Below are 55,176 nucleotides of genomic sequence, written 5' to 3'. Positions count from 1 at the left end.
GCCAGTGTGCTGGCGGCCGCCGCGCTGCAGCTCCTGGTGACCCACCTCACCGGCGCGCGCTACCCCACGGTGGGCGCCTCCGGCGGGCTGTTCGGGCTGCTGCTGGCCTTCGGCATGCTGTTTCCCAACCGGATCATCGTGCCGCTGTTCCCGCCGATCCCGATGAAAGCCAAGGTCTTCGTCGCCGTCTTCGGGGCGTTGGAGTTGTTCTTCGGCATGTCGGGCACGGCCTCGGGCATCGCTCACTTCGCCCACCTGGGCGGCATGCTGGGCGGCTTCCTGATGATCCAGTATTGGCGTGGCAAGCCGCCCTTTCAGGGACGCCGGCGCTTCTGAATCACCACCGCGGTCGGCGCCCGGCGGATGCGTACCGCTGGCACGGCCAGGGCCGAGAGCGCCGTCAAACGCAGTGGTTCAGCCGCCCAGCCCCTCGCGCACCGTGGGGTAGCGCAGGCGCAGCCTCAGCTCGCGCAGCAGCCGGCCGTTCTTCAGCCGGCGCGACTCGCTCATGAACGACAACAGGGTGGGCGCAAGCTGCTCGCGCGCTTGGTTCCTGTCGATACGTGGCGGGCGCGGCAGTCCGCACAGGTCGGCGGCCAGGTCGAAGTAGTCGCCCATCTTCAGCTCGGTGTGGTCGCTCGCGTGCACCACACGCTGGGGCTTGCCGCGCGCGATCGCGGCCGCGCAGGCGCGGGCCAGGTCGTCGGCATGGATGTGGTTGGTGTAGACATCGTCCTCGGCCCGCAGCACCGGTGTGCCGCGCAGCAGTCGTTCGCGCGGATGCCCGCCCGGGCGGTCGCTCGCATAGATGCCAGGGATGCGCAGGATGGACACGCGCACACCGAAGGCCCGCCCGAACCAGCGCACACGGGCCTCGGCATCGACGCGGCGCCGGGCGCGGTCCGAGCGTGGCGCCACCGGCCGGGTCTCGTCGAAGCTCGCCCCCTGCGCATCGCCATAGACGCCGGTGGTGCTGGCATAGACGAGGCAGCGCGGGCTGCGGCGGCGGGCCAAGGCCCGCAGCAAGGCGGTAGTGCGCGGGTCGGTGTCGCCTTGGCCGGGCGGCGGCGCCAGATGCAGCACGGCATCGGCCAGGCCGGCCAAGCGGGCCAGGCTGGCCGGCTCGTCCAGGTTGGCCACGAGGGGGAGGGCACCGGCGGCGCGCAGCTCGCCCACGCGGCCGAGCTGCGAGGTGAGGGCCAGCACCTTCCAGCGCGGCACCAGCAGGCGCACCACACGCAGGCCCACGTCGCCGCAGCCGACGATGAGCAGGCGCGGACGGCGTCTCAGGGGCGCAGGGGCGGGTGGCGGTTGGACCATGGCGTATAGGCCGGCCGGCGGCCCGCAAAGGGGCTTTGCACCAGCGGGCAAAATATGAGATTTCGCAGTTTACGAGGCTTGCCATGACCTTCACCGTGACCGTGCAGCCCAGCGGCCACACCTTCACCGTCGAGCGCGACGAGGCCGTGCTGCCCGCCGCCATCCGCCAGGGCGTGGGCCTGCCCTATGGCTGCAAGGACGGCGCCTGCGGCTCGTGCAAGAGCCGCCTGAAGGACGGGCGCGTGATCCACGGCGCCCACCAGCTCAAGGCCCTGAGCCCGGCCGAGGAGGAGGCCGGCTACATCCTCACCTGCTGCGCCACGCCGCAGACCGACCTGGTGATCGAGTCGCGCGAGGTGGTCGGTGCCGGCCAGTTCCCGATCAAGAAGATGCCCTGCCGCGTCAGCCGCATCGACAAGCCCGCCCCCGACGTGGCGGTGCTCAAGCTGCAGCTTCCGGCCAACGACCGTCTGCAGTACCACGCGGGTCAGTACGTGGAGTTCATCCTGCGCGACGGCGCGCGCCGCAGCTATTCGATGGCCAATGCGCCGCACACGCAAGAAGCGCAGCCCGGCATCGAGCTGCACATCCGCCACATGCCCGGGGGCAAGTTCACGGACCACGTTTTCGGCGCGATGAAGGAAAAGGAGATCCTGCGCTTGGAAGGGCCCTTCGGCAGCTTCTTCCTGCGCGAGGACAGCGACAAGCCCATCGTGCTGCTGGCCTCGGGCACCGGCTTTGCACCGATCAAGGCCATCGTCGAGCACATGGAGTTCAAGGCCCTGACACGGCCCACCGTGCTGTACTGGGGCTGTCGCAGCCGCGCCGACCTCTATTTGGACGATTGGGCGCAGGCCGCCGCCGCCCGCCTGCCCTGGCTGCGCTACGTGCCCGTGCTGTCCGAGCCCAAGGCCGAGGACGGCTGGTGCGGCCGCACCGGCCTCGTGCACCAGGCCGTGATGGCCGACCTGCCGGACCTGTCGGGCCACCAGGTCTATGCTTGCGGCGCCCCCATCATGGTCGAGTCGGCCCGGCGCGACTTCGTCGCGCACTGCGGTCTGCCCGACGATGAGTTCTACGCCGACGCCTTCACCTCCGAAGCCGACAAGCACTGAGAACCCTAGCCCCGAGGAGACACCGATGAAACGCCGCCATTGGCTGTTCGCGCACGCCGCCCTGGCCACCACGCTCGCCCTGCCCGGCCTCGCCCGGGCGCAAGCCCGCACCGTGCGACTGGTGGTGCCCTATCCGGCCGGCGGGCCGCTGGACACCATCGCCCGAGCGCTGGCCGACAAGGCCAAGGACAGCCTGGGCGCCGTGATCGTCGAGAACCGCGCCGGTGCCGGCGGCAACCTGGGCGCCGACCATGTCGCCAAGGCCGCGCCGGACGGCCACACCCTCGTGATGGGTGCGGTGGCCACGCATGCCATCAACCCCTGGCTCTACGCCCGCATCCCCTACGACCCGATCCGCGACTTCGCACCCATCACGCTGGTGGCCCGCGTGCCCAACGTGCTGGTGATGAACGTCGAGACCACCCAGCGTCTGAAGATCAACTCGGTGGCGGACCTGATCGCTTACGCGCGGGCCAACCCTGGGCGGCTGAACTACGGCTCGGGCGGCAACGGCAGCGCCGGGCATCTGGCTGGCGAAATGTTCAAAGCCCAGGCCCGGGTGAGCATGGTGCACATCCCCTATGCAGGCGCCGCCCCGGCCCAGCTCGGCCTGCTGGCCGGCCAGGTGGACCTGAACTTCGACAACCTCGCCGCCGCCTCGGCCAACATCCGCGCCGGCCGCCTCAAGGCCTTGGCGGTGACCACGGCGCAGCGCTCTAGCATGATGCCCGAGCTGCCCACCATCGCCGAATCGGGCCTGCCCGGCTTTGCAATCGACACCTGGTTCGGGCTGTTCGCCCCCGGCGGCACGCCAGCCGACGTGGTGCAGCGGCTCAACGACGTCTTCGTCAAGGCCTTGCAGGATCCCGACGTGAAGGCCCGCTTCGCCCAGTTGATGGCCGAGCCCTCGCCCACCACGCCCGCGCAGTTCGGAGCCTTCGTCAAGGCCGAGCTCGCGAAGTACGAGAAGGTCGTCAAAGCCAGCGGCGCCTCGTTGCAGTAAGCGCGCTGCGCGCCGCAGCCCTGGGCATGAACTTGCACGACCTCAACCTGCTGCGCATCTTCGATGCGGTATACCAGCAGCGCAGCGTGAGCCGTGCGGCCGAGGTGCTGGGCCTGTCGCAGCCGGCCGTCAGCCATGGCGTCACCCGGTTGCGCTTGTTGCTGGGCGATGCGCTCTTCGTGCGGGTGTCGGGCGGCGTGGCCCCCACGGCCAAGGCCGATGCCCTGGCCGATGCCGTGCGCCATGCCCTGCACCTGATCGAGGAGGCCCTGCACGCCACCGGCAGCTTCGATCCAACCCGGGCCCGCAAGACCTTCCGCATCCACATGAGCGACATCGGCGAAGGCGTTTTCCTGCCCGCGTTGATGCACGCCGTGCGCCGCGCCGCGCCGCAGGTGCGCATCGAGACCCATCAGCTCGAGTACGGTCAGATCCAGGATGCGCTGGACACTGGCAAGATCGACCTGGCCTTCGGCTATCTGCCCGGGGTGGATGCCACCGAACGCTGTGAGCTGCTGCACGAGAAGTACGTGGTGCTCACCCGCGCCGACCACCCCCTACTGCGCGAGGCGCCCACGCGCGAATGGCTGGCGCGGCTGGACTACATCGTGGTGCGCCAACACACCGAGACCTCGCGCGTGCTGCACACGCTGGCCCTGCAGGATCGCATCCGCCTGAGCATCCCGCACTTCATGGTGATCCCGTCCATCGTGCGCGAGACCGACCTGGCGGTCATCGTGCCGCGCCGCACCGCCCTCACCTTCGCCCGTGGCGGCACGCTGGGCGTGGTGGAACCCGAGATGGACCTGCCCGCCTTCACTGTGGCGCTGCACTGGAGCCACCGCTTCCACAACGACCCGGGCAACCGCTGGCTGCGCGAGCTGGCGATCGAGCTGTTCGGCGAACTCGACGGGCACACGCCGCGGGCGCCCACCTTCGTGGAGCCGTCCGTGGCGGCCTGAGCCTCGCTAGCGGGACGCCGCCGCGCTCGCGCGCGCAGCGGGCGCCGCCGCCGAGGCCTCAGGCTCGGCGGCGGGGAGTGACGCCGCCTCGTCCACGCTGGGCGGCGAGACGACCGACCGCGCCGCCGATCCCGGGAAAGGATCCGAGGGCGGGGGAGGCTCCAGGAACCACACTCCGACGAACAAGGCGGCCAGCGCCGCGCCCACCAGACCCTGGCGCCAGCGCTGCGGCCAGGGCGCCTGTGGTGTGGCGGACCTCGCCGCCCGAAAGCGGGCCAAGGCGCCGTCGGGCAAGCCTGTCGGGCCTTCCGGCGGGGCCATCGGAGGGGTAGGCACGCCGGACGGATCCAAGGGCATGGGGCGCGAGCGCAGGGATGAAGACGCGGCGACGGCCGCAGCCATCGGCTGCAGGGCCGGCGGTGGTCCAGCCATGTTGGCCACGCGACCAGGGTCCGGCACGGCAGGCGAGGTCGTGTGCCATCGCGCCTCCAGACCGTCCAGTCGCGCTCGGAACTCCGCCACGCTGCGCGGCCGCTCACGCGGAACCGGGAGCAAGGCGGCATCCAGCGCCTCCAGCAACCCCGCGGCATAGGGCCGTTGCGGCCAGGCCCCATGCAGCCTGCGCAGCAGTTCGTCCATGGACTCGAGCCGCCGACCCGCAGCCACCTGGGCCGCGGGGGGCGGCACCACGCCCGTCATCCACCACCGCAGCACCGCCGCCAACGCGTACAGATCGCTCCAGGGGCCCGGCGTGTGCCCCCCGATCGAGACGCTCAATTCCGGAGGGTCGAAAGAAGGCTCGAGCCGCGCCATCAGCGATTCGACCAAGTCGCTGGCCGTGGCCCGGCTCGCATGGCCCGGCCCCAGCAGCACCGGCCGGCCGTCGGGGCGCAGCAAGATGTTGGACGGCCGCACGCCAGCATGCACGCCGCCCGTGGCATGAAAGTCCTCCAGTGCTCCCAGCAGCGCATCGAGCACCCGCAGCACCTGCGCTTGCGAGGGCATCCACTGCGGCGACTCGCGGGTCTCGGACAGGCGCTTGCCAGGCACATAGGGCATGACACAGCGGGCCGTGCCCTCGGTGTGCACCAAGCGCAGCACCCGCACCAGCGCGGGGTGCTCGCAGCGCGCCAGCAACCGCGCCTCACCGATGAAGGCACGCAGCCCAGCCTCCCAGGCCTGGGGGTCGCGCCCGGGCAGCGGGTGCACCTGGCCCAAGGCATCGCGCCAGGCCAGGTGCAGGGGGAAATACTCCTTGATCGCCACCGGCACCTCCAGGGCATGGTCGGTGGCCAGGTAGACCAGGCCCGAGCCGGAGTCGCTCAGCACCCGTTCGATCTCGAACTCGCCCCAGCGGGTGCCGGCCGGCAGGATGCGGCCGCCGGCAGGGGCCGGTTCGTTCACCGCGGCGGTGGACTCGGGATCGACGGGCATGGGAGGTCGGGGACGGACGCGGACACCGCGAGCCTAACAGGCCGCCAGCGGCCGTACGTCATCGACGACCCTTGCCGTAGCGGGCCTTCCAGAAGCGCGGCGCCTCGGACAGCGTCTGCAGGCTGGCCTGGCAGACCGGCAGCAAGGCCTCGCGGCGCGCCTCCAGCCAGCCGCGCGCGTACCAGGCCCAGGGCGCCCGGACCTCGACCACAGCCGCCTGGGCCACGGCCAGGTCATTGAACTGGCCGAAGCATTCCTGGGCCGCCGCCAGAGCGCGCAGATACCCTTTGACCGCCCTCGGTTCGTAGAGGCTGCCGGCAAAGTCCACCGCATAACGCAAGCGCTTGATGCGCTTGCGCAGCCCATGCCGCGCGGTGTCGTCCAAGGCCAGGAAGTCGCTTGCGTGGGCCGCCACCGCCCGATGCCAGGACCGCAAGCGCTTCGTGGCCCGCGGCTCGAACGGCTCGGCCGCCGCCGGCGGCAGTCCGGCCAGGCGCCAACGCAGCAACTGCAGCCACAGGCGCTGGGCCTCGGTGGACCGCAACACCTCGGCCACGCCGTCGGAGCCGGCCTGCGCCGGGGCCCACGCATCGGGCAGCGGCAGGCCCGCCGGGGTCAGCACCGGCTCGAGCAGGGCCACCACCACATCACGGTCGCGGGCCTGCCCCAGCCGGGTGAACACGGCGCGCAGGGCCTCCTGGACGTCCCGGGTGTCAGGCACCCCCGGCCAGCCCCGGAAGAAGCGCATCGCCGTACGCAGGCGCCGCAGGGCCACACGGGCCTGGTGCACCTGCTCGACACGGTGGCCGGCTTCGTCCGGCGCGTCCTGCGCCAACTCGCAGACGTTGGGCAGCAGATGCGCCAGCGTCGCCTCGAGCGCCGCCTGCCAAGCCTGAGCGACCGTCGCCTCGCGCGGCAAGGCCAAGGCTGCCGCCTTCGTGGCCGGCACGCCAACCAGGCCTTGTGCCAGGCGATCCCCCCGCTCGGCCTTGGAACGGATGTCCAGCCACAGGCCGAAACGCGCCATCCAGCGCCCAGCCACCTCCAACACGGCCTCGGGCTGGCCATCCACCAACTCGACCTCGAACTCGCACAGCGGCAGGCGGCGCTCGCCGCTGCGGATCTCCCCCACATCGAGTGCCAGTTCCACCTGGCCCAGACGATGTTTCACGCGCCGCAGGCGGCGCCACACCTCGGTACGGTAGGCCTCGACCAGGGGGCCGGCGCTGCGCACCAGGGCCAGCAGGCGATCGCCCTGCGGCGTGCCCCCATGGAGGGCCGGATCGACCACGGCGGGTGCCGCCTCCAGCCTCACGCTGTGCTCGAAGCGCGTCAGCGCATCGTCTCCCGCCGCCTTGAGCGTCTGCACCCAGCGCCGGCCTTCCTTGCGCAGCCGCAGGGCCAGGCCCGCCCGTGCGAGCGCGCGCCCCGGGGTGTCGAAGTAGGCGGCCTGCAGGCGCACGCGCCGCGTGCGCGCTCCTGCCTGCAAGGCCGCCTCCAGAGCCGCGCGCCGCGCAGGCGGAACCTGGTACTTGATTTCGAACTCCTGCATCGCGCTGCCGTTACCGGGTGACACGCTCGTCGCCGCCGGCCCGCAAGCCCAGCGCCCTGCCCACACCGACCCACCATCCGCCCATGCAGCCGCCCCGGTAAAATCGAAAGCTTTACTTTAGCGGCCTTGCGCCGCCCCTCGACCATGCCGCTCTTTTGGAAGCCTTACAAGTCCGACGTCACGCAGTTCATCGAGGAACTCAAGGCCAGGAAGCCCACCCTCGAAGAGGAGCAGCGCCGCGGCCGCGCGCTGCTGTGGGATCGCCAGATCGACCGGCAAGCCCAAAGCGAGTTCGAACGCGCCCGGGTGCCCCAACCCCCTTACGTCTACCAGACCAAGGGCTTGGGGCAGTGAGCCCCCACTGCCTGTTGTGAGCACACCGGAGCCCACGTGAGCGACGCCGTCCTGGCCCCCGAGGCCGCCCCCGACGATCCGGCGCTGGCGTCGGGCGAGGACGGCCTGCCCGAGGTCGTCGATAGCGTGGCCGCGGTGGCCAAGCTCTACGGCGCCCCGCTCTTCGAGCTGCCCCAGGACCTCTACATCCCGCCCGATGCGCTGGAGGTCTTCCTCGAGGCCTTCGAAGGCCCGCTGGACCTGCTGCTCTACCTCATCCGCAAGCAGAACTTCAACATCCTCGACATCCCGCTGGCCGATGTCACGCGCCAGTACCTGAGCTACGTCGACCAGATCCGCAGCCGCAACCTCGAGCTGGCCTCCGAATACCTGCTGATGGCCGCGATGCTGATCGAGATCAAGTCGCGCATGCTGCTGCCGCCCAAGAAGACCGAGGAAGGCCAGGAACCCGAGGACCCGCGCGCCGAACTGGTGCGCCGCCTGCTCGAATACGAGCAGATCAAGCTCGCCGCCGCCAAGCTCGACCAGTTGCCCGTGCTGGGCCGCGACTTCCTGCGCGCCCAGGTCTACATCGAGCAGTCGCTCAAGCCGCGCTTCCCCGATGTCAGCGTCAACGACCTGCGCGAGGCCTGGGCCGAGATCCTCAAGCGCGCCAAGCTGGTGCAGCACCACCGGATCACCCGCGAGCAGCTCTCGGTGCGCGAGCACATGAGCCTCGTGCTGCGCACCCTGCAGGGACGCCGCTTCATGGAGTTCCACGAACTCTTCGACCCTTCGCGCGGCCCCCAGGTGGTGGTGGTCACCTTCATCGCGATGCTGGAACTGGCCCGCGAACGCCTGCTCGAAATCACCCAGGCCGAGGCCTTCGCGCCGATCTACGTCCGGCTCGCCTATCAGCCCGCATGAAGCCATAGCGACGGCGTTTGGTGCGCTGCAGCGAAGATCGCACACGCCTCGCTAGAATCCGCGCACTTTCTCACGGAGCCGGTGCCCGCGATGAGCAGCCATGCGTCCCCTGCCGACGAGTCTTCCGCCAGCGCGCGCAAGCCGCTGAGCCTGGTGCGCCTGCGCGAGATGCAGGCCTCGGGCGAGAAGATCGCCATGCTCACCTGCTATGACGCCAGCTTCGCGCGTGTGCTCGACGAGGCCGGCGTGGACTGCCTGCTGGTGGGCGACTCGCTGGGCATGGTGCTGCAGGGCCAGGCCAGCACCGTGCCGGTCACGCTGGACGACGTGGCCTACCACACCCGTTGCGTGGCCCGCGGCAACCGCACGGCCTGGCTGATCGCCGACCTGCCCTTCGGCAGCTACCAGGCCGGCCGCGAGCAGGCCCTGGCCTCCAGCGTGGTGCTCATGCAGGCCGGCGCCCAGATGGTCAAGCTCGAAGGCGGCGGCTGGACGGCCGAGACCGTGCGCTTTCTCACCGAGCGCGGCATCCCGGTGTGCGCCCACCTCGGCCTCACGCCCCAGAGCGTGTTCGCGCTGGGCGGCTACCGTGTGCAGGGCCGCAGCGACGCAGCCGCCGCCACGCTGCTGGCCCACGCCCGCGAACTGGCCGACGCCGGCGCTGCGATGCTCGTGCTCGAACTGGTGCCTGCAGCCCTGGCCGCTCGTGTGAGCGCCGAGAACCCGCAACTGCTGACCATCGGCATCGGCGCCGGCACGGCCTGCGCCGGGCAGGTGCTGGTGCTGCACGACATGCTGGGCATCACGCGCGGCAAGCTGCCGCGCTTCGTGCGCAACTTCATGGCCGAAACCCACGATGTCGAGGCCGCCGTGCGCCTGTACGTGTCGGAAGTCAAGGCCGGCCGCTTCCCCCACCCTGAACACCACAGCTACTGAGCCCCACCGACGGGCCCCATGCCATGCGCATCGTCCACACCATCGCCGAACTGCGGCAAGCCTTGGCCGGCAGCACCCGCACCGCCTTCGTGCCCACGATGGGCAATCTGCACGAGGGGCATCTGTCGCTCGTGCGCCTGGCCAAGGACCATGGCGGCCCGGTGGTGGCCAGCATCTTCGTCAACCGGCTGCAGTTCGCCCCGCACGAAGATTTCGACACCTATCCGCGCACACTGGAACGCGACTGCGAGTTGCTGCGCAGCGTGGGCTGCAACCTGGTCTTCGCCCCGAACGAGGCCGAGCTCTACCCCGAGCCCCAGGTCTACACCGTGCAGCCGCCGGCGGCGCTGGCCGGCCTGCTCGAAGGGGAATTCCGCCCCGGGTTCTTCACCGGCGTGTGCACCGTGGTGCTCAAGCTCTTCCACTGCGTGCAGCCGCGCGTGGCCGTCTTCGGCAAGAAGGACTACCAGCAGCTTCTGGTGGTGCGTCGCATGGTGCAGCAACTGGCCCTGCCCATCGAGATCGTGGCCGGCGAGACCGCTCGCGCCGACGATGGCTTGGCCTTGTCCTCGCGCAACGGCTACCTCAGCGAAGCCGAGCGCGCCGAAGCCGTGCAATTGTCGATGACGCTCAAGGACGTGCAGTTGAAGCTGCGCCGCGGCGAACGCGACCTGGCCGCGATCGAAGCCGCCGCGATGGCCCATCTGCGCGCCCGGGGCTGGCAGCCCGACTACGTGAGCGTGCGCCGGCGCGCCGATCTGCTGCCGCCCACGGCCGGACAACTGGACGCTGGCGAACCGCTGGTGGTGCTGGCCGCCGCGCGGCTGGGCAAGACCCGCCTGATCGACAACCTGGAGATCTGAAGCCCTGCCCCACCTCAGGCCGGATTCGCCGGCGGGCTCGACAGCGCCCGCTCCAACGTCGCACGGATCTGCGCCACCGTCGGCGCGTGCGCGAAGTAGCCGGTGTGAAACACCGGCGAGGCATCGAAGGCCTGGGCCAGGCCCTGAGGCTTGGCCGAGTGCAGCGGGACGATACCGTCGCCGTCGGCCTCCAAGCCGGCGAAGTCCTCGATCACGCGATGCCACACCCGGTCCTCGACCGGGCGTCCGCGCGGCGGCGCCCATTCCGACCCCCATGCCGCCAGTCCTTCGGGCAGGGGTTGCCCCTTGGCCATGCGCTCCACGCCTTCGGGCTCGACGTCGCGAAAGCCCGGCGGGATGTCGTAGGCCAGGGCGCGCTCCAGAATGAGCAAATCGGTCATCTGCTGCTTGTCGAGCAGCCCGGAGGCCACATCGCGGAACACGCCCACCAGCACACTCATGCCGGCCCAGCGCCGACCGATCTGGCGGAACACCCGGGTGCCCAGGTGCGGACTGCCGGCCGTCAGCGCCAGGAAGGTCCAGTGCGGCCAGCGCCGGCGCAGACGCGGCAAGGCGAATCGGGCCACGTTGCCGCCGCGCGAATGCGCCAGCAGGACCAGCGTACCACGCTCGCCGCGACCGATCACCTGCCGCTCCAGCGAGTCGATGAGCTGATTGATGTTGCGGTCCACACGCAAGAAGGTGTCGTGCTCGAAACGCCAGACGCGTTGCCCATCGAGCAGCGGCAGGCCCTGCCAGGGGCCGGGGCGTGCCGCCGCCGCGGCGGCGTCGGCCAGCCAGGCCGACCAGCTGCTGCGCGCGGACGTCAGCCCTCCGTGCAGCAGCACCACGTGCGACAGGCCCTCACCCCCATCGGCCGGCGGCCGATGCATCGCGGCGGGCCGGGAGGCCGGTGCCAGCCGAGCGCCCGTCTTCACGGCCTGCGCCAGATCGGCATCGGTTGGAGCCGGCATCCCCAGCGCCTGGGCCCAGTAGGCCTCGTCGGCACGCAGGCGCCGCCCGAAGGTGGGATCGCGATCGACCAGGGGCTGCTTCCAGCCCAGCCAGCGCAGCATGCGCTGGGCTTGGCGCCGGAGCCAGCCGGCCGCTCCCTCCTGCCGCTCGAAGCTGACGATCGGCACCGCCACGAGCAGGCCCACCCCCGGCCGCAAGGTACGGCGGATGAGCGGAGCAGCTGCCCCCTCGGTGGGCACGAGCCAAGTCACCTCGCCGCGCCTGAGCTGCAGAAGATCCTCGGAAGCCCCGACCCCGTCGCCTCGGAAGCTGCAGGGCGACCAGACCTGCGGCCCGTCGCCATCGGGGTCGCGCAGGCCGCAGCCGCCCCAGTAGATGTGCGTCTCCACCTCGAGCTGCACGACGACGCGGTCCCGGCGCCAGGCCGCAGGCAGGTGCTCGGTCAGCTCTTGCACCAGGGCCTGGGCGTTGTCGGCCAGTGGCAAGCGCATGTTCAGCGGCGTGTCTCGACGGCGCACCAGCGGTGACATCCACCAGATCTCCGGGTGCCACAGGTGCAGGCGGCGCGTGGTCGGTTCGGCCCGGGGTGGGGGGGCAGCGGCAGGCCGGCACAGGTCGGGATGGTCGCAGCCAGGCAGGCCCTCACAGGCCTGGCTCAAGCGCAGCTCTTCCTCCAACTGACGCTCGATCCCTTCGACGAAGGGAGCCAGCTGCGGCGAATACCAATCGTCACGCACGGCACGGAAGCGCTCGAGCAGCTCGCGTGCCGTCAGACGCCCCTCCACCCTTTCGATGAGCGGGCGCCGGCGTGCCGTCGGGCGTGCAGTCCGCGACGATGACGGATCCTCGTCATCGTCGAGCTCGAACTCCAAGGTCACCGGGGACGCCATGACCGAGGCTTCTCAACGGGCGCGCACACCGAGCTTGAAGGCAATCATCGCGCGCAGCTTGTTCGGCACCACCGGCTTGATCAGCAAATGGAAGTCATGCCGGTGGGCCTCTTCCTCGAGGCTGGCGGCTGTGCTGCCCGTCACGACGATGGCCGGTAGCTCGGCCCCGAAATGTTCACGCAGAGCTTGGATCGCATCGATGCCGGTGTGCTGGTGGTCGATGCGGTAGTCCACGATGGCCAGGTCGGGCTTTTGGCCTTGCGATCGTGCATGCTCAGCCCATTCTCGACAGGCGGCCACCGTGTCGAACACTGCCACCGTGGCGCCCCATCCTTTGAGCAGAACCTCCAGACCATCGCGCACCGCTGGCTCGTCCTCGACCACCGCGATGAGCTTGCGCTCGAGCGTCAGGCCCAGAGAGGCTCGCGTCGGTGGCGACTCGAGCGTGCGCTGCTGCGCCTTGCCCAGCGGCAGCTCCAGCGTGAAGACCGTGCCCTGCCCGGGCTGCGAACGCAGATGCAAGGGAGCATTCATCAGCTGAGCCAAGCGCTTGACGATCGCCAGCCCGAGACCCAGGCCCTTGCGGTCGTGGGCGGTCGGTGGCCGGTCACCGGGAACCTGGTAGAACTCCTCGAAGACGCGCGATTGTTCGGACGGGGGAATGCCCACGCCGCTGTCCCAAACCTGCAGCAACAGCCGCTCGCCACGCTGCCGACAGGCCACCAGCACGCCACCATCCTCGGTGTAGCGGATGGCGTTGGACAGCAGGTTGCGCAGGATGCGCTCCACCAGCACCGGGTCGGCATGGGCCACGCGATGCCCGCCGCGAAACCGCAGGGCCAGGCCCTTCTCGAAGGCTGTCGGCTCGTAATGCAGGCGCAGGCGGGCAAAGAGATCGTTCAGCCGGAAGTGCTGGGGCGACACCTCCACCGCCCCGGTGTCGATCTTGGTGATGTCCAGCAGTTCGGAGAACAAGCCTTCGAGCGCATCGACCGAGCTGTTGATGCTGTTGACGAGCTGGATCACCTCCTCGTCGCGGCTCTTGTTGCGCAAGGCCTCGGCGAACAGCCCCAGCGCATGCAGCGGCTGGCGCAGGTCATGGCTGGCAGCCGCGAAGAACTGCGTCTTGGCCCGGTTGGCCACTTCGGCCTCCTGGCGAGCCGCTTCGGCGGCGGCCTTTTCCTTGCGCAACTGCTCCAGCAGGTGCTCGGTCTGCAATTTGAGATCGATGACGCGGTCCATGGCCTGGCGGTAGTTGCGCCCGAGCAAAGCCGTCATGCCCATGGCCAGTAGCAGCACGCCTGCGAGCTCGTAGCTGTACAGCGTGTGCTCGGCAGCGATGCGTGCGATCGTTGGCAGGAAGCACAGGCCGAGAAAGGTCAGAAAGGCCCGCTGCTGGTCCGCCAACACCGGCACCGAGGCCACGCAATAGCTGTAGACCGTGATGATCAGACCGATCTGCTGGATGCTGCCGCCCGCGCCGTAGAACAGCCAGGCCGCTGCCCCCCACAACGCCCCCGAAGCCAGCACGCCGGTCAGCCACAGGCGCCGCCAGCGGGGAAAGTCGGTATCGGGCCGCAACTGCAGCGCCCTGAATCGTGCCGCGATCCAGGCCCGGTAGATCCACACCGCAGCAAACCCCAGGCACCACAGGATGAGCGCGGCCGGTGCGGCGAAGCCCGCGTACAGCAGCACGATCACGATGGCGCCGATCAGGTTGCCAGCCAGGCTCGAGGATGTGTAGGTGTAGAGGTTGCGGACGTGATCCGGCAACTCGGGGTCGTGCACTCCCTGGGGGCGGTCAGTAGTAGGAGACATGGACAAGGTCGAGGTGGAGTTCATGTCAGGCCGTCACGGCACTCTTGCGCAGGGCATCCAGGTTGAACACCTTCTCGTGCCGGCGCCAACCGGGCAGCACACGCCCTTCCTCATCGGTCACGAGCGTGGGACTACAGATGTCCAGTCGCTGAGCTTCGGAATCGAAATCGTCGCGCGCGAACGGCACGGTCTCCGGCGGCAGGGTGTCGGTGCCGGCCATGAAGGTGCGCCCCGGCACGGGGTCGAAGTCGGTGACCCACATGTCGCCCAGGTCGAGGGCGGCGGCCGTCCACGAGCCCCGCCGCAGCAGGCGCGGCAGGTCGTCGGCCAGCTTGGCCAGACGTCTGCGCGGCGCATAAATGCGCCGCATGGTCTCGTGGTAGGCCGCGAGGAAGGAAGCCAACGGCGCCTTGTGCGGCTGCAGCACCAGCGTGTAGGCGCTGAAGTCGTAGAGGTTGGCGTTGGGCAGGAACAGAGGCTGCGGGCTGGCGGCCATGCGGTCGAAAAAGGGCGTGCCGGGAATGGGCGTCTCGAAGGACACGAAGCTCGGCACATGCAGGCCGCAGGCGTCGAGGTGATCGGGCAGCGAGCGGATATAGGCCTCGTCGTCGTGCACGGGGCTGACGATGAGGCCGGCGATGACCAGAATGCCTTCATCCCGGCTCTGGGCGATGGCCTGGGCCATCTTGCCGATGTTGTTCTGCGGCTTGGTGATGTCGGCCAGCGTGTCCGGGTTGAAAGTCTCCAGTCCGACGAACACGGCCCGGCAGCCGCAGTCGTACATCAGCTTGAGCAGGTCGCGGTTGGCGATGACGTTGAAGGTCAGACAGGCCCCCCACAGCACGTCCAAGGGCTTGAGCGCGAGGCACAGCTCGCGGAACCACCGCAGGTTGCCCGCCAGGTTGTTGTCGTAGAACACGATGAGCCGGCGCTTCCAGCCGGCCACACCGGCCTCGCGCAGCGCCGCCTGGCCGGCCAGGATGTCGCGCACCACGGTGTGCACTGGACGCAGCGCATGACGGGTGCCCACCGCCGTGAGGGCGCAAAAGTCGCAGGCATAGGGGCAGCCGCGGGTGGCCTCCACCGATAGCGGGAACACCTGCTTGCGCGCCACCGGAGCGATGCGCGGCACGGGCACCCGATCGGCAAAATAGCCGGCCGAGCGGTAGACCGGCTGCAGACGGTTGGCGCGGGCATCCTCGACCACGCGCCCCACGGTGTCTTCAGGGTCGCCGATCACCACCGCGTCGAAGTACGGCGCACACAGGTGCGGGTAAGTGCCCGCCATGCTGCCCCCGAGCACGGTGCGCGCGCCTCGGCGCCGATAGTAGTGGCTGATCTGGCGGGCCCGGTCCCAGTCGGCATGCACACACGACAGGAAGACGAGGTCATAGGCCTTGGTCCAGTCCGGATCGTCCCAGGTGTCGTTGACGATCTCGACCTCGCACCAGTCGGGCAGCAAGCCGGCGATCAAGGGCCCGATCTGCGGTTGCAGGCCGCCGCGATGGTGGCGACCCTTGCGATGGTAGTCGGTGAACACCGAGATGATGGCAACGCGCATCAGACGCACCCGAAGAACAGGAAACGTCTGCTCAATGCTGCGTCGTGCGCCACGCCTGAAAGCCGCCATGCTGCCGGCTCATCTGGCTGACGGCCAGCACGGCCTGGGTGCGCGAGCTCACGCCCAGCGCTCGCAGCACTGCGGCGACATGGTCCTTCACGGTCTCGACCGACACGCCCAGTTCACGGGCAATCAGCTTGTTGGGCTGGCCTTGCAGCAGCAGCGCCAGCACTTCGGTCTGTCGGGGTGTGAGGCCCAGCGAGGCCAGTGTCGGAGCCATCTGGTAGCCACTGCGCTCGGCCTCGCCGCTGACGGTGCGCAGGTAGCCGCCGGGCTCGGTGTCGCCGTCGGCCGGCGCAGGCGCCGCCTCGGCGTTGCGTCCCATGGTCATCGGCGGCACGTAGATGCCACCGGACATCACCACGCGCAGAGCTTCGAACAGCGTTTCATTGGAAGCGCGCTTGGGCACGAAGCCCATGGCGCCCAGGTCGATCGCGCGGATCACGTCGGACGCGCGATCAGACGCCGAGACCACGACCACGGGCAGCGCCGGATAGGCCTGGCGGAACTCGCTGAGCAGGTCGAAGCCGCTCGCATCGCCCAAGGCCAAATCGAGCATGACCAGATCGAAGTTGGCATCGCGTTGCAGCGTTTCGCGGGCGGCGCGGCCGCTACCCACGCCCTGGACCTCGACGTCGTCGCCCAGGCCCTGGATGACCGTCTGCAACGCCGACAGGATCAGCGGATGATCATCGACCAGCAGGACTCGCATGCCTTCACCCCTCATGGAAACACCAGGCCGCCCCAGGCGCCCTGCCCTCGACGACGCGCTTCGCGGCCACACCGGCAACGCCCGCTGCGCGGCCGACCGGGCCGCATGACTCGAGGCAGCCTTTGGATGATTGGCCCGTGACAGGCCGCAATGCTAGTGGACGCTCGCCAGCTTCGTCACCCCCAAAGGGGGGACAAGGGTATCGACGCCACATCAGGGATAGCGCCGGCTGATGGATTCCGCCACGCACACCGGCTTGGACGAACCCTCTCGTTCGATGGTGGCTTCCACCGTGAGCTGCACCCCGCCGTGGTCGATCGGCTCGAAGGCCAGCAGCTTGAAATGAGCCCGCAGGCGGCTGCCCACGGGCACCGGCGCGGGGAAGCGCACTTTGTTGAGTCCGTAGTTCACGCCCATGCGCACTTGGCGCACCTCGAAGCCAGTGGCGAAGAACCAGGGCAGCAGGCTCAGGGTGAGAAAGCCATGGGCGATGGGCGCTCCGAAGGGGCCGGCCCGGGCGCGCTCGGGATCGACGTGGATCCATTGATGGTCGCCGGTGGCATCGGCAAAGCGGTTGATGCGCTCCTGGTCGATGGTGATCCAGTCGCTGGTGCCGATGGTCTGGCCCACCAGGGGGCCCAACTCCGCCAGGGTCTCGAAAACTCTCATGCGTGCTCGCTCACAGTTGCAACCATTGAATCAGGGGCTCCCATTGCTGCAGGTCGCGCTCGACCCGGCCGGGGGCCACATCCCACAACGTCAGGCCGCGCGCGGCCAGGTGGATGTAGATTTGGGTATCGCGCAGGTAGCCGAGCACCGGCACCTCGAGCTGGGCCACGAAGGCCCGGAGCTGGTCGGCCGCGATCGTATGCTCGCGCACGCGCATGCCAACCACGCCCACCTTCACATGACTGGACTTGCGATGCGCCAGCACCTGGTTGAGAAAGCTGCGCGTGGCGTAGATGTCGAAGATGCTGGGCTGCAGCGGCACGATGACTTGGTCGGCCAGCTTCATCACCTCGTCGAAGCGCCGGCCGTGCAGCCCGGCAGGGGTGTCCAGCACCACATGGGTCGTGCCCTTGGGCGGACGCACGATATGGTCGTGGGCCACGTCCCAGCCGGCGATGGGCCGCGCAGACTCGGGCCTCAAGGCGAGCCAGGTGCGGGCCGACTGCTGACGATCGACATCACCGAGCATCACCCGGTGCCCCCGCGATGCGACGTAGCCTGCCAGGTTGGTCGCGATCGTGGACTTGCCCACGCCGCCTTTCGGATTGGCCACCACGATCACCGGCATCGCGCCCTCCGTCTTCGGGTTGGTATTCGGCTATGTTAGCGGCCCGGCCCGCCGCCCCGGGTCGCAGCCAATCTCATTGCTGGGCACGCCCCCGCATCAGGAGATGCCAGCACTCCGCGCCGCAAGTAGCGAAAACACAACATCTCTGCGCGACCGCCCCACCCCAACCGCACTCGTATGATCGGTGGAGCCTAGAAGCTCTTAGCCGAGCAAGCCGTCCCAAAGCAATTTCGAGCCGGTGAGGAACATGCCGGTGTACGCGAACCGGTAGAACCAGTCCTGCCGCACGCGGTGCACCAGGCGCACGCCCAACCACACACCCATTGGCGCCAGGGGCATCAGGGCCAGGGCGGTGACCATGTTGCGCCAGTCGATCAAGCCGAGCCAGGCATACGGAATCCACTTCGACGCATTCACCGCCGCGAAGAACACGGCCATCGTGGCCGAGAACACCACGGGCGACAGGCGCAGCGGCAGCACATAGGCATTGATGGGCGGCCCGCCCGCATGGGCCACGAAACTCGTGAACCCCGAGGCCACGGCCAGCAGCCGTCCCAGCCACAGCGGCGGCGGCGGGGCATCGGCGCGCGGCGGGAAGAACAGGCGCTGCGCCAGGAAGGTGAGCGTGAGCGCCCCCACCACGGCCGCCACCGTCGCGGGCGAGAGCACACCGAACAGCAGGGTGCCCACCACCGTGCCCACCAGGCCGGCCGGCAGCAACAGGCGGATGAGAGCCAGGTCGACATGGCGTCGGTAGGCCGTCACGCCCAGCACGTCCATCACGGCCAGCAAGGGCAGCATGATGGCCGCGGCCTGGGGCACAGGAATCGTCAACGCCATGATCGGCACGGCCAGCGAGCCGAAGCCCGAACCGAAGCCGCTCTTGGACAGGCCCATCAGCAGCACGGCCGGGATGGCCGCGGCATAGAACCAAGGGTCGGTGATGAGCCAGGGCATGAACGAAGGTGTCGGGTGCGCAGACCGGCAAAACGGGGGACAATTGTCCGATGTTCGCGCCCACCCAACACGACGTGCGGCGGTTCTTCTGCGAGACCTTTCGCAAGGAACGCGCCGGCGAGCCCCTGACCCCCCTGGAGGCGATCGCTGCCGACTGGATCAGCCAGCACCCGGAATACCACCCGGACCTGGCCGATGCGCAGGCCGCCGTGGCGGCCAGCTACGAGGTCGAGAACGGGCGCACCAACCCCTTTTTGCATCTGGCGATGCATTTGTCGATCAGCGAGCAGACCAGCGTGGACCAGCCGCACGGCATCCGCCAGGCCACCGAGTTGCTGGCGCGCCGCCTGGGCTCGCTACACCAGGCCCACCATGAGGTGATGGAATGTCTGGGCCAGATGCTGTGGACTTCGCAACGCAGCGGCCGGCCGCCCGATGGCGAAGCCTACATCGACTGCGTGCGTCGGCGCGCGACGCGCTGAAACGTCTCAGCTGGCCGGATAGCCTTGCTCGGCCAGCGCCTGGCGCACGGCCTCGGGCGGCTGCGTCGTGTCGATCTTCACCCGTTGCGCGGGCAGGTCGATCTCGATGCGCGCCTGCGGATCCAGCTTCTGCACGGTCTGCGTGACGGTGCGCACGCAATGGCCGCAAGTCATGTCCTTCAAGGTCAGTTCGATCATGGCGAGGCCTCTGCAGTGGTGGAAATATCTTCACTTTAGACTTTGCCATCATGGCAAGGTCAAGTCCGGCATTCGTGCTTGACCTTGCCATCAGGTGAAGGTTTACGCTGACGTCATCGCCCACTTCTCCAAGCCTCGCCATGACCACCTACACCCTGCCGATCGACGGCATGACCTGCGCCTCCTGCGTGGGCAGGGTCGAACGGGCCCTGAAGCGCCTGCCCGGCGTGGAAAGTGCCAGTGTCAACCTCGCCACCGAATCGGCCACCGTGCAGGCGAATTGTCCGCTGCCCGACCTCGTGAGCACGGTCCAGGCCGCCGGCTACGACGTGCCCCGGCGCGAGCGGCAGTTGCGCATCGAGGGCATGACCTGCGCCAGTTGCGTCAGCCGGGTCGAGAAGGCCCTCTTGCGGGTGCCGGGCGTGATGCAAGCCAGCGTCAACCTCGCCACTGAAACGGCCACCGTCACGGTCTTGCAAGGCGTCGGCGACGCGGCCCTGCTGGGCGCCGTGCGGGATGCCGGCTACACGGGCCATCTGCCCGAGGCCCATGCGGCCCCTGCCTGCGCGACGCGGCGCGGCCTGGGCGAAGGCCAGGCGGTGGTGCTGGCGGTCGTGCTGTCACTGCCGCTGGCCGGGCCGATGGTGGGTGACCTGTTCGGACAGCATTGGATGCTCAACGGCTGGCTGCAATGGGCTCTGGCCACGCCCGTGCAATTCTGGCTCGGGGCGCGCTTTTACCGCGCGGCCTGGAAGGCCCTGCGTGCCGGCACCGGCAACATGGACCTGCTGGTGGCCCTGGGCACCAGCGCCGCCTATGGGCTGAGCGTGTTCATGCTGCTTGCCGACGACGGCGACATGCCGCATCTGTACTTCGAGTCGGCTGCCGTCGTGATCACCCTGGTGCTGCTGGGCAAATGGTTGGAGGCGCGGGCCAAGCGCCAGACCACCGAGGCCATCCGCGCGCTGCAGGCCCTGGCCCCCCAGACCGCCCGCGTACGCCGCGGCGACGAGGAACTCGAACTGCCGCTGGCTGAGGTGGTGGTGGGCGACATCGTGATCGTTCGCCCTGGCGAACGTGTGCCGGTGGACGGTGAAGTGCTCGAAGGCCACAGCCATGTCGACGAATCGCTGTTGACCGGCGAGAGCCTGCCGGTGAGCAAGGGGCCGGGGGAGCGCGTCACCGGCGGGTCGATCAATGCCGAAGGCCGCATCGTGCTGCGCACCGTGGCCGTGGGTGCTGAAACCATGCTGGCGCGCATCGTGCGCCTGGTCGAATCGGCCCAAGGACACAAAGCCCCGATCCAGCGACTGGTCGACCGGGTCAGCGCCGTCTTCGTGCCGGTGGTGCTGGCGCTGGCGCTGATCACTGTGCTGGGGTGGGGCCTGAGCACGGGCGACTGGTCCGCAGCCACCCTCAACGCCGTCTCGGTACTCGTGATCGCCTGCCCCTGCGCCCTGGGACTGGCCACACCGGCTGCGCTGATGGTCGGCACCGGCATGGCCGCCCGGCACGGCATCTTGATCAAAGATGGACAGGCCCTGGAGGTGGCCCATGCGGTGGACACCGTCGCCTTCGACAAAACCGGCACACTCACCGTGGGCCGACCGGCACTGATATCTTTGCAGGCCGCGCCTGGCGTCACTGACGACGAGCTGCTGGCCTGGGCCGCAGCGCTGCAATCAGGCAGTGAGCATCCGCTGGCCCGCGCCGTGCTGGACGCCGCGGCTCGGCACTCACTGCCGACCCCCAAGGCCGAGAGTGTGCGCGCCCTGCCGGGCCGAGGCGTGATCGGCCGCGTGGACGGACGCGAGCTCGTACTGGCCAATGCTCGCGGCCTGCAAGAGCTGGGTTTGGACCCGGCTCCCATGGCAGGCCCTGCACAGGATCTGCAGATCCAAGGCCGCACGGTGTCCTGGCTGGCCGAAACCACCCCCACGCCCCGGTTGCTGGGCCTGCTGGCCTTCGGCGACGCCCTCAAGCCCCAGGCCCGTGAGGCCATCGCGCGGCTGCACGCTCGGGGCATCCGCACGGTGCTGGTCAGCGGGGACAACCGCGGCAGCGCGCTGGCCGCCGCGGCAGCCCTGGGCATGAGCGATGTACGCGCCGAGGTGCTGCCCGAAGACAAAGCGCGGATCATCACCGAACTGAAGTCGTCCGCCGAGGACGGACAGGTGCGGCGTGTGGCCATGGTGGGCGACGGCCTGAACGATGCGCCGGCCCTGGCCGCGGCCGACGTTGGTCTGGCCATGGGCACCGGCACCGACGTGGCCATGCACACAGCGGGCATCACGCTCATGCGCGGCGATCCGCGCCTGGTCGCCGATGCCATCGAAGTGTCACGTCGCACCACGCGCAAGATCCGCCAGAACCTTTTCTGGGCCTTCATCTACAACGTGGTGGGACTGCCGTTGGCGGCCCTGGGACTGCTCAGCCCCGTGATCGCTGGAGCAGCGATGGCGCTGTCCAGCGTGAGCGTGGTCGGCAACGCGCTGCTGCTGGGGCGCTGGAAACCGACAGCCGGGAGTGCGTCATGAACATCGGCCAGGCGGCGCAAGCCTCGGGGGTGAGCGCCAAAATGATCCGCCATTACGAACGGCTCGGACTGCTGCCTGAGATCGCCCGCACCGATGCGGGGTATCGGCAGTACGACGAAGCCGCCGTGCACACGCTGCGCTTCATCCGCCGCTCGCGTGATCTGGGCTTCGGCATCGAGGAGATCCGCTCGCTGCTGCAACTGTGGCGTAACCGCCAGCGCGCCAGCGGTGACGTCAAGCGCATCGCGCTGGAACATGCCGCCGACCTGCAGCGCCGCATCGAGGCCATGCAGTCGATGAAGCGCACGCTGGAGCGGCTGGCCGCCCACTGTCACGGTGATGAGCGGCCGGACTGCCCGATCCTCGACGACCTGGCGGCCGACGCCGCCCCGTCCGGCAGCCACACCCCGGACACCCGGTTCCGCTGAGCCTGCCCAACAAAAAAAGGCCGCTGGAGCCAGCGGCCTTTTCGATCGTTTGCGCGATCAACGCGCAGCGCTGGTGCGAAAGCGCGGCTGCGGCACCACGCGCAAGTCACCGGGCAGCGAGGCGATGTACTGAGCCATGGCCTTGAGTTCGGCGTCGGTGAACTGCTTGACCTGGCCGGCCATGATCGCGTTGCCGCGGCCGATGATGGGATTGCCCTCGGTCTTGTAGGACTTCAGCGCCACGTAGAGATAGTCGGCATGCTGCCCAGCGATTTTGGGGTAGCTGCCGTCGATGGGCTTGTTGAAATTGGCGCCGTGGCAGGCGACGCAACCGCCCTTTTCGAGCAAGGCCGCCACTTCGGCGCGGGGCTGGCGCGCCGGGGTTTCCGGAACGTTGGCCGGCGCCACTTGCTGCTCATAGAAAGCGGCGATGTCGGCCATGTCTTGTTCGGACAGCGATTCGGCGATGCCGCGCATCGTCGGGTGCTTGCGCTCGCCTTTCTTGTAGGCCTGGAGCGCGGCCACGATGAACTTGGCATTCTGGCCGGAGATCATCGGAACCTTGTGGATCTCAGGGAAGCTGGCTTGGTAGCCGGGGATGCCGTGGCAACCGATGCACATGGCCACCTTGGCTTCGCCCGCCTTGACATCCTGGGCAAAGGCCGCGCCCGCAAAGAAGGCGCTCAAGCCAGCCGCTGCGGCCAGCGCGGTCATCGTGGATTTGACTTTCTTCATGTGGGCGCGATGAATCGTCGTCGGTGTTTGGGATCAACCGACGATTATAGCCAGCCCGCTTATACTGCTTTTGCACCCATTCACGCTTGATCCGGCACATCTTCCATGAAGTTCCTCGGCTCCAAGACCTACGTCGCCACCGACGACCTGCGTCTGGCGGTCAATGCCGCCATCACCCTGAAGCGCCCGCTGCTGGTCAAGGGCGAGCCGGGCACCGGCAAGACCATGCTGGCCGAGGAGGTGGCCCGCTCGCTGGGCATGCCGCTGCTGCAATGGCACATCAAGTCCACCACCAAGGCCCAGCAGGGGCTGTACGAGTACGACGCGGTGAGCCGCCTGCGCGACAGCCAACTCGGCGACGAGCGGGTGAAGGACATTCACAACTACATCGTCAAGGGCGTGCTGTGGCAGGCCTTCGAGGCCGAGCAGCCGGTGGCCCTGCTGATCGACGAGATCGATAAGGCCGATATCGAATTCCCCAACGACCTGCTGCGCGAGCTCGACCGCATGGAGTTCTATGTGTACGAGACGCGGCAGATGGTCCGTGCCAAACACCGGCCGTTGGTGTTCATCACTTCGAACAACGAGAAGGAACTGCCCGACGCCTTCTTGCGCCGCTGCTTCTTCCACTACATCAAGTTTCCCGATGCCGACACGATGAAGGACATCGTGGAGGTGCATTTCCCGGGCCTGAAGAAGGATTTGCTGTCGGCCGCGCTGAAGAACTTTTACGACGTACGCAACCTACCCGGGCTGAAGAAAAAGCCCAGCACCTCCGAGCTGCTGGACTGGCTCAAGCTACTGGTGGCCGAGGACATGCCGGCCGAAGCGCTGCAGAGTAAGGACGACAAGGTCGCCATCCCGCCGCTGGTGGGCGCCTTGCTGAAGAACGAGCAGGACCTCTCGCTCTTCGAGAAGCTGGTCTTCATGCAGCGGCACAACCGCTGAAACCGAGAGACCATGACCTCCCTCGCCCAGCCCGTCACGCTCACCGGCACCCATGTGGTGCTCGAGCCCCTGGCGCTCGAGCATGCCGACGGCCTGGCCGAGGCCGTGCGTGACGGCGAGCTGTGGAAGCTTTGGTACACGACCATCCCTTCGCCCGAGCAGATGGTAGGCGAGATCCAACGCCGCATGAGGCTGCGCGAGTCGGGGGCCTGGCTGCCCTTTGCCGTGCGCGAGCGCGCGACGGGCCGGCTGGCAGGCATGACCAACTATCTCCACATCGATGACGTGCACCGCCGGGTGGAGATCGGTGGCACCTGGTACGCCCGGCGAGTGCAGCGCACGGCCTTGAACACCGAAGCGAAGTTGCTGCTGCTCACCCACGCCTTCGAGGCGCTGCAGTGCATTGCGGTCGAGTTCCGCACTCACTTCCTCAACCAGGCCAGCCGCCGCAGCATCGAGCGCCTGGGTGCCAAGCTCGACGGCATCTTGCGCCACCACCAGCGCACCCCGGACGGCAGCCTGCGCGACACCTGCGTCTACAGCATCACGGCCCCCGAATGGCCGACAGTGCGCACGCATCTGCAGTGGCAACTCGAACGGCCGCGCTGAACCCGCCACGCTTGCGAGGCATCTCATGCTGATCGACTTCTTCTTCACCCTGCGCGCGACCAAGCTGCCGGTGTCGATCAAGGAATTCCTGATGCTGCTCGAAGCCATCAAGAGCGGTGTCATCGACGACGATGGTGGCCCTACGGTGGACAAGTTCTACTACCTGGCACGCACGGCCTTGGTGAAGGACGAGGCCCATTTCGACAAGTTCGACCGGGCCTTCGGCGCCTATTTCAAGGGCGTGGAACTGCTCACCGATTTTTCGAAGGAGATTCCGCTCGAATGGCTGCAAAAGCGCCTGGAGCTGGAGCTGTCGCCCGAGGAGAAGGCTCAGATCGAGAAACTCGGTTGGACCGAGCTGATGAAGCGGCTGCAAGAGCTGTTCGAGAAACAGAAGGAGCGCCACGAGGGCGGCAACCGCTTCATCGGCACCGGCGGCACCTCGCCCTATGGCGCCTATGGCTACCACCCCGAAGGCATCCGCATCGGCCAGGACAAGGGGCGCCACAAGAGCGCGGTGAAGGTGTGGGACCAGCGCCAGTACAAGGACTACGACGACACGCTGGAGCTGGGCACACGCAACATCAAGGTCGCGCTGCGCCGGCTGCGCCGCTTCGCGCGCGAGGGCTCGGAGCTGGAGCTCGACCTGGACGACACCATCCGCTCTACCGCGGCCAATGCCGGCTGGCTCGACCTGAAGATGGTGCCCGAACGGCACAACCAGGTGAAGGTGCTGCTGCTGATGGACGTGGGCGGCACGATGGACGAGCACATCCACCGTGTCGAGGAACTTTTCAGCGCGGCCAAGTCTGAGTTCAAGCACCTGGAGTTCTATTACTTCCACAACTGCGTCTATGACTACATGTGGAAGAACAACCGCCGCCGCTACAGCGAGAAGTTCCTGACGTGGGATGTGATCCGCAAGTACAACAAGGACTACAAGCTCATCTTCGTGGGCGATGCCACGATGAGCCCCTACGAGATCCTCCAACCCGGCGGCAGTGTGGAATACAACAACGAGGAGCCCGGCGCCGAATGGCTGCAGCGCCTCACGCATGCCTTCCCCAAGTACGCCTGGATCAACCCCGAACCCCAGGGCGTGTGGGGCTACCGGCAGTCCATCGCCATCATCCAGCAGCTCATGAACCAACGCATGTTCCCGCTCACCCTGTCGGGGCTGGAGGGGGCCATGCGTCTGCTGAGCAAATGACCGCGGCGCGGCGCCCCGGAACCGTCCTGTCTCTCCTACCCTGGCTGGCCCTGGCGGCCCTGGCCCCCGCGCCGGCACGGGCGGCCGACGATGCCGCCGCGCCGCGGGCCGACACGGCGACTGCACGCGTGCCTTACCTGCTGCGCATCAGCGCCCCGGACGATCTGGCCGAGCTGCTGGGCACCTACCTCGACCTGGCGCGCTTCCGCACCGACCCGGTGTTGGCCGAGGCCACCGAGGCCGAGGTGCGACGCCTGATCGCCGCCACGCCGGCGCAGGCCCGGGCCCTGCTGGAGACGCGCGGCCACTTCAACCCCACGATCCGCATCACCCGCGAGGAGGGCGAACCGCCCCTGATCCGCATCGAGGTGGATCCGGGCGAGCGCACGCGCGTGAGCCGGGCCACCATCGAGGTGCAGGGCGAGATCGTCGAACATGCCGACGCCGGCAGTGCGCGCGACCAGGCCTTGCTGCAGGAGATCCAGGCCGGCTGGCGGCTGCGTGAGGGCCGGCCGTTCTCGCAAAGCTGGTGGTCGGCCGAGAAGACCGAACTGCTGGGCCGGCTGCGCACCGACGGCTACCCGGCGGCCACCTGGGCCGGCACGGCGGCCGAGGTGGATGCGCCACGCAACACGGTGCGCCTGTTCGCCGTGGCCGACAGCGGGCCGCTGTTTCGCTTCGGCCCCGTGCGCATCGAGGGGCTGTCGAACCAGCGCGAGGAGGCCGTGAGCCACCAGCTCACCTTCCGGCCGGGCGACCGCTACACCGAAAAGCAGGTGCTCGACCTGCAGGAGCGCCTGCAGCGCAGCGGGCTGTTCGAATCCGCCTCGGTGCTGGTCGAACCCGACCCCGCCACGGCCGGGGCCGCACCGGTGACGATCGCCGTGCGCGAGGCGCCGCTGCAGGACCTGACGCTGGGCATCGGCTACAGCGACGTGGCACGTCTGCGCGGGACGATCGAGCACCTGCACCGGCGGCCCTTCGGACTGAACTGGGTGGCCAAGCACAAGCTGGAGCTCGGCCGCGACCAGAGTTCGCTGAAGTCCGAGCTGACCTCCCACCCGAAGGCCGACCAGTACCGCAACCTGCTGGCCTTCGCCGGCGAGCGCTTCCGCAGCGCCAGCTCGGCCCCCACGGACAGCTACCGGTTGCGCGCGGGCCGCACCCAGGACACCGAGCGCATCGACCGCCTGTACTACGGTGAATACACCACCGCCATCGTGACCACCGACCTCGGGCGCCAGCGCGCCAGCGCCCTCACGGCCAACTACGAATGGGTCTGGCGCAATGTCGACAACGTGCTGCTTCCCACACGCGGCATCGCCGCCTCGGCCCAGGTGGGCGCAGGCCACGCGCGCAGCGATGCCGGCAACGGCCCGTTCAGCCGGGTCTACGGGCGCCTGAGCGGCTACCTGCCGCTGGGCGGCTGGTATGTCAGCGCCCGCGTCGAAGGCGGCGAGGTCTTCACCCCCAACAACGTGGACGTGCCCGACACCCTGCTCTTTCGAGCGGGTGGAGACGAGTCGGTGCGTGGCTACGCCTATCGCTCGATCGGCCCGCAGCAGGGCGGCACGACGGTGGGGGGCAAGGTGCTGGCCACGGCCAGCCTGGAGCTGGCCCGCCCGTTCGGTGCGCGCAGCCTGCGCCAATGGTGGTGGGCCGCCTTCGTCGACGCCGGCGACGCCACCAACGACTGGACGGCCTTCCACGCCAAGGTGGGCTATGGCCTGGGCCTGCGCTGGCGCAGCCCGGTGGGCCCGCTGAAGGTGGATGCGGCCTACGGCGAGGAAACGAACCGCTGGCGCCTGCATCTCAGTGTGGGCATCGCCTATTGACGACGCATGGACCCGACCCCGGCCCCGCCCGACTCCCCGGCTCCACAGGTGCCCGCGCGCCGCAGGCCGGGCCGGCTGTCGTGGTTGCTGGTCGTCGCCCTGCCCTTGCTGGCCGTGGCAGCCGTCGTCGGTGCGGTGGTGGCAGCGCTGACCACGCCGGCCGGCACGGCCCTGCTGCTGCGCGGAGTGCCTGGCCTGACGGTGGTGGAGCCGCAGGGCCCCCTGCTGGGCGACTTCTCGGCACGCCGGGTGCACCTGGATCTGTCCAGCGCCGGCCGGCCGAACGACGGTGTGACGATCGACGGCTTGGCCTGGCGGGGCCTGAGTTGGACCGCCGCAGCCCCCGGGCACTGGCTGAGCCTGCACGTGGCGCGGCTGGAGATGGAACGCCTGAGCCTGCGCCTGCCCCCGGGCGAACGCCGTGAGCCGGCACCGCCGCCTTCGGAGCTCGGCCTGCCCCTGCACCTGGCCCTGCAGGCCTTGCGCATCGGGGAGCTGTCCTTCGGCGAGGCCACGCCTGCGGTGCGCGAATTGACTGCCGCGCTCGAGCTGGGCGCAAACCAGGGCCGGACGCACCGCGTCGATGCCCTGAGCCTGCGCTGGGACCGCCTGACCCTGCAGGGCCGTGTCGAGGTGGGCACCGCGGCGCCACTGGACGTGCGGGCCCTGTTGGACCTGGCCGGAGCGCTGCCCGAAGGCCCGGCGGAGGCCGGCACTTGGCGCGCCCGCGTCGAAGCCGACGGCCCGCTGGCACGGCTGCCGGTGAGCGCTTCGCTCTCGGCGGCCGGGCAGTCCCTGCAGGCCCAGGCGACGCTCACCCCCTTTGCCCGCCTGCCACTGGACCGCCTGGAGGCACGGTTCGAAGCCCTGGACCTGGCTGCGCTGGCCAGCGCAGCCCCGCGCACGGCCCTGAGCGGCCAGGTGCAGGCGCAGCTCGGCACGGCACAGACCGGGGCCGCAGGCGGGGGGGTGGACGTGCGGCTGCGCAATGCCCGGGCCGACCGCTGGGATGCCGGGCGGCTGCCGCTGCGCAGCCTGGTCCTGCAGGCGCACAGCACGAGCCTGAGGGTGCAAGAGGGGATCGCGGTGGAGCATTTCGAGGCCGTGCTGGGCAGCACCGCCCGCGAGGCCGGCCGGGTGCAGGGCGAGGGCCGCTGGACGCCGTCGGGCTGGCAGGGTCGTCTGCAATTGATGCAGCTCGAACCGGCGGCCATGGACGCCCGGCTGCCGGCGCTGCGTCTGTCCGGCCCGGTCGAGCTGGCCTCGGGCGGCGCGGGCCGCCCGGTGGACGTCCGCGCCCAGCTCGAAGGCAGCCTGCCCGGCTCTCGCGGGGGACGCTCGCCGGTGGCGCTGTCGCTGGACGGCGAGTTCTCCGCCCGGCGCAGCCTGGTGCGCGAGTTCACGGCACGCGCCGGCTCCGCCCGGGCCGAAGTGCAGGCCGAGCTCGACACCCCGCCGGGGCAAGCCGTGCAGGGCCGGTGGCAAGCCCGATGGCAGGACATCGACCCCCTGACCTGGTGGCCCGGCCTGGTCGCAGCGGGTGGGCCCCAAGAGCACCGGCTGTCCGGCCAGGCCCAGGCCGGCTTGACGCTCCCGCCGCGGGCCGAGCGCGAAACCGTGTGGGCCTGGGCCGGGCGCTGGCGGGGCCGCGCCGAAGTCCGCCTGCATGACAGCCTGCTGGCCGGCCAGCCGCTGCAGGGGGAACTGCGATGGCAGGCCGAGCGCGCCGGCTCGCCGGCCCGCATCGAAGGTCAGTTGCTGCTCGGCGGCAACCGCCTGGACTGGCAGGGCGGCCTGCCGGGCGGCAGGCCGGGCGAGACCGTCGAAGCGCTGGCCCTGAGCCTGGACGCTCCCGCCTTGGAGCGCCTGGCGCCGGTGCTGCAAGCCTGGCAGCCACAAGCCCGGCTGGAGGGGGCAGTGCGCCTGGACACCCGCGTGCGCTGGGGCCCGGCCGCCTGGCCGCAGCGCCTCGACGGACGGCTCCAGGGCCGCGCCCTGCGCTGGAACGACTGGCGCGTGCAGGCGGCCGAAGGCCGTTGGGATCTGAGCCCTGCCGCCGACGCGGACCAGCAGCTCGAACTGCGCCTGGAGGGCCTGCAGCAGGGGGACCGGCGCATCGACACCACGACGCTGCGCCTGGAAGGCAACTTGCGCGAGCATCACCTTCGGGTGGACGGCCGCTCGAACCTGATCCTGCCCTGGGCCCCGCCCGAAGGGGGCCCCGACGGCGCCGGCGCCGCAGGAGATGCGCGGCCGGTGCAACTGCAGTTGCATGTGTCCGGCCGCACCGACGTGTCGGCCGGCGGCGGCCTGGGAGCCGACCTGCTCCGGGGCTGGCAGGGGCGGCTGCAGCGTCTCGTGCTCGGCCCGGCCCAGACCGGCCAAAGCCCCTGGATCGACATCGACGACGTCGCCCTGCAGTGGGAGCATCCGGCAGGCCAGCCCGTGCGGCTGAGCGTCGGGGCCGGCCAGGCCCGCCTGCGCGCCGGCCGGCAGCGCGCCACCTTGCGCTGGGACGAGGTGCTCTACCAGGCGGCCCAGGCCGGCCGGCCGGCCGTGCTGCAGGCCCATGCCTGGCTCGATCCGCTGCCGGTCGCCCCGCTGCTGCGCGAGTTCCAGCCCGGATTCGGCTGGACCGGCGACCTCGAGCTGGGCGCCTCCCTGCGGCTGCGCAGCGCGCCGAGCTTCCAGGCCGACCTGGAGATCGCCCGCGTGCGCGGCGACCTGCGGGTGGAGGAAGCCGGCGGCCTGGTCGAGCGGCTCGACCTCACCGAGTTGCGCCTGGCACTGCAGGCCCGTGACGGACGGTGGCGCTTCACACAGGCCATGGCCGGGGCCAACCTCGGCCGCCTTTCGGGCGAGCAGACGGTGCAGGCCAGCCCGCAGGACTGGTGGCCCTCGCCCGACGCCGCGCTGCGCGGACGCCTGCAGGCCGACGTGGACAACCTCGGCGCCTGGGCCGCGTGGGTGCCCGCGGGCTGGCGGCTGGGCGGGCAGATGCAGTTGCGTGCCGACCTCGGCGGGCGCCTGGGCGCTCCGGAGTACACCGGCGAGGTGCGCGCCCAGGCGGTGGATGCGCGCAACCTGCTGCAGGGCATCCACCTGCGCGACGGGGAACTGCACCTCGTGATGCGCGGGGCCACTGCGCGCATCGAGACCTTGCGCGCACGCAGTGGCGAGGGTGAGGTGCAGCTCACCGGAGGGGCCCAGTTCGGCGAGCGCGCGCGCGCGGAGCTGCAGCTGCGAGCCGAGCGCTTCACCGTGCTCGGGCGCGTGGACCGCCGCGTGGTCGTCAGCGGTAGCGGCCGGGTGACCTTGGAGGCCGATCGCCTGCAGGCCGACGGCGACTTCCGCATCGACGAAGGCCTGATCGACATCTCGCGCTCGGACGCACCCGCCCTGTCCGATGACGTGGTGGTGCGGCGCACCCAGGTGCGCGAAGACGAGGAGCTGCGCCGGGTGCCGGCGCGCCGGCGCGCCGTGGCTCTCGACTTGCGTCTGGATGCGGGCGAGCAGCTGAGGCTGCGCGGCCGGGGCCTGGACACGCGGCTGACCGGGGCGCTGCGCCTGACCACCCCCACGGGGCGCCCGGCGCTGCACGGCGACATCCGCGCCGTGCAAGGCACCTACGCCGCCTACGGACAGAAACTCACGATCGACAAGGGCGTGATCAGCTTCGTCGGCACACCGGACAATCCGCGCCTGGACATCGAGGCGACGCGACCGAACACCGACATCCGCGTGGGCGTGGCCATCACCGGTACGGCCGAGAACCCGCGCGTGCGGTTGTTCTCCGAGCCCGAGATGAGCGAGACCGACAAGCTCTCCTGGCTGGTGCTGGGCCGCGGCAGCGGGCAGCTGGCGCGGGCCGAAGCCGCCTTGCTGCAGCGCGCCGTGCTGGCCCTGGTGTCGGGCGAGGGCGACTCGCCCGCCGGCGACCTCACCCGCGTGATCGGCCTGGACGAGCTCTCGGTGCGCCAGGAGGACAGCGCCGGCGTGGCCGAGACCATCGTGAGCGTGGGCAAGCAGATCTCGCGCCGGTGGTACGTGGGCTACGAACGCTCGCTCAACGCCACGAGTGGAAACTGGCAACTCATCTACCGCATCGCACAGCGCTTTACCGTGCGTGCCCAGGCCGGCGTCGAGGAAAACGCGCTGGACTTCATCTGGACCTGGCGCTGGTGAAGCCGCCCTCATTCATGGGACAATGCGCGGCGGTTTCCCGCCGTAGTTCAATGGGAGCAATGCTAGGGGGACCGGCTCTTGGTAGCAAATCGATAGCGATTTCTAGGGCGACGGCGTCTTACGCAACGTAAGGGGAGCTGGGGCAGCCTCCATCAGCTCAGCCGGGTACTGGCGCAAAAACGCACGTGCCTCTTCGACCGGACAGTCGAGCCACCGGTCGTAATCCGCTGGATCGAGGATCACGACCATGCGCTTCTCGTCGCCGGGTTTGTGGAAGCGGCGCATCAGCGGGTGGTCGTCGGCATTCACGGTCAGCATTGTGAAGCTGAGGACTTCATGGCCAGTTGCTGGGTCGCGCCACCAGCCCCACAGGCCTGCGATGCCGAACGCCGTCCAGCCTCTCAGCCCGATGCGCCATCGAACAGCTCGGCCAGTCTCGTAGCAAGGCTCGTATATCCACTCCACCGGCACGATGCAGCGTTGCCCCCGGCGCCAAGCGTCCCGGAAGCTGGGCTTCTCTTCCACGGTCTCTGAGCGAGCGTTGTAGGTCCGCCGACCAAGTGCCAGGTCTTTGGACCAGTGCGGTATCAGCCCAAAACGCCCATCCTGCACCTCGCGGCGATGCTCGACCGAGTGCCGGTCTCGCCGGATGAAGGGGGCGAGGTAGCTCGGGTACGCCTCAAGAGGCGTCTCATGCGGCGGCCGGACGACACCGAAAAAGCTCAAGAGTCGGTCGGAGTGGGTGACGGGGCGGTAGTTCGAGCACATGAATCGAATCTAGCGCCTGCCCGGATTTTTGACGAACGGCGCTTGCATTTCACTTGTAAGCGTGTACAATGCATGATGTGGATGCCACGGTGATCGATTTGATCGCCACCGACGCCAGGCGGCTCCTGGCTCTCTGAGGAGACTCACATGACCACCACCATTCAGCAATTCATGACCTCCGCCGAAGTCGAAGCCTACGCACTGGCTGCTAGCTTGTCAGCCGCCCGCGAGCCGGATCGGGCCGCCTGGCTGGCCGGCGTCAACGCACTCAATGCGGCGGAAGCTCGCGCCATCGCTCAGTACCGCGGCGAGGTCAAGCTCAATCGCTACGGCCGCCCGCGCGGTGGCGTGCATCCCGCCCTCGTGGACCTGGGCGGCCGTTTCGATTTGAGCGGCTGCTACGCGCCGGAATGACCGGCAAGCACTACCAGTGGCACAAGGCCTGGCGACGCGAGCCGTCGGGCCACCTGCTGCACGACAGCGGCCTGCGCGTACTGGTGACGCGAGGGCCAGACTACACCGACCTGAGGGCATCGCCTGACACCCTGGAGGCCTGGCAGGCCTTCGAAGCCGCTCGCGGCGTGCCGATGCATGACATGCTGGCCCGGCTAAAGCGGCTGATCAAGGAAGCCCAAGAATGGCACGCGCGGAACCCGTGATCAACTCAAGCACCGGCGTGAGCTGCGCAGGCTGCCGGCCGTGGTGAGAACTGTGCGATGACCGGTGAGCAGTTCGAGGCCTTGGCCCAGCTCCTGCGCCTGCGCGCGGGCCCAGCGAGTGCAGCCGCGCGGCTGGTCTTGGTGGATGGGCTGCGTCCTGCGCAGGCTGCAGCCCGCACAGGCTGTTCGCCGCAGTCGGTCAGCAACACCTTGGCCACATGCCGCAGGGGCATCGAGCTCGCTCGTCGGGCAGCAGGCACACAGACGTCTTGATCCGCCTCAGAAGAGCCCTGCCGGCTCTGCCGCCCTGTCCCACGAGTAGACGATCAGCTCTTTGCGCGCGGCCTGGCGGCCTCCGCCTCCCACCGTGTACTGGATGTCCAGCGTCTCCATGTCGAAACCCTCGAAGACGCGGCGGATGTCGGGGTGGTCGTTGATGCTCACCAGCATCTTGCCCTGCAGGCCGCGCATCACCTCGGCCATGCGCTCGTACTGGTCGAAGGCGAAGTCGACGCCGTAGCCCTCGGTCTGCCAATACGGCGGGTCGGCGTAGAACAAGGTGTGGGGGCGGTCATAGCGCTGGACGCATTCACCCCAGTCGAGCTGCTCGATGTAGGCGCTCGACAGACGCAGGTGCGCGGCGCTCAGATCCTCTTCGATGCGCAGCAGGTTCACGGGCGGCGTCGTCGTCGCCGTGCCCCACGTCTGGCCCGAGACTTTGCCGCCAAAGGCCTGGTGCTGGAGGTAGTAGAAGCGCGCTGCGCGCTGGATGTCGGTGAGCGTTTCCGGCGGCGTGTCCTGCAGCCATTTGAAGACGGCCCGGCTGGACAGCACCCACTTGAACTGCCGGACGAACTCCTCGAGGTGGTGCTTGACCACCCGGTATAGGTTGATGAGCTCGCCGTTGATGTCGTTGATGACATCGACGTCGGCGGGCGGGCGCATGAAGTAAAGCGCCGCGCCGCCGGCTGAGGCTCCATGCTTGGTTACACTTCGCCCGCCACCCGGGTGGTGGCAGGGCCTCGGCTGGGCTCACAGGCTGCGTCTGTGGGTTTGGTGGCCGGCGGGGGGTGCTGCAACACCTCCCGCCGGTCGCCCTGTCTTTACGCTGGGCAGGGCGGCCCGGTGGCACATCGCGTCGCGCTCATGCCGTGATCCTCACTTGCTCGGCCGCGAAGGCGGCCGGGTGCCGAACCACCACACGACGGCTGTCGTCGCGAGGTACAGCAGCGTCGCGACGATCTGCGTGATCAGCTCGTGCACCTGCGTGGGGGTCAGCGCTGCGCCGTGGCGCTCCGCCAAGTCGCGTGCCCACAGGAACATGACCGTCGCGACCACGACGAGATAGGCCGTGAGCACCGGCCGCACGAGCCCGCGCACGGTGTCGACGAGGGTCATCGCCCAGCGCGCGAAGCGGCTGCTGCGCTGGGCCTGAGCATCGAGGTAGAGGGCGCGGTCGTGCTCATAGCTGGCGATCAGGCTGCGCGCGGCGGCCTCATCGGCCCGCGCCTGTGCGTCGAGCTCTGCGGCACGCACCTCGGCGGCCGCCTGCGACTCCGCGATGCGCTCCTGCGCCTCGGCGGCACGGCGCGCTGTGTCGGCCTCGATCTGCGCGAGCTCGCGCGCGTGCGCTTGATTGAGCCGGACGAGCTCGAGATCCTGCGAGCGGTGCTTGTAGTCGAACCAGCGCTGGATCAGTAGGCCCAGCAGGCCGGTCGCACCGCCGGAGAGGATCGAGGTCAGCAAGGTGCCGATGAGAGCCATCACGGTGGATCTCCTTCAATGGACGAGGGCGCCGAGCGCCGCGGTGTAGATCGCCTGCCGGTCGGCCAGACCGTTGAGCCCGCCGTTGACGCGGCGGGTGAGCGTGATCAGGTCTTGCGCGTCGGCCCAGCGGTTCAGCCCGCGCTCGCGCCAGTACACAGCGGCACTGAGGGCGGCCCACAGCGGCTGCTCGAGCAGCGCCGGGGCGACGACGAAGTCCGGGACGCTCTCACCGAGCAGCTCGCGCAGGCGGCGGGTCGTGAGCAGGTAGTTCGCGCGGCCCGTGGTCTGAATGAGACCGCGGCCGCGGTAGCGCGCCCCGTCGCCGGGCCGCACGTTGCCCAGCCGGCGCGCGAGGTCACTCGGGGGCTCGTAGCGCTGCTGCTGGGCCGTGGGACCCCACAGCTCGCGCGTGTAGCGCAGGCGGCCGGACTCGTGGCCGATCTGCGCCAGGAAGTGGGCGAGGCGCTGAGGGGTGCTGATGTCGGCCAGGGCGCATGCCAGCTGCAGGTGCGGGATCCAGGCATGCGCCCGCGCTGGCGGGCACCGGTACGCCGCCTGAATGAGGGATGCTGTCACCATCGTGAGGACGAAAAAAAGCCCGCCTATTGGCGGGCCCGTGGGTTGCGATAGGCGTGGGGGTCAGCCACCCCGTTGAATTGCTTCGAGCTCGCTGCGCAGCACTCGCAGGCGCTCGAAGTCGGCTTCGTTCAGCGTCTTGTACTTCTGAGTCACCGCTTGCATCTCGGCGCTGATGCTGTGCTCGAGCGTGGCGCCGGCCAGGTTGTTGCTGGCCATCGCCTTGCGGCGGCTGAGCTGATCTAGCTCGGCGCTCATCTGAGCATTGCGCTGGGCGATGGTCTGCTCGGTCTGCGCGATCGCTGCCTGAAGGTTTTGGATGCGGTACTGTCGCTCGCGCGCCTGGCGGTCGCGCTGCATGGTGGCCAGCACACGCTCATCGGCCGACAGGCCTGCGGCCGAGGGCGCCGCTGGGCCGACCCAGGCGCCACCGCCTGACGGGCCGCTGGCCGGCTTGACCTCGATCTTCTGGCCCCCCGCGCAAGGCGACTGCTGGAACACCTTGCGGCCATCGGGCCCCGGACATTGATACACCTGGGCTTGGGCCGCCCCGGCGGCCGCCAGCAATGACGCGATGACCAGCACGCGCATGTCGAACCTCCTGTCGTCAGATGTCGATCACCACGGATGGTAGGACGGGCGCCGGCCCGGTGATCTCCCCCGAAAGGGTGAAGACCCTGGCACCCACCGTGAACTCCTGCGGGTTGCGCACCCGGACCTGACCACCATCGGCCAGCACCACGGTGGCCGTGCCATCGTCATGGGTGGCAGCCACGTCGCCGACCCGCAGCGGGTCAGACGGCAGCAGGTCGAGCAGTCGCCGGAAAGGGTTGAGCGTGATCGTCATAGGGCTCGCTCCAGCACGACGGTCTGACGCACCCGCGGCAGCTCCGCCTGCACATCGACACCGCGCACGAGGCCTCGCCAGGTATCGCCGGGCTCGACCACCTCCACCAGCTGGCCCACGCGCAGCACGCCGGGCAGGCTGCCCCCCGTGAGCACGGGCAGGGTCAAGCTCACGCGGGCGCGCGGTCCGGCGGCCGAGAGAATCGCTGTGCCACGCTGGCGCGCAGCATCCGCATGCGTGATCAAGGGGTCGGTGACCATCGGCGCAAGCATATCGCCGGCCGTACCGCCGCGTCTGACCCACGCGAGCACGCCTTGTGTCTCGCCGCTGACATAGACCCCGGTGTAGCCCGGCGAGTCCACCCGCTCGAAGCCGTCGGTGATGACCGACGCAAGCGGGAGCTGGACGTCAGGCACGGCCTGGTGCCATTCCCACGGAGGCAAGGGATAGCGAGGCAGCACGATCAGCTGCGGGTCGCTCCAGTGGCTCTGCACCACCGCCCCGATGCTATCCGCCACCCGCAAGGCGGCGGCCAGCGGCGTGCCACTGAAGCTCCAGGCACCCTCGCCCACCAGCCAATCGGTGGCCGCCCAGTCCAGCGTGGCGCCGGTGTATTGCAGCGCGTCCTCCACCAGCTGACGAGCGGTGCGCGTCTGGGCATTGAGCCATGTGCGCGGCGCGCTGTAGGGCTCGCCCAGCAGCGCCGTGAGGCTGCGCCCGGTGATCTGCACGCGGGCCTGGCCGAAGCGCCGTTCGCGGCGCAGACCCTCGACCACGAACACCCAGGCGATGCCGTCAAGCGTCAGCCGGATGCGCGCCGGCTCGCCTGCAGATGGTGTCAGCAGATCCAGCAAGGTCACCGGCCCGGTCGCCTGCAAGGTCCAGCCGAAGGAATCGGCGTCGGCAGACAGGCTGGCCCCGAGGAGGGGCACCTCGGTCATGTCAGGCAGCCGGACGCACTCGATCTCATGCACGGCCATGTAGACCCTCCGAATCGGGATCACGAACTGTGCCGGGCCACCATCGACCCGGCAGGTGAAAAGCAAGCGCGTCGCAGGGTCGGCCAGCGCGGCGAAGATGAGATGCGCCAGCAGGCCCGGCGGCGGGCTGTAGCAGGGCGGCTCCACCGGCGGCTGCGGCCGCACAAGACTCGATCGCCCTGGCGGCGGCCGGCGTGCCTCCTGCCAGGGGCCGTGCAGCTCTACCTGCCTGGGCGCCGCCGCGCCGAAGGGCAGCTGTAGCCCGCCAGCCCGCCCAGCCGCTTCGCCCCAAGGCAGCGAGATATCCGGCCGCGCATGCCGGGCCATCTCCTGCCAGCGCACGCGGCTTGACCGCACGGCGCACGGGGCTGCCTCTTGCCATGCAGCGCTTGCGGCGCAATGCGTCTGGCTCGCAGCCTGCCAGCGCACCGCACGAGGACGCAGGGCTCGATGCTCAGCCTCCTGCCATGCGGCTTGCATCCAGACGGGGCGCCGCGCGAGCACTTGCCATGGCGCCGCGGACTCGCTGACCAGCAGCGCACCACGCCGCCATGGGATGCGCCCCGCCGCATGCCGGTCTGAGGCGCGGCGCCAGGACACTCGCGCCAGCTGCTGCGCGCCAGGCTGCGCCTGCTGCCATCGGGCCGAAGCCCCCGCTTGCGGCCCCGTCGTCATCGCCAGGTCGTAGGCCGCTCGCACCGCCACCGCGGGCGCCGGCAGCGCAAAAGCGATCGTCACATCGGCCCGGACATACGCCGTGGCCTCGAAGGCCACCTGTGGCGCCGGGAGCACAAAGGCGACATGCAGCAGCGCGGCGTCGTCGCCTCCGCCTTCGCCAGCCCCGAAGATCAGGCGGACCGGGTGCGAGGCGTCCAGCGGTGCGCGAAAGCGCAGGTCGGCCATGCTCAGGTCACTCCCCGATCACGCCCGACTCGATGCGCACGAAGGCCCCCACCACGCCATTGACGTTGCTGATCTGCACGGCACCATCGCCGCCAACCAGGCTCACGTCGGCGTCGAAGACGAAAGTCCCATCCCCATCGACGAACCGGGCGAAGGTGATCGTCTCATCATCGGTCCTCAGGCCCTCGACACCCGCCGTGAAGACCAGCAGCGCATCGGACGCATGGAGCTGCGCGCAGGGCTGCGCCAGCGTGATCGCGCACTGCAGCTCACCTGCGGGCGGCTGGCCCGGCTGAGGGATGGCCCCGGCGTACAGCAGGCACCGGCCCGGCGTGGCGGCCGCATCGATCGCCAAGGCGAGCTGCTGCAGCCTCGCCCTGCGTGTGGCCAAGGCCAAGGCGACATACATGATGGTCACTCCGGTCGAATCGCGTCCTTGATCACGGCGTTGTGGTTGCCCGTGTGGTCAAAGGCGGTCACGTAGTACAGGCCGTCGCGCAGCTTCTCGAAGGCGTAGGCGCCGGTGACCGGGTCGCTCCACGTCTCGCGCACCAGGTGTCCTGTCGGCTTGTCGTGCAAGCGCACGCGGCGACGCACGGGAATGTCCGGTGTGTCGTCGATGGCTACCGTGCCCGAGATGCTGAGGGGGCCGCTGTCGGCCATGTCATGGACCATGAAATCGCCGGCCACCCGGTGCACGAACGCAGGGCCGGGCCATATCGTGGGCAACCTGCCGTACAAAGGCCCTATTCGATGCGGCGACGGTGACACAGGGATATCTGTAAACACCTGCGTGACACCGGGCACCATGATCGAGGCATCCAGCGTCACCAATGGAGTGAACAGGAGCCCGTCATTTGAAAAGAAGACAGAAGCCGTGCGCGGCATGTAATAGACGCCGCCAGAACCGTTGTTATTGCCTCGCAACTCGATTTGACGGACCTCTTTTTCGCCACCCGAGCCCAGGTCGAAAGACACCCAGTGGTATACGAGCCCCGCGTCCGAAATGAATGGCGTGAACCACTCAGTGTTGAGATCCCCGTCGTTGAGTCTTGCAGGGCTGGACAACGCGTCGGTGCTCGATGCCGACGCCGTGGCACCGAGTAGCACGTCCGGGCCCGCTGCATGCTCACGCATCGAGACCGACGTCAGCATGATCCGGTGCGAAGTCGCGCTCGTCTGCCGAGATGTCAATAAGAGCCGCCAGTATCGAGCAGTTGCCATCGCCTCATCTCCATGGTCCGGCGACGTCAATCAGAATGCATCCCGGATTCGTGCTCCACGGCACCCCTCCATCGCTTAAACCCACCACCAGGAAACTGCGATCGTGGGCCCCGATCAGATTGTCGAGCACCTGACCACTCAGAGCACGGCCCACATTTGCCATCAGAAGCGCAAAGCCCGGGAAGTGCCCCCGCAGCGGATTTCCGAATGTGGAGTTTGACTCCGCGCAAGGCACCGGATAACACACGACGCCCCCGTTATCGACCGGACTCGGATAGGCAGGTCCAGATGCACCGTGTCGACCCGTGAATGGCGTGACCGGCGAGATGGATGGTGCCATGACGATTTGATCGGCTCGTCTGGCAAGCAGTGTCGAATCCCCCCCCATCGCATTCCCAAGGGAAACACCGACTACCAAGAACGCCGTGGTAGGTGTCGTCGTGTCCGGGCCACCGATCAAGCACTTATAAGCGTCACCCTGCCTATACGAAACAATGTCGCCAAAAGCGTGGGCCAGATACCCTCCGGTTGTCGAAAAGCTTCCGCCCGGTCCGAAGTTCTCCGTAAAGAGATAAAAGAGCAGGTCATCGCCGACGAGCAGCCAGGGTTTTGCGCTGCTGTTGTTTTGACCTTTTGACCAGTACTGTCCCTGAGCCAGACCGATCGGCGTGGAGTTCGTGCCGGTGTCGACATCGCTCATGGCCTCATACATGAGCGCACGCCCATACGTGCTCGCAGCCGGGCTGGCCCCGGTGTCGTCGATGCGCAAGACCATCGCGGTGGCCTCGGGTGCCGTGCGTGCGTAGACGGCCTTGTTGGTCCCGCTGAAGCGCTTCTCCCACCCCAGCGGGGCAGCCTTCATCGTGATGGTCCCCGTCGCCGTCCCATCCGGCACGCCGAGCGCGGGGAAGGTCAGCGTGTTCGCGCCAGTCACGGTGACTTTCTGCCGCCCGTTGAGCGCGGTTGGCGTCGCCCCCTCGACGAGCACGATCTGCCCCGATCGAAAACCATGCGCACTCACGGTCGCTGTGGCCACGCCGGCGGCCACCGACAGAGACGTCACGCTCCTGGCGTTGTAGCCATTGATCAGGCAGGCATCGAGCACGTTGATCAGCGAGCCCGGCGCATTGTTGAGAGTAGGGGCACCGGCGTCGGTGCTGGAGTACCAAATCACAGGATGCGGCATGCTTGAGGTCCTCTTGAGATCAGGGGGTATCCACGTCTCCGCGCACCAGCAGGCGGAACGAGTCGTCGAGCGCTGTGGGCTGGCCTTGGGCCACCACGCGAGCCACCCACACGGGGGCCAGGGCCCCCACGGTGTTCAGGCGGATGACGTTGCCGGCGGCCCATCCTGCGCCGAACCCGGCCGCCGCCAGGCGGAAGTACGGCCGCCCGGTGTTCGGGTTGAGCGGTGCGCACTCCTGAGCCGTGTTGCCGGAGCCGATTTGACCCACGTGCTCGCCCACGATGTTGAAGTTCGTCGAGCCCGTGAACACCATGGCCCATCGCTCGGTGATGGCCGACTCGTTGTCGACCATCGGCGGGTTGTTGATCGCGTCGTAGGTGGCGCTGGCCCCAGAGCCAATCGGGTCGTCGCTCCACACGCCCGTCCATGTGGCCTGATCGAACAGCAACGGCACGCGGGCACGCATGTCGTTGATCAGCAGCGCGCTGGACACGTAGCTGCCCAATGGATAGTCGTGCGTCATCGGACGCGTGAAGCGGATGAGCCCGCTGATCTGCGCATCGGCCACCAGGGCGGCGTCCTCGATGCGATGACGAATGCGCACGGGCTGGCTGTAGCCTGTGACGTCGGTGAAGGTCACCGTGCCCGCGATCCGGTCGACGGTATACCCGGACTCGATCGGCTGACCGTCGGCGCCGATGACATCGGCTCGAGCGATGCGCGTGCGGCCGAGGCTGACCGTTTGCCCATTGCTCACGGTCTGCGGCGCGGTGATGTCGGTGTGGTGCACGACGGCCACCGATCCCTTGCGAAAGATCGGCACGCGCCCATCGGAGGGCAAGCGCACGGGGTCCAGGCCGAGGATGCTGGCGTCGAGCGGTAGGTAGTCGTAGGCCACCGCGTTGTAGCGCAGCGAGTCGGCACGCACCTGCCGCATCTCGGCCCAGGCCACGCCGGCCAGGCCAAGATAGGACAGGTCGAGCACACCGGGGTCGCCGCCTCCGAGCCGCAGGCTCCGGATGAAGCGCAGCTCGACGACACCCGAGTCGTAGTTGATTTTGCCCACCACGCCTGAGCCGTTGATGTTGCCGTCGGCGTCGGCCGTGACGTTGAAGCTGGCGCCGTCTCCGAAGGTGCCCGTCACGCTGAAGCCCTGATTGGCCACGGGCGCGGTCGCCGTCCGGAAGGTCACGGCATCGGCCAGCAGCGGCGTGTTGACCCCCGCCACAGGCGGGGCCTGCACGCCCGCCCACTCCTGCACCGCCGAGCTGACACCGGCAGTCCAGTCGGTCAACACGATCTCGCCCAGAGCAGGGGTGACATGGCCGACGGTGACCGCGCCGCCACCGGCGCCCACCACTGGGCGCACCACATCGCCTGTGGGTGTGGTGGAGTGAAGCTGACCGGACACGAGATCGCCGAGCCGGAACCGCGTGCCAGCGGCCAGGACGTACCCCACGGCCAATGGCACCGACAGGACCAGCTCATCCATCGCGAGCACCGTGCTATGAACGCTGCCGGTGCCGCCCGCGAACTCCACATGAGCCGCCACCGCCTGCGGGCCGGTCCACCACTGCTGCGGCGGTGGATGCACGGTGCCAGAGCTGGGCGGGCCGCTAAGGATGCTCAGCGTCACCTGCCGGGGTGACGACCCGAGGTACACGATGTAGCTCGGGTCGTTGGCGCCCCCCAGAGGCGTGCGGTTGGCCCATTGACCCTGCGTCGTCGTGAAGTTGCTGACGCTCTTCTGGAGGCTGATCTGGCCAGTCGTGTAGTCCACCGTCCCCACGGTGGAAGCCCCGATACGCAGGTTGCCCGCCCCATCGTCGGACGCCAGCAGCGTGAAGGACTGCACCTCGTCGATGCCGGGATAGATGCGCACCGGGTGCTGAGCCACCACGCTGACACGCAGACTGCGCGGCTTGATGGGCGCGTTCGGGATGGTGGCCGTCCAGGTTGCGCCGCCATCGGAGAACGCATTGATCTCCTGGCGCTGCTGCGTCGCGCGGCTCACGGACACCGTCACGCTGGTGCCCGGCGTGGGCAGCACGTGCGGCGCGAACTCGATGAGGCCGGCCCCGTAAGCGACGCGGCCCGAGGCGTCTCCGGTGAGCTGCCCGGCCGCATCCGTGGCGCTGCGCGACTGACCGTCGTTCCAAGTAAGGCTGACCGACCCGGGGTCGATGGACTCGCCGGTGTCGATGCGCATGACGAAGCGACTGCCGCCCCCCGACAAGGACACCGGCGAGGTGCGAGGCGCCACCACGCGGGGGGCCCAGGTGAGGATGATGCGCGAGCCCACATCAGGCATCGCGCCCAACGTGAGCGTGACCGTGCCGGTCTCATAGTTGAGCGTGCCTGCACCGAGTCCACTGTCGGCCCCTCGAATGGCGCCGCTGCCATCTTCTTGCAGCACGTACCAGCGGCCACCCGAGGCGTAGCTCACCTGCAGACTCGCGCGTGCAGGCAGCGGGTCCAGCGTCACCACCCAGGTCAGTCTCTGAGAGGCCTGCGTGACGGGCAGGCCGATCGACTCGCTCACGACCGCCGGCTGCGCTGCCGGGGTGTAGGTGACGGTGTGCGCTCCAGGGCCCGTGCCAAAGACGTTGCTCGACAAACTCAGAACGCCGTTGGCATAGTCGACGGCACCGACCTCGACATCCCCGTTGATAAGCCGACCTCCCCGATCGGCCAACGTCACCGAGCCGCGCGCCACCGTCAGCGAGCCTGGCAGGATGCCGCCGCCCACGAACATCTGCTGCGTGGTCGTGAAGGCCATCGTGATGGTCTGCACCACGGGCTGGTCGGCCGCGGCCACCAGGGCCCCCACCTGCTGATTCATGCGGGCATCGGCGATGGGCGTCTCGGCCCGCGAGCTGGGCACCAGCCTCGTGAAGATCGACTGCGCCTGCACCGTGACGGCCCCAAACGGCGCCGGCGAAGCCAGCGGCGTGATGCCGTAGTACCGTGCGGCGTCGGCCACCAGCGTGTCATAGACCTTCGTCTTGCCGACGAAGTTGACCGAGGCATCGTAGTAGGCCTCGCTGGCCGTGAAGCCGGGGAAGTCCGCACGCAGCTGATCGCTGATGCCCAGCGTCACGACCTGCCGCTGGAAGTCCGTGGTCTGCGCAGCAGGGTTCGTGAAGCTCATGACCTCCGAGGACACGTCGGTCACCCGCACAAACTGCTCCACCTGAGAGCCCGTGCCCTCCCCCTTCCGAAGCACCAGGGTGTCGCCGACGACGGGCAGCGCCGTCCCCACACGCTGAATGAGCATCACAGTCATTTGCCCAGCAATGTGGTTGCCGTACAGCAGCCCTCGATTCAGCGGGCCCAGAGCCAGGTACGACTCGATGCGACCGGCGGCGGCGGCCCGCCGGTCGAAGCTGTCCCCAGTCGAGAACAGCACGGCCGAAACGTCCGGGTCCTGAGGCGGCTCGGCCACGATCACGTGTGCGCCGAAGTAGGTGTCGGTGTCTTGCGTCCGCACCCCCACGAACACCTTGCGCAGTGATACGTCCCCGTATACACGGTCCAGCTCGGACACATCGGGGAAGAGGTTGTTGGACTGGCCATCGACGATCTGCTGACCGGTGGCAGCACCGCCACCCTCAGGCACGTCGGCCAGCACCTGGCTGGCCAGGATCTGAATGTCTCCCTCTTGGATGGGCATTTCACACCTCGATGAAGCGAAGGCTCAGTCCCACAAAGTCCGTGGGAGCCGGGTCGCTGAAGAAGGCCACGGGCTCCGTGGCACTGATGCCACCGCGCTCGTGGTCGAAGATCACGCTGCGCTGCTGGCCACGCAGCGTGAGGACATAGGTCTGCCCCGGCACGCTCGCCCAGGCCTGCAGCTCGGCCACCAGGGCCCGTGTGGCCCACACCGTGTCCGCATCGCCCTCCAGCGTGATCTGACGGCCCGCTTGCCGCACGCCTGCATCCACCACCAGCGCGCCTGTGACAGTGTGCTCTGTGGTCTGCACCACGGGCGACCACGTGAATTCGTCGATCCATGCCAGCGTGTCCGGCAACGCCAGGGTCTGGGTGCCGTTGCTCAGTGTGATGGCCATGTCAGTGGTACCCCGAGGCGCGCGCGGCCTGCTCCAGATCCCGCAGCATCTGCTCGAGGGCGCTGGCTCCGGCATCGTCGGTCTGCACGCTGCCGTAGCTGCGGCCGTTCATCGACAGGCGCACGTCCACCTTGCGGGTCGGTGCGGGCTGCTCACCGGCGCTGCTGCGCATTTCGAGCTGCTGGAGGATCTGCTGCACCTGTCCGACTTGATTCCGATAGCTCTGCAGGCCCTTCACATTGCCCAGGCCTCGACTCGCGTTCCACTCCATCAACTGCAAGTTGGTCTTGAAGGCCTCGACGACAGCCCTGGCCTGATCGAGATCGTCTACTGACAAAGTCCCAGCGCGTTGCTTGGCGATCAGGTTGTAGTACCCGCTCATATCACCGGCGCGCTTGAACATCTCCTCGGGCGGGGCGTTGTTGACGCTGGGCTGCCAATCGTCGCCGGAGGGGATGCTCTCCACCGCATCAGCCGCAGCCCTGGCCGCGCTGGCCATGTCTGAGTAGCCTCCCGCTGCACGCTGCGCCGCTTGACCCGCTTGGTCAGTGGCGGCCGAGGCATCGGTCATTGCACGCACGATCACCTGCCCGGTGGCATCGACCTCCAGCCGCAGCCCCAGCATGGCCGCCTCCGTCTGCAAGGTGCTGTCCACCACTCCCCGGTTGGCCTGGATGGCCGCCTCGGCGTACCGGCGGAAGGCGTCCTGCTTCTGCTTGAGGGTGACCGTCGATTCGTTGCGGATCTGCTGCCAGGCCTGCCGGAAGGTGTCCGCCGTGCGCTGGATCTCCTGCTGGCTCTTCAGCCCGAACACTTGAAGCGCCTCATCGAGGCTGCTGACCCCTTCGCGCATCTCGTCGAGCTTGCCCTTGGCCTTCTCCAGCCCCTTGCTGAGCTGCTCGCCGGTGAGCAGGCCCTGGCGGCCAAGCTCCTGGTACCGATCTATCACCGCTTTGACCGCCTGTTCCGTGCTGGCCGCCTCCAGCGCCTTGTCCAGGCTCTTGCCCAGCAACCGGCCCGACAGCTCGCCCGCCACGCCCAGCTCGGCCAGGCGCTTGGCCAGCGCGTCCACGTCGTTGAGGGCCGAGTTCGCCGCGGCGCTGAAACCGGTGACCAGCTCTTGCGTGCTGGTGCCGGCGCGCCGCAGGGCCTCCTCGCTCAGCGCATCCAGCGCTGCGTGCAGCCGGCGCACGCCCTGCTCGCTCCCGTCGAAGGCCGCCCGGGCCTGGGCCTCGAAGGCCCCCAGGTCCACGCCCTTCAGGGCGTCGGTGAGCGCCTGGCGCACCTGGTCGCCCGTGATCTTGCTTTGCTGCGCCAGGACATCCAGGGCCGTGACCGCGTCGGTGATGCCCTGGATGCCGTCGAGCTTCATGCTCTTGGCCAGCTTGTCCAGCGCCTCACGCGCGCTGCCCCCCTTGGCCACGACCTCGTTGAACTCGCCCACCAGCGCTTTGCTGGTAGCGGTCAGGCCCAGGGCCTTCTCTGAGGCCTGCTGCATCTGCTGGCGCACCGCCGCCAGTTCCTGTGCCTGCCGTCGAGCAGCCTCCTCGGACGCGCGCTGTGCGCGCTCAGCCTCCTCGATGGCCTTGCCGTACCCCTGCCACTTCGCGATCGACTCGCCGATCCATGTGCCGATCTCCTGCAGGTTGGTGACGATGCCAACCAGACTGAAAGCCTTCAGCCCAGACAAGATCGACGCAAATCGACCGACACCGGCGGCGGCTGTGGCGCTGGCCGCGGCGGCCGATTGCGTGGCGGCGGTCATCGCCACCACCTGCGCTGTCGCGGTGCGGGCAGCCGCGCCGATGTCGAGAAAGCTCTGGGCCAGGCGCAACGCCTGATACGCCACGGCGGCCTTACCGACCGAGTACAGGGCTTGAGCCAGATCGTCCAGGTGCTTCGCGACGTAATCGATGACCTGCGCGACGCGCTGGCTGACGCCGCCGGCCTTGTCGACCTCGGAGACGTACACCGTCCATGCGCTCGAGAGATTCTGGACAGCCCGGCCGATGGTCAGCGGCAACTGCTCGAACTCGCCGCGCACCGCCTGCGCTTGACCCTGCAGCGCCCGGATGACCACCTCGCTGGTGAGCGCGCCTGCCTCGGCCTGCGCGCGCAGCTGGCCGGTCGTGACGCCCAGCGCATCGGCCAGCGCACGCGCCAAACGCGGCGCCTGCTCCATGACCGAGTTGAACTCTTCGCCACGCAGCACGCCCGATTGCAGGCCCTGGATGAGCTGGGTGATCGCCGCCTGCGAGGCCTCGGCCGATGCGCCGGACAGCTGCACGGCCTGGTTGATCGTCTCCGTGAGGGCCAGCGCATCCTGTTGCGAAAGCCCCAGCTGCTTGCCGGCCTGCGCGATGCGCACGAACAGCTCGCCCGTGGCCTCCAGCGACGAGCCGGTGCGCGTGGCCACCTCGTAGACGCCTTGCAGCGCCGCCTTCAGCGCGTCGCCGTCGCCGGTGACGAGCTTGATGCGGGCGGACAGGTTCGTGTAGGCGTCAGCCGTCTGCGCCAAGTCACGGGCCAGGCCGCCGACGAGCTGCCCGCCCAGGGCGGCCGCTGCCACCTGCTGGAGCGACTGCAGCTGCTCGCTGATCGAGCGCACGCCGTCGCGGATGCGCTGGTGCGAGCGAGCCTGCACATCCGCCGACGCAGCCGCCGTGCGTGCCTGCTCCTGATACGTCTGCGCAATCTGCCGCCCTTGCGCAGCCACCCGCTGCTGCAACTGGGCCAAGCGCTGCTGCGACGACGCCAGGTCGTCGGTGCTCACGCCCAGCCTCTCAGCCTCGCTGCGCGCGCGGTTCAGCCGCTCGGTGGAGGCCAGGTAGGCCTGCTCGGCCCGCTGAACGGCATCCGCAAGCTTCTGCTGCTGGCCGGCCAGCGCCCGGGTGGGTTGACCCATGGCGTCGATGCGACGCTGCAGCCGTGCAGCCGCTTGCTGGGCGCTTTCCAGCGAGCGCGAGGCCTCGTTGGCGTCCACCATCGCCTCGAGAAGCGCGCGCAGCGCCCGGTCTTGCTGACCCAGCTGGCGCAGGCTCTGCGCGGTCGCGTCGGCACGGGCCTTGAGTTGTGGGTCCAGGCTGCCGTCCAGCCGCTCCAGCTCGCTGGCCAGGCGCTCCACGTCCGCCTCGCCCTGGGCGTTGGCTATGATGTCGTACCGGATCTTGGGGTCTGCCATGGCTCTACCTTCTCGTCAGCCAAGCCCGACCGGGCTGGCGTTTCGCACGGCCGCGGTGCTCATGGGCATCGGCGTGTTCTTCATGCCCGCGCTGGGCACCTGGGCGGGGCTGGCGCTGATCGGGCTGGGAGCGGCCGTCGGCCTGATCACCTTCGTCGCCGCCCTCTGGCGCATGCTCACGGCTTGACAGCCTCTCGGCTCGCGCGCCGGCGGGCGGCGGCGGGCCCCTTCTCGCCGGGCACAGCGCCCGTCACGATCTCGCCCACGCCCCACTGCTCCAGCGAGCGGGCCACGGCTTCGGGCACCTCGATCACCTCGCCGGGCGCCAGGTCGCGCCCCGCGTGCCGGTGCGGCACGCGCAGCTTCACTCGGGTCGGTGCCATCAGTCGCGGAACTCGACCACGAACGGCTCGCTGCGGCCAGACGGCGTCACCAGACGCCCCTGGAGCTCCACCTCGTTCCAGTCGTCGGCCAGAAAGTCGAACTCACCGCTGGGCGTGAGCACGGCTTCGAACACACGGCAGATGACAGGGCGGTCGTCCGCGACGTTCTTGCCGTCGAGCATCACCGAGCAGCGCAGTTGCGGCCGCACGGCGCCGCGGACCAGGGCACCGGACATCGCGCCGTAGGCATAGCTCACCTTGAGGGCCTGAGCCTCCGTGATCGCGCCACCGGGCAAGGCCTGGAGCAGGCCCAGCCGGTAGTTGACCTCGAAGTCGGTGCCCAGCACGTAGGTCGTCGTGCCGGGGTCATTCGTCACCACGAGCCCGCTGGAGGCGAGGTTCTGGTGCCCCAGCTCCACCCACTTGCCCAGGCGGGCCGTGACGGCCTGCTCGGTGACCGTTCCGGCCCCCTGAGACAAGGTCGCTTGCTGGCCCATGAAGGCCAGCGTGAGGTTGGTGCGGTTCGCTTCGCGAAGCGTGATGCTGAAATCCGCGGGCTTTTGCAGCGCCACCGTGGCCACCACCTGGCCGTAAGTGTCGCGGCCCTTGCTCTCCAGCTCCTTGATGTCCGAGTTCGGCTTGATGGCGAACTTGCTCGCATCGCCGGCCGACACCCACCCCGTCTGCACCCCGCTTTCGTCGTAGGGGTTGAGGAAGACGTCGCCGGCTCCAATGAATCCACGTGCTTGAGGCATGGTGCTCTCCAAAAAAAATGCCCGCACACGGCGGGCGGTTTGTCAGACGGTGACCCTCAGGCTCGCCGGGGCCGCCGGTACTCCACCTCGAAGGTGCCCAGCACGAGGGCCCCACCGACGTCGATCGCTTCGACGCGGAAGCTCACCTCGCGCTCGCGCAGCGGGCCGCAGCCCAGCTCCCGAATGAGCGCCGTGTGCCGCTCGCGCACCGCTGCCTCGGCCGCCACATAGTCCGCATCGGCGCCGGCGCGCGCGGCGCTGCTGCGGTTGATGACCCCGATCGCAAACACGAAGCGGCGGGTGCCGGCCTGGCCGGACTGGTCGATGAAGCCGTCGGACTGGTCCTCGACGAACACGATGCGCTCGCCGGCGGCCAGCGCCTGCGGCTCGCTCGGGTTGTCCAGCACCCGCGCGCCGGCGAGGCCCGGCGCATCGCGCAGGGCCTCGAACACCGCGCGGCTGATGAGGTAGCGCACACTGTTCATGCGGCCACCTCACGCAGCAACGCCTCCGACTCCGATCCGTCGATCACCCGCAGGACCTGGCGCACCTCGAAAGCGCGATCGCCAACCAGCACGCGGTCACCCTGCCCGAGGGCAACCGCCGCCGTCGGGTAGCGCAACCGGTGCTCGCCGGCCAGCGCGTACCCGTCCAGCGCTTCTTCGTCTGACGAGGCCAAGATGGCGTCGAACGACACGTCGGGCTCGGCGGCCCTGCGACGCACGCACGTCACCGCGAATTCGTCGGTGCGAAAGAAGATGCCGGGATCGTCGATCACTGCTGCGCACCTCCGTGCTCGCCGGCCGCGGAGGACCGCTCGGCGGCCACCGTGTTGCCCTGCGCGGGCGTGGGCTTGGCCTTGCGGCCGGCCGTCGCTTCTGCCGCGCCACAGGCCACGAGCGCCGCCGCGGCCGCCTCGGGTACCGTCAGCACGGCGCCCGGCTCGTACCAGCGGCCGTCGTGCTTGATGCGCCGAAGGGCCTGGGCCTTGACCGCGCCGCTCATGCTCAGGCCACCGCGCTCTTGAACAAGAAGCCGGCGGTCGCACCCACCAGCACCGGCGCGCGAGCGTCCGTGACCGGGTAGAACCAGGTCTTGGGGTTGCGCTCGTAGTACGGCTCCTCGGCAACAGGGTAGCCGTCGAGCTGGTAGGTGTAGCCGAAGTTCGGGGAGCCCATCTCGGCCAGACTCGCCGGCTGCGTGTAAGCCAGCAGTGCGTCCTTGCCCCACACGTCCTGGAACTGCGTGCCGTCGTGGTACACCGAGCCGCCTTCGACGATGCGGTCCACCTCGAACAAGCGCTGCAGCTGCTCCAGAGTGGCCGGCGGGCGATCAGAGGCGGTGCTCAGACGGTCGAGCACCTTCGGGTGCGTGCGCAGCGCCGTGAGCACCGTCGGAGCCACAGCCAGCACGTTCGGGCGCAGGCCGATCGTGCGACGCACGGTCTCGCGCGCATCCATGATGTCCTCGAAAGGGTTGCTCGCCGGGTCGCTCCACTGGCTGGTGCCCGACAGCGTTGCGCTGTGGCCGCTCGGGTACTTGGCGGCATCGCGCGCCAAGTCAGCGGCCTGCTTCTCGCGCTCGAGCGACATGATGTTGCGCACTTTGCGCACGGCCGCCGCTCCCAGGTCGATGCCGGGCACGGCCTGCGCCTCTTGCGCCAGCTCGATCGGCACCGAGCCTTCGAGGCTGTAGTCGACCAACGCAAAGTTGCCGGACTCATGCCCGAACTGCACCCGCTTGGTCGCGGCGCCCGGCGCGCGCGCCGTGCTGTAGAGCTTGAAGTCGTCCGGTCCGAAGCTGAGGATCCGGCCACCGCGCTGGCCGACGCGCACGACGGGGAAGAGGATATCGGCGATCGGCGCGGCGTTGCCACCGTAGCCGCGGGCCACTTCGGTGAGGATGGGGTCGATGACCCGCGCCTGCGCGGGCGTCATTTGATGAGCCATGAGTTGCTCCTGAAGTTGAGGGGGCGGTAGACGTCAGGCGTTCGGGATGAGCAGCACCTCGACGAAGGCACCGGCGCCGGTGGCCGCGCCCAGCGCGCGGCCGACCATGACGCCGGTGGTGTGAGGCACGACGCGGCCGGTCGCGTCCACCTGCAGACCCTGGCCGGCCGTGAGGGCGGCCCCCGCCTCCACGATCGTGGTGCCCAGCGTGTCCACCGGCACGAGGTCGCCGGCCTGGCCGGCGCTGGTGCGCGTCACGCCGAGCGCGCTTGCGCCGGCCGCGGGGTAGGCGCCGCCTTCGGTCACGAAGCGGCAGGCCGCCAGCGCCGCCGACGCGGCGACCGTCAGCGTCAGCACCGAGATGTTGGTCTGTTCCATGATCTTGATCTCCTACGGATGGGACGCGCCGATCACTGGGCGTAGCCCAGCGCCTTCATCGCGGCCACGAAATCGATGCCCTTGTCCGCGGCGTACTTCTTCGCCTCGGCCACCTGCTCAGCCTTGGTCTTCACCACGTCGCTCGCGGGCGCGGTGCTCGCCGGCACGGCCGGCGGCGCGTCGGCCTTGTGGGCGGCCGCGGCGGCCTGCCGCAGCTCGCGCTCGGCGGCCAGCACCGCGGCAGCCGCCTCGGGCCCCGTCGTCTTGCCGTCGAAGGCCAGCTGCTCGATCAGCTTCTCGTGACCGGGCAGCGACTGGGCACGCACGGCCTGGATGCGCTCGCGCTCGGCTTGCGCGCCGGCGGCCATGAACTCGGAGCGCAGTTGCGCGTACAGCGCCGCGTGGTCGCGCTCCAGGGACTCACGCGTGAGGGTCTGCTCTTGCGGCATGACATCTCCTGCTTGGGTTGCGCCGGCCTTCTGGCCGGCTGGAACGTCCTCGGTGCGCGCACCGGCGCGTTCGGACTGGGAAGCCGCCTGCACCGCCACACGCGCCTTGCGGCGCTGGGCGAATGCCTGCGGGTTGGCGGCCAGTTGCGAGACGATCGAGTCCAAGGTGGCCACACCGTCCACCAGGCCCGCCTCGACCGCTTGCCGGCCGATGAACACACGGCCGTCGGCCATGTGCGTCAACACGTCATCCACGCTCACGCCGCGATGCTCGGCCACGGCCTCGACGAACACGGCGTAGATGTGATCCACCTGCTGCTGCAGGTAGGCGCGCCCCTCGTCGCTGAGGGGCTGCTGGTCGCTCGCGATGCGCTTGTAGCGCCCCGCGGTGATCTCGGTGACGGCCGAGCCGTCGCGCCGCGGGTTGTAGGCGTGGGTCGCGACGACGCCGATGGAGCCCACCTGCACCGTGGGCCCAGTGATGTACACGGCATTGGCCGCGCTGCCGATCCAGTAGGCGGCGCTGGCCATCGTCGCGTCGCTGACGGCGACGATCGGCTTCTCGGCCGCGAACTCGCGCACCGCGGCCGCGAGTTCGGGCGTCCCAAAGACGGAGCCGCCGGGCGAATCGATGGCCAGGACGATCGAGCGCACCCGCGCATCGGCCAAGGCCGACTCCAGCTGCAGCTGCAGGCCCTTGGCGTCCACACCGCCGCTGATGCGCGTGAAAAGGTTGGCCTTGGGAGCGATCACGCCCTCGATGGGCAGCACCGCCACGCCGCCTTCGCGCACGCTGTAGGCCTGCTGCTCGTTGGCCAGCGGGCGGCCCAGGCGCGCCTCGATGGCCGCGATGTCGATCTTCTCGCCGCGCAAGTGCGTGGCATAGATGGCCTGGATCTCCAGCAGCTTGCCGGGCTCGATGGCCCAGGGTGCCATCAGCAGGTCGATGAGCTTCATGCTGTTCTTCCGATTCGTGTCACTTCAAGGTGCCGCGCTCGCTGCGGCGCTCGAGCACCTCGGCATAGCGTCGCAGATCGACCTTGAGGTCACGCAACTCCTCCCGTATCTCACGCTTGAGCAACTCGGCCTCGGCCTCATGGCGCTTGTCGGTCTCGCGCTGGCGCACCAGCTCCACCTCAAGCACTGACACGCGAGCCGAGAACTGCGCGTAGGTGACGATCAACCCCCCGAACATCGAGAGGATGGTCAAGACGTTGCCCAAGCTCACGCTCTTTTCGAAGTGCATACGGCGGCGGTCGGTAGGGATGTCGAGCGGCCCTGGGCCAGTGATCGATCGGTCGAGCGACTTGTCCATCACCGCCCCTCGCCGCCGTCGTCGCCCGGGGTGACCGGCTGCTGCGGCGCGGCCGCGCCGGGCTTGGGCTGGGGCACCAGGCCCGCTTCGTTCAGCCGCTGCCGCTCGGCGATCTTGGTCGGCGTGGTCTCGTTCCAGTCGGTGCCGAACAACTCCCACTCGGCGCGCTCGTGCGTCATCAGGTGGGCCTCGATGGCGGCCGTGTAGGCACGCACCTCCTTCTCAGGATCGATCGAGCCCTGGCTGTCGCCCACCCACTCCGCGCGGCAGTACGCCCAGCGCAGCAGCGGGTCGGCGAAGAAGCCTGGCGCCTCGATCCGCCCGGACGCCACCGCCTCGGCCAGCCACGTCTCGTACACCGGCTGACAGAAGCTGCGGGCCAGCCACACCCGGCAGCCGCGGAAGAACATCCACGCATCGAGCAGCGCGGCCTTGCTGGCCGAATAGCTCGAGTTGAAGCGCTTGAGCAGCAGCTCGAACGGGATGCCCAGCGCCATGCCGATCTGCTGCAGGATCGCCTGCACGAAGGGGTCGAACGCCGTGTTCGGGCGGTTCGGGTTGGCGAAGCTCGCCTTCTCCCCCTTGGCAAGCCCCACCACGGCCGCGGGGCCCATCGCGATCTCGTCGCTGCCTGCCGCCTGATCGTCGCCCACACCGAACACCGGGGCCGGCGACCCGGCATCCGTCTCGATGAACACCGTGAAGAACGCCGACACCACCGCGGCCTTGATCTCTGCGTCGGTGTAGGTGTCCAGGTCCTTGAGCAGCGAGACGATGGGCGCGAACCACGGGATGCCGCGCCGCTGCTCCGGCCGGCTCGGCCGCCAGTGGTGCAGCAGGCGATGCCGGCCTGACGGCCCCCGAAACTCCACCCACTGCCCGCGATAGCGGTCGCCAGCGGCCCAGGCCGAGCCGGGGTGACGGTCATAGACGTAGGCCGCCTGGGGCGCACCGGTGCCATCCACCCGGATGCCGCCTGCCACCTCATCGGTGTCCCTCTCGCCGCCGGGGTTGCCCACCCGGTCGGCCTCGAGGAGCTGCAGGCGCAGGCGGTACGGCTGCATCAGCGAGGCCTCGCCTTCGGGCAGCAGCGTGAAGACGTCGCCGCTCACGCTCATCGCCTCCAGCACCGTGCGCTGGCGGTCGTAGAAGTTGCCCGCGCGCGTCAGGTCGCAATCGGGGCTGTCGGCCCACAGGCTGAACTCGCGCTGCGTGTGCAGCTTCCACTCGCGCGCCTGCTCTTCCGTCCAGCCCAGCACATGCCGGTCCGGCTGGGCCACGAGAGCGAGGCCCGTGCCCACCACCCGATCCAGCTTCGTCCGCAACGCGCCCACGGCGATGGCATGCACCCGGGCGAGCTCGCGCGACTGCGCGCGCAGATCGGGCAGCGCACGCAAGGTATCGGCGTTCACGTCGCGCGCGCGCGGCGCCCAGTGCCGCCGCAGCGGCGCATGGCCGCCGAAGCCGGCGTCGGCGAGCGCCTGCACGCCTTGCTGCATCCACTCCATGCGCACGCGCGCCTGCATGCGCTCTTGGGCAGCACGGGGCGCGACCGTCGCAATCGCGCGGTCGATCAGGTCAGACAATCGGCTCATCGGACGTACATCACGCGGCGTCGGCCGCCTTGCTGCGCCTCGATGCGCGCGATCTCCGCGCGCAGCACGCGGATCTCGGCCTGCACCGCCTCGAGGTCCGCCCGGCGATTGCGGCGGCCCGTGCCGCCGGTGCCGATCGAGTATTCCTGGCTCTGCAAGATGCGCTGCTCGGCATCCAGGTAGCTCTGCAGCCGGGCCCTGAGCTGATCCAGCGTCATCCGCGCCTCCGCACGATGGCCTCGGCCGCAGCGCGAAACTCGGCCTCGAAAAACTCGCGCGTCGTCCGCTCGGCGATGCCGTCGAAGTCCA

Annotated in this window: 54 protein-coding genes and 1 pseudogene (1 of these 55 only partly in view); 19 read left to right on the top strand and 36 right to left on the bottom strand. The window is 69.1% G+C overall.

Annotated elements, in window-relative coordinates:
• Positions 1-336, top strand: the 3' portion of a protein-coding gene (locus ACK4ZD_RS06385; RefSeq protein ID WP_409659771.1) for a rhomboid family intramembrane serine protease. 267 nt of this gene lie to the left of the window's left edge; only the last 336 of its 603 coding nucleotides appear in the window; its start codon lies off the left edge, out of view; the stop codon is at positions 334-336.
• Positions 337-414: 78 nt separating this feature from the next.
• Here the strand turns inward: ACK4ZD_RS06385 and ACK4ZD_RS06380 are convergent, their stop codons facing one another.
• A complete protein-coding gene (locus tag ACK4ZD_RS06380; RefSeq protein WP_409659769.1) occupies positions 415-1,320 on the bottom strand; it encodes an NAD-dependent epimerase/dehydratase family protein in 906 nt (301 codons plus the stop codon).
• An 83-nt stretch (positions 1,321-1,403) separates the two neighbouring features.
• On the opposite strand from ACK4ZD_RS06380, the gene ACK4ZD_RS06375 reads away from it, so the two are divergent.
• Genes ACK4ZD_RS06375 through ACK4ZD_RS06365 form a run of 3 tightly spaced genes read left to right on the top strand, consistent with a single transcriptional unit; the run spans position 1,404 to position 4,400 of the window.
• Entirely contained in the window at positions 1,404-2,435 is a 1,032-nt protein-coding gene (locus ACK4ZD_RS06375) for a CDP-6-deoxy-delta-3,4-glucoseen reductase (RefSeq protein ID WP_409659767.1), read from the top strand.
• Positions 2,436-2,460: 25 nt separating this feature from the next.
• Positions 2,461-3,438, top strand: a complete 978-nt coding sequence (locus ACK4ZD_RS06370) for a Bug family tripartite tricarboxylate transporter substrate binding protein (RefSeq protein ID WP_409659765.1) — start codon at positions 2,461-2,463, stop codon at positions 3,436-3,438.
• Between the two features lie 26 nt (positions 3,439-3,464).
• Positions 3,465-4,400, top strand: coding sequence for a LysR family transcriptional regulator (locus tag ACK4ZD_RS06365; protein WP_409659763.1), 936 nt, complete (start codon positions 3,465-3,467; stop codon positions 4,398-4,400).
• A gap of 6 nt (positions 4,401-4,406) precedes the next feature.
• Here the strand turns inward: ACK4ZD_RS06365 and ACK4ZD_RS06360 are convergent, their stop codons facing one another.
• Together ACK4ZD_RS06360 and ACK4ZD_RS06355 are read right to left on the bottom strand one after the other, a co-directional pair.
• Positions 4,407-5,834: a serine/threonine protein kinase gene (locus ACK4ZD_RS06360; RefSeq protein WP_409659762.1), complete on the bottom strand. Its 1,428-nt coding sequence runs from the start codon at positions 5,832-5,834 to the stop codon at positions 4,407-4,409.
• A gap of 58 nt (positions 5,835-5,892) precedes the next feature.
• Positions 5,893-7,386, bottom strand: coding sequence for a CHAD domain-containing protein (locus tag ACK4ZD_RS06355; protein ID WP_409659760.1), 1,494 nt, complete (start codon positions 7,384-7,386; stop codon positions 5,893-5,895).
• Positions 7,387-7,530: 144 nt separating this feature from the next.
• Here ACK4ZD_RS06355 and ACK4ZD_RS06350 point away from each other — a divergent pair, with 144 nt between their 5' ends.
• The 4 genes from ACK4ZD_RS06350 (at position 7,531) to panC (ending at position 10,445) form a co-directional block, all read left to right on the top strand.
• Positions 7,531-7,740, top strand: coding sequence for a DUF3460 family protein (locus ACK4ZD_RS06350; RefSeq protein ID WP_409659759.1), 210 nt, complete (start codon positions 7,531-7,533; stop codon positions 7,738-7,740).
• Between the two features lie 36 nt (positions 7,741-7,776).
• A complete protein-coding gene (locus ACK4ZD_RS06345) occupies positions 7,777-8,646 on the top strand; it encodes a segregation and condensation protein A (RefSeq protein WP_409659757.1) in 870 nt (289 codons plus the stop codon).
• Between the two features lie 90 nt (positions 8,647-8,736).
• The gene (gene panB / locus ACK4ZD_RS06340) at positions 8,737-9,582 is read left to right on the top strand and encodes a 3-methyl-2-oxobutanoate hydroxymethyltransferase (RefSeq protein WP_409659755.1); all 846 of its coding nucleotides are present in this window, start codon (positions 8,737-8,739) and stop codon (positions 9,580-9,582) included.
• Between the two features lie 23 nt (positions 9,583-9,605).
• The gene (gene panC, locus ACK4ZD_RS06335) at positions 9,606-10,445 is read left to right on the top strand and encodes a pantoate--beta-alanine ligase (protein ID WP_409659753.1); all 840 of its coding nucleotides are present in this window, start codon (positions 9,606-9,608) and stop codon (positions 10,443-10,445) included.
• 14 nt (positions 10,446-10,459) lie between these two features.
• On the opposite strand, the gene ACK4ZD_RS06330 is transcribed toward panC, so the two are convergent.
• The 7 genes from ACK4ZD_RS06330 to ACK4ZD_RS06300 form a co-directional block, all read right to left on the bottom strand.
• Positions 10,460-12,310: a hypothetical protein gene (locus tag ACK4ZD_RS06330; RefSeq protein WP_409659751.1), complete on the bottom strand. Its 1,851-nt coding sequence runs from the start codon at positions 12,308-12,310 to the stop codon at positions 10,460-10,462.
• A 12-nt stretch (positions 12,311-12,322) separates the two neighbouring features.
• On the bottom strand, positions 12,323-14,128 hold the full coding sequence (locus ACK4ZD_RS06325) for an ATP-binding protein (RefSeq protein ID WP_409659749.1): 1,806 nt from the start codon (positions 14,126-14,128) through the stop codon (positions 12,323-12,325).
• A gap of 25 nt (positions 14,129-14,153) precedes the next feature.
• Positions 14,154-15,689 (bottom strand): B12-binding domain-containing radical SAM protein, encoded by a 1,536-nt coding sequence (locus ACK4ZD_RS06320; RefSeq protein WP_409659748.1) that lies wholly within the window; start codon positions 15,687-15,689, stop codon positions 14,154-14,156.
• Between the two features lie 31 nt (positions 15,690-15,720).
• A complete protein-coding gene (locus ACK4ZD_RS06315) occupies positions 15,721-16,461 on the bottom strand; it encodes a response regulator (protein ID WP_409659746.1) in 741 nt (246 codons plus the stop codon).
• 213 nt (positions 16,462-16,674) lie between these two features.
• Entirely contained in the window at positions 16,675-17,130 is a 456-nt protein-coding gene (locus ACK4ZD_RS06310) for a MaoC family dehydratase (protein ID WP_409659744.1), read from the bottom strand.
• Between the two features lie 10 nt (positions 17,131-17,140).
• Complete coding sequence (locus ACK4ZD_RS06305; protein WP_409659742.1) at positions 17,141-17,758, bottom strand: AAA family ATPase; 618 nt, start codon at positions 17,756-17,758, stop codon at positions 17,141-17,143.
• 201 nt (positions 17,759-17,959) lie between these two features.
• Positions 17,960-18,715, bottom strand: coding sequence for a sulfite exporter TauE/SafE family protein (locus ACK4ZD_RS06300; protein WP_409659740.1), 756 nt, complete (start codon positions 18,713-18,715; stop codon positions 17,960-17,962).
• Positions 18,716-18,765: 50 nt separating this feature from the next.
• Here ACK4ZD_RS06300 and ACK4ZD_RS06295 point away from each other — a divergent pair, with 50 nt between their 5' ends.
• Positions 18,766-19,197 (top strand): DUF1841 family protein, encoded by a 432-nt coding sequence (locus ACK4ZD_RS06295; protein WP_409659739.1) that lies wholly within the window; start codon positions 18,766-18,768, stop codon positions 19,195-19,197.
• Between the two features lie 6 nt (positions 19,198-19,203).
• Here the strand turns inward: ACK4ZD_RS06295 and ACK4ZD_RS06290 are convergent, their stop codons facing one another.
• Positions 19,204-19,395, bottom strand: coding sequence for a heavy-metal-associated domain-containing protein (locus tag ACK4ZD_RS06290; protein ID WP_409659737.1), 192 nt, complete (start codon positions 19,393-19,395; stop codon positions 19,204-19,206).
• A 140-nt stretch (positions 19,396-19,535) separates the two neighbouring features.
• Between ACK4ZD_RS06290 and ACK4ZD_RS06285 the strand changes: the two genes are divergently transcribed.
• Positions 19,536-21,932: a heavy metal translocating P-type ATPase gene (locus tag ACK4ZD_RS06285; protein WP_409659735.1), complete on the top strand. Its 2,397-nt coding sequence runs from the start codon at positions 19,536-19,538 to the stop codon at positions 21,930-21,932.
• Positions 21,929-22,360, top strand: a complete 432-nt coding sequence (cueR, locus tag ACK4ZD_RS06280; protein WP_409659733.1) for a Cu(I)-responsive transcriptional regulator — start codon at positions 21,929-21,931, stop codon at positions 22,358-22,360. Before ACK4ZD_RS06285 ends, cueR begins: the two co-directional genes overlap by 4 nt.
• A gap of 57 nt (positions 22,361-22,417) precedes the next feature.
• Here the strand turns inward: cueR and ACK4ZD_RS06275 are convergent, their stop codons facing one another.
• Positions 22,418-23,095 carry a c-type cytochrome gene (locus ACK4ZD_RS06275; protein ID WP_409659732.1) on the bottom strand — a complete coding sequence of 226 codons (678 nt, stop codon included), beginning with the start codon at positions 23,093-23,095 and terminating at the stop codon, positions 22,418-22,420.
• Positions 23,096-23,200: 105 nt separating this feature from the next.
• Here ACK4ZD_RS06275 and ACK4ZD_RS06270 point away from each other — a divergent pair, with 105 nt between their 5' ends.
• Genes ACK4ZD_RS06270 through ACK4ZD_RS06250 form a run of 5 tightly spaced genes read left to right on the top strand, consistent with a single transcriptional unit; the run spans position 23,201 to position 31,882 of the window.
• Positions 23,201-24,043, top strand: coding sequence for an AAA family ATPase (locus tag ACK4ZD_RS06270; RefSeq protein ID WP_409659730.1), 843 nt, complete (start codon positions 23,201-23,203; stop codon positions 24,041-24,043).
• A gap of 12 nt (positions 24,044-24,055) precedes the next feature.
• Positions 24,056-24,652, top strand: coding sequence for a GNAT family N-acetyltransferase (locus ACK4ZD_RS06265; protein WP_409659728.1), 597 nt, complete (start codon positions 24,056-24,058; stop codon positions 24,650-24,652).
• Between the two features lie 25 nt (positions 24,653-24,677).
• Positions 24,678-25,862 (top strand): vWA domain-containing protein, encoded by a 1,185-nt coding sequence (locus tag ACK4ZD_RS06260; protein WP_409659726.1) that lies wholly within the window; start codon positions 24,678-24,680, stop codon positions 25,860-25,862.
• Entirely contained in the window at positions 25,859-27,697 is a 1,839-nt protein-coding gene (locus ACK4ZD_RS06255) for an autotransporter assembly complex protein TamA (protein WP_409659724.1), read from the top strand. The genes ACK4ZD_RS06260 and ACK4ZD_RS06255 overlap by 4 nt, the downstream gene beginning before the upstream one ends.
• A gap of 6 nt (positions 27,698-27,703) precedes the next feature.
• Positions 27,704-31,882, top strand: a complete 4,179-nt coding sequence (locus ACK4ZD_RS06250; protein ID WP_409659723.1) for a translocation/assembly module TamB domain-containing protein — start codon at positions 27,704-27,706, stop codon at positions 31,880-31,882.
• Positions 31,883-31,984: 102 nt separating this feature from the next.
• Here ACK4ZD_RS06250 and ACK4ZD_RS06245 read toward each other — a convergent pair whose 3' ends face one another.
• Positions 31,985-32,650, bottom strand: coding sequence for an SOS response-associated peptidase (locus tag ACK4ZD_RS06245; protein ID WP_409659721.1), 666 nt, complete (start codon positions 32,648-32,650; stop codon positions 31,985-31,987).
• Positions 32,651-32,797: 147 nt separating this feature from the next.
• Between ACK4ZD_RS06245 and ACK4ZD_RS06240 the strand changes: the two genes are divergently transcribed.
• A complete protein-coding gene (locus tag ACK4ZD_RS06240) occupies positions 32,798-33,064 on the top strand; it encodes a hypothetical protein (protein WP_409659719.1) in 267 nt (88 codons plus the stop codon).
• Positions 33,061-33,309, top strand: a complete 249-nt coding sequence (locus tag ACK4ZD_RS06235; RefSeq protein WP_409659717.1) for a hypothetical protein — start codon at positions 33,061-33,063, stop codon at positions 33,307-33,309. Before ACK4ZD_RS06240 ends, ACK4ZD_RS06235 begins: the two co-directional genes overlap by 4 nt.
• A 279-nt stretch (positions 33,310-33,588) precedes the next feature.
• On the opposite strand, the pseudogene ACK4ZD_RS06230 reads toward ACK4ZD_RS06235, so the two are convergent.
• The 12 genes and pseudogenes from ACK4ZD_RS06230 to ACK4ZD_RS06175 all read right to left on the bottom strand — a co-directional run.
• A pseudogene (locus ACK4ZD_RS06230) lies at positions 33,589-34,278 on the bottom strand (DNA adenine methylase); the annotation flags it as partial.
• Between the two features lie 189 nt (positions 34,279-34,467).
• Positions 34,468-35,076 carry a hypothetical protein gene (locus ACK4ZD_RS06225; protein WP_409659715.1) on the bottom strand — a complete coding sequence of 203 codons (609 nt, stop codon included), beginning with the start codon at positions 35,074-35,076 and terminating at the stop codon, positions 34,468-34,470.
• 12 nt (positions 35,077-35,088) lie between these two features.
• Entirely contained in the window at positions 35,089-35,655 is a 567-nt protein-coding gene (locus ACK4ZD_RS06220) for a glycoside hydrolase family 19 protein (RefSeq protein ID WP_409659714.1), read from the bottom strand.
• 60 nt (positions 35,656-35,715) lie between these two features.
• A complete protein-coding gene (locus tag ACK4ZD_RS06215; protein WP_409659713.1) occupies positions 35,716-36,243 on the bottom strand; it encodes a DUF4124 domain-containing protein in 528 nt (175 codons plus the stop codon).
• Between the two features lie 16 nt (positions 36,244-36,259).
• The gene (locus ACK4ZD_RS06210; protein WP_409659711.1) at positions 36,260-36,499 is read right to left on the bottom strand and encodes a hypothetical protein; all 240 of its coding nucleotides are present in this window, start codon (positions 36,497-36,499) and stop codon (positions 36,260-36,262) included.
• Positions 36,496-38,382, bottom strand: coding sequence for a hypothetical protein (locus ACK4ZD_RS06205; protein ID WP_409659710.1), 1,887 nt, complete (start codon positions 38,380-38,382; stop codon positions 36,496-36,498). The genes ACK4ZD_RS06210 and ACK4ZD_RS06205 overlap by 4 nt, the downstream gene beginning before the upstream one ends.
• Before the next feature lie 7 nt (positions 38,383-38,389).
• The gene (locus ACK4ZD_RS06200) at positions 38,390-38,791 is read right to left on the bottom strand and encodes a hypothetical protein (protein ID WP_409659708.1); all 402 of its coding nucleotides are present in this window, start codon (positions 38,789-38,791) and stop codon (positions 38,390-38,392) included.
• Between the two features lie 5 nt (positions 38,792-38,796).
• Entirely contained in the window at positions 38,797-39,537 is a 741-nt protein-coding gene (locus tag ACK4ZD_RS06195; RefSeq protein ID WP_409659707.1) for a discoidin domain-containing protein, read from the bottom strand.
• 73 nt (positions 39,538-39,610) lie between these two features.
• Positions 39,611-40,792 (bottom strand): hypothetical protein, encoded by a 1,182-nt coding sequence (locus ACK4ZD_RS06190; RefSeq protein WP_409659705.1) that lies wholly within the window; start codon positions 40,790-40,792, stop codon positions 39,611-39,613.
• A 19-nt stretch (positions 40,793-40,811) separates the two neighbouring features.
• Complete coding sequence (locus ACK4ZD_RS06185) at positions 40,812-44,465, bottom strand: hypothetical protein (protein WP_409659703.1); 3,654 nt, start codon at positions 44,463-44,465, stop codon at positions 40,812-40,814.
• A 1-nt stretch (position 44,466) separates the two neighbouring features.
• Positions 44,467-44,862, bottom strand: coding sequence for a hypothetical protein (locus tag ACK4ZD_RS06180; protein WP_409659701.1), 396 nt, complete (start codon positions 44,860-44,862; stop codon positions 44,467-44,469).
• A 1-nt stretch (position 44,863) separates the two neighbouring features.
• Positions 44,864-48,043, bottom strand: coding sequence for a tape measure protein (locus tag ACK4ZD_RS06175; RefSeq protein ID WP_409659700.1), 3,180 nt, complete (start codon positions 48,041-48,043; stop codon positions 44,864-44,866).
• Here ACK4ZD_RS06175 and ACK4ZD_RS06170 point away from each other — a divergent pair.
• Positions 48,042-48,230, top strand: a complete 189-nt coding sequence (locus tag ACK4ZD_RS06170; protein ID WP_409659699.1) for a hypothetical protein — start codon at positions 48,042-48,044, stop codon at positions 48,228-48,230. The two genes, ACK4ZD_RS06175 and ACK4ZD_RS06170, sit on opposite strands and share 2 nt — an antisense overlap.
• Here the strand turns inward: ACK4ZD_RS06170 and ACK4ZD_RS06165 are convergent.
• From ACK4ZD_RS06165 to ACK4ZD_RS06115, 11 genes are read right to left on the bottom strand one after another with little or no spacing between them, the layout of a single operon-like run.
• Complete coding sequence (locus tag ACK4ZD_RS06165) at positions 48,220-48,426, bottom strand: hypothetical protein (RefSeq protein WP_409659697.1); 207 nt, start codon at positions 48,424-48,426, stop codon at positions 48,220-48,222. The genes ACK4ZD_RS06170 and ACK4ZD_RS06165 overlap by 11 nt on opposite strands.
• Complete coding sequence (locus tag ACK4ZD_RS06160) at positions 48,426-49,181, bottom strand: hypothetical protein (RefSeq protein WP_409659696.1); 756 nt, start codon at positions 49,179-49,181, stop codon at positions 48,426-48,428. Before ACK4ZD_RS06160 ends, ACK4ZD_RS06165 begins: the two co-directional genes overlap by 1 nt.
• Positions 49,182-49,237: 56 nt before the next feature.
• Complete coding sequence (locus ACK4ZD_RS06155; RefSeq protein ID WP_409659694.1) at positions 49,238-49,666, bottom strand: hypothetical protein; 429 nt, start codon at positions 49,664-49,666, stop codon at positions 49,238-49,240.
• Complete coding sequence (locus tag ACK4ZD_RS06150; protein ID WP_409659693.1) at positions 49,663-49,959, bottom strand: hypothetical protein; 297 nt, start codon at positions 49,957-49,959, stop codon at positions 49,663-49,665. The genes ACK4ZD_RS06155 and ACK4ZD_RS06150 overlap by 4 nt, the downstream gene beginning before the upstream one ends.
• Positions 49,956-50,186 (bottom strand): hypothetical protein, encoded by a 231-nt coding sequence (locus tag ACK4ZD_RS06145; protein WP_409659692.1) that lies wholly within the window; start codon positions 50,184-50,186, stop codon positions 49,956-49,958. The genes ACK4ZD_RS06150 and ACK4ZD_RS06145 overlap by 4 nt, the downstream gene beginning before the upstream one ends.
• A gap of 2 nt (positions 50,187-50,188) precedes the next feature.
• The gene (locus ACK4ZD_RS06140; RefSeq protein ID WP_409659690.1) at positions 50,189-51,130 is read right to left on the bottom strand and encodes a hypothetical protein; all 942 of its coding nucleotides are present in this window, start codon (positions 51,128-51,130) and stop codon (positions 50,189-50,191) included.
• Between the two features lie 33 nt (positions 51,131-51,163).
• Positions 51,164-51,508 carry a capsid cement protein gene (locus ACK4ZD_RS06135; protein WP_409659688.1) on the bottom strand — a complete coding sequence of 115 codons (345 nt, stop codon included), beginning with the start codon at positions 51,506-51,508 and terminating at the stop codon, positions 51,164-51,166.
• A gap of 32 nt (positions 51,509-51,540) precedes the next feature.
• Complete coding sequence (locus ACK4ZD_RS06130; protein ID WP_409659686.1) at positions 51,541-52,914, bottom strand: S49 family peptidase; 1,374 nt, start codon at positions 52,912-52,914, stop codon at positions 51,541-51,543.
• A gap of 19 nt (positions 52,915-52,933) precedes the next feature.
• Positions 52,934-53,272, bottom strand: a complete 339-nt coding sequence (locus ACK4ZD_RS06125; protein ID WP_409659684.1) for a hypothetical protein — start codon at positions 53,270-53,272, stop codon at positions 52,934-52,936.
• Positions 53,272-54,867 (bottom strand): phage portal protein, encoded by a 1,596-nt coding sequence (locus ACK4ZD_RS06120; RefSeq protein ID WP_409659683.1) that lies wholly within the window; start codon positions 54,865-54,867, stop codon positions 53,272-53,274. Before ACK4ZD_RS06120 ends, ACK4ZD_RS06125 begins: the two co-directional genes overlap by 1 nt.
• Complete coding sequence (locus ACK4ZD_RS06115) at positions 54,864-55,085, bottom strand: DUF6148 family protein (RefSeq protein WP_409659682.1); 222 nt, start codon at positions 55,083-55,085, stop codon at positions 54,864-54,866. The genes ACK4ZD_RS06120 and ACK4ZD_RS06115 overlap by 4 nt, the downstream gene beginning before the upstream one ends.
• Between the last annotated feature and the right edge of the window lie 91 nt (positions 55,086-55,176).

The sequence above is a fragment of the Caldimonas sp. genome (genome assembly GCF_046291045.1).
Taxonomy (GTDB): Bacteria; Pseudomonadota; Gammaproteobacteria; order Burkholderiales; family Burkholderiaceae_C; genus Caldimonas.
Note: the sequence above shows the minus strand (reverse complement) of the source record. Positions and strands in the feature narration are given on the sequence as shown.

Excerpts from the sequence above, each read along its gene's own strand:
- ACK4ZD_RS06380 (WP_409659769.1), bottom strand. The coding sequence starts at position 1,320 with ATGGTCCAACCGCCACCCGCCCCTGCGCCCCTGAGACGCCGTCCGCGC.
- ACK4ZD_RS06375 (WP_409659767.1), top strand. The coding sequence starts at position 1,404 with ATGACCTTCACCGTGACCGTGCAGCCCAGCGGCCACACCTTCACCGTC.
- ACK4ZD_RS06370 (WP_409659765.1), top strand. The coding sequence starts at position 2,461 with ATGAAACGCCGCCATTGGCTGTTCGCGCACGCCGCCCTGGCCACCACG.
- ACK4ZD_RS06365 (WP_409659763.1), top strand. The coding sequence starts at position 3,465 with ATGAACTTGCACGACCTCAACCTGCTGCGCATCTTCGATGCGGTATAC.
- ACK4ZD_RS06360 (WP_409659762.1), bottom strand. The coding sequence starts at position 5,834 with ATGCCCGTCGATCCCGAGTCCACCGCCGCGGTGAACGAACCGGCCCCT.
- ACK4ZD_RS06355 (WP_409659760.1), bottom strand. The coding sequence starts at position 7,386 with ATGCAGGAGTTCGAAATCAAGTACCAGGTTCCGCCTGCGCGGCGCGCG.
- ACK4ZD_RS06350 (WP_409659759.1), top strand. The coding sequence starts at position 7,531 with ATGCCGCTCTTTTGGAAGCCTTACAAGTCCGACGTCACGCAGTTCATC.
- panB (WP_409659755.1), top strand. The coding sequence starts at position 8,737 with ATGAGCAGCCATGCGTCCCCTGCCGACGAGTCTTCCGCCAGCGCGCGC.
- panC (WP_409659753.1), top strand. The coding sequence starts at position 9,606 with ATGCGCATCGTCCACACCATCGCCGAACTGCGGCAAGCCTTGGCCGGC.
- ACK4ZD_RS06330 (WP_409659751.1), bottom strand. The coding sequence starts at position 12,310 with ATGGCGTCCCCGGTGACCTTGGAGTTCGAGCTCGACGATGACGAGGAT.
- ACK4ZD_RS06325 (WP_409659749.1), bottom strand. The coding sequence starts at position 14,128 with ATGTCTCCTACTACTGACCGCCCCCAGGGAGTGCACGACCCCGAGTTG.
- ACK4ZD_RS06320 (WP_409659748.1), bottom strand. The coding sequence starts at position 15,689 with ATGCGCGTTGCCATCATCTCGGTGTTCACCGACTACCATCGCAAGGGT.
- ACK4ZD_RS06315 (WP_409659746.1), bottom strand. The coding sequence starts at position 16,461 with ATGCGAGTCCTGCTGGTCGATGATCATCCGCTGATCCTGTCGGCGTTG.
- ACK4ZD_RS06310 (WP_409659744.1), bottom strand. The coding sequence starts at position 17,130 with ATGAGAGTTTTCGAGACCCTGGCGGAGTTGGGCCCCCTGGTGGGCCAG.
- ACK4ZD_RS06305 (WP_409659742.1), bottom strand. The coding sequence starts at position 17,758 with ATGCCGGTGATCGTGGTGGCCAATCCGAAAGGCGGCGTGGGCAAGTCC.
- ACK4ZD_RS06300 (WP_409659740.1), bottom strand. The coding sequence starts at position 18,715 with ATGCCCTGGCTCATCACCGACCCTTGGTTCTATGCCGCGGCCATCCCG.
- ACK4ZD_RS06295 (WP_409659739.1), top strand. The coding sequence starts at position 18,766 with ATGTTCGCGCCCACCCAACACGACGTGCGGCGGTTCTTCTGCGAGACC.
- ACK4ZD_RS06290 (WP_409659737.1), bottom strand. The coding sequence starts at position 19,395 with ATGATCGAACTGACCTTGAAGGACATGACTTGCGGCCATTGCGTGCGC.
- ACK4ZD_RS06285 (WP_409659735.1), top strand. The coding sequence starts at position 19,536 with ATGACCACCTACACCCTGCCGATCGACGGCATGACCTGCGCCTCCTGC.
- cueR (WP_409659733.1), top strand. The coding sequence starts at position 21,929 with ATGAACATCGGCCAGGCGGCGCAAGCCTCGGGGGTGAGCGCCAAAATG.
- ACK4ZD_RS06275 (WP_409659732.1), bottom strand. The coding sequence starts at position 23,095 with ATGAAGAAAGTCAAATCCACGATGACCGCGCTGGCCGCAGCGGCTGGC.
- ACK4ZD_RS06270 (WP_409659730.1), top strand. The coding sequence starts at position 23,201 with ATGAAGTTCCTCGGCTCCAAGACCTACGTCGCCACCGACGACCTGCGT.
- ACK4ZD_RS06265 (WP_409659728.1), top strand. The coding sequence starts at position 24,056 with ATGACCTCCCTCGCCCAGCCCGTCACGCTCACCGGCACCCATGTGGTG.
- ACK4ZD_RS06260 (WP_409659726.1), top strand. The coding sequence starts at position 24,678 with ATGCTGATCGACTTCTTCTTCACCCTGCGCGCGACCAAGCTGCCGGTG.
- ACK4ZD_RS06255 (WP_409659724.1), top strand. The coding sequence starts at position 25,859 with ATGACCGCGGCGCGGCGCCCCGGAACCGTCCTGTCTCTCCTACCCTGG.
- ACK4ZD_RS06250 (WP_409659723.1), top strand. The coding sequence starts at position 27,704 with ATGGACCCGACCCCGGCCCCGCCCGACTCCCCGGCTCCACAGGTGCCC.
- ACK4ZD_RS06245 (WP_409659721.1), bottom strand. The coding sequence starts at position 32,650 with ATGTGCTCGAACTACCGCCCCGTCACCCACTCCGACCGACTCTTGAGC.
- ACK4ZD_RS06240 (WP_409659719.1), top strand. The coding sequence starts at position 32,798 with ATGACCACCACCATTCAGCAATTCATGACCTCCGCCGAAGTCGAAGCC.
- ACK4ZD_RS06235 (WP_409659717.1), top strand. The coding sequence starts at position 33,061 with ATGACCGGCAAGCACTACCAGTGGCACAAGGCCTGGCGACGCGAGCCG.
- ACK4ZD_RS06220 (WP_409659714.1), bottom strand. The coding sequence starts at position 35,655 with ATGGTGACAGCATCCCTCATTCAGGCGGCGTACCGGTGCCCGCCAGCG.
- ACK4ZD_RS06215 (WP_409659713.1), bottom strand. The coding sequence starts at position 36,243 with ATGCGCGTGCTGGTCATCGCGTCATTGCTGGCGGCCGCCGGGGCGGCC.
- ACK4ZD_RS06210 (WP_409659711.1), bottom strand. The coding sequence starts at position 36,499 with ATGACGATCACGCTCAACCCTTTCCGGCGACTGCTCGACCTGCTGCCG.
- ACK4ZD_RS06205 (WP_409659710.1), bottom strand. The coding sequence starts at position 38,382 with ATGGCCGACCTGCGCTTTCGCGCACCGCTGGACGCCTCGCACCCGGTC.
- ACK4ZD_RS06200 (WP_409659708.1), bottom strand. The coding sequence starts at position 38,791 with ATGTATGTCGCCTTGGCCTTGGCCACACGCAGGGCGAGGCTGCAGCAG.
- ACK4ZD_RS06195 (WP_409659707.1), bottom strand. The coding sequence starts at position 39,537 with ATGCTGACGTCGGTCTCGATGCGTGAGCATGCAGCGGGCCCGGACGTG.
- ACK4ZD_RS06190 (WP_409659705.1), bottom strand. The coding sequence starts at position 40,792 with ATGCCGCATCCTGTGATTTGGTACTCCAGCACCGACGCCGGTGCCCCT.
- ACK4ZD_RS06185 (WP_409659703.1), bottom strand. The coding sequence starts at position 44,465 with ATGCCCATCCAAGAGGGAGACATTCAGATCCTGGCCAGCCAGGTGCTG.
- ACK4ZD_RS06180 (WP_409659701.1), bottom strand. The coding sequence starts at position 44,862 with ATGGCCATCACACTGAGCAACGGCACCCAGACCCTGGCGTTGCCGGAC.
- ACK4ZD_RS06170 (WP_409659699.1), top strand. The coding sequence starts at position 48,042 with ATGGCTCTACCTTCTCGTCAGCCAAGCCCGACCGGGCTGGCGTTTCGC.
- ACK4ZD_RS06175 (WP_409659700.1), bottom strand. The coding sequence starts at position 48,043 with ATGGCAGACCCCAAGATCCGGTACGACATCATAGCCAACGCCCAGGGC.
- ACK4ZD_RS06165 (WP_409659697.1), bottom strand. The coding sequence starts at position 48,426 with ATGGCACCGACCCGAGTGAAGCTGCGCGTGCCGCACCGGCACGCGGGG.
- ACK4ZD_RS06160 (WP_409659696.1), bottom strand. The coding sequence starts at position 49,181 with ATGCCTCAAGCACGTGGATTCATTGGAGCCGGCGACGTCTTCCTCAAC.
- ACK4ZD_RS06155 (WP_409659694.1), bottom strand. The coding sequence starts at position 49,666 with ATGAACAGTGTGCGCTACCTCATCAGCCGCGCGGTGTTCGAGGCCCTG.
- ACK4ZD_RS06145 (WP_409659692.1), bottom strand. The coding sequence starts at position 50,186 with ATGAGCGGCGCGGTCAAGGCCCAGGCCCTTCGGCGCATCAAGCACGAC.
- ACK4ZD_RS06140 (WP_409659690.1), bottom strand. The coding sequence starts at position 51,130 with ATGGCTCATCAAATGACGCCCGCGCAGGCGCGGGTCATCGACCCCATC.
- ACK4ZD_RS06135 (WP_409659688.1), bottom strand. The coding sequence starts at position 51,508 with ATGGAACAGACCAACATCTCGGTGCTGACGCTGACGGTCGCCGCGTCG.
- ACK4ZD_RS06130 (WP_409659686.1), bottom strand. The coding sequence starts at position 52,914 with ATGAAGCTCATCGACCTGCTGATGGCACCCTGGGCCATCGAGCCCGGC.
- ACK4ZD_RS06125 (WP_409659684.1), bottom strand. The coding sequence starts at position 53,272 with ATGGACAAGTCGCTCGACCGATCGATCACTGGCCCAGGGCCGCTCGAC.
- ACK4ZD_RS06120 (WP_409659683.1), bottom strand. The coding sequence starts at position 54,867 with ATGAGCCGATTGTCTGACCTGATCGACCGCGCGATTGCGACGGTCGCG.
- ACK4ZD_RS06115 (WP_409659682.1), bottom strand. The coding sequence starts at position 55,085 with ATGACGCTGGATCAGCTCAGGGCCCGGCTGCAGAGCTACCTGGATGCC.